A 57,671-nucleotide genomic window follows, 5' to 3' on the forward strand; every position below is an offset into this window, starting at 1 on the left:
GGGGCAGGGCCCCACCCTACGCCCTGAATTGAACGGTAGGGTGGGGCCCTGCCCCACCAAAACGGCTTAAGTAAGTGCCATTCGGGTCAGTAGCTAGAGGTGCTTTTAAACTGCATTATGTATGTGCAGAAATAAGCATCATGCTCAGCGGTTAGTCCTACCCTGAGGGAAATTTAATCCATGTGTCACTAACCGGAAGAGCGCTGTAATGACACCCAGGATTACAAGGATAGCTCAACTTTTTATTTAAGAATCAATGGCTTCTGGATATTATATAGGTTGCAATCCAGCGTAAGGGATCTGCCTCTTCAGAGAACGACTCGAGATTACGCTGTGCTTCCTGAATTAGCTCTTCAGCCTTCTCCTTGGCCTCTTTCAACCCCATAACCGAGGGGTAGGTCGGTTTATCTTGCAGACTGTCTTTGCCTTTCGTTTTGCCTAATGTCTTGGTATCACCCTCGACATCAAGAATGTCATCCTGTATCTGGAAGGCCAGTCCGATGCACTTTGCATAGCGATCCAAATGGGTGATTTGCGCCTTACTGGCTGTGGGGCTGAGTTGTGCACCCAGGCGAACAGCCGCTCTGATCAATGCACCGGTTTTGTGGATATGCAGATTTTCGAGTTCAGCAAGATTGAGATCCCGCCCAATAGATTGTAGATCGATTGCCTGTCCCCCTGCCATACCCCGGGAGCCACTGGCTCGAGCTAAAGTCTCTACCATTGCCATGCGGGTCGCAGCATCGGCTGGTATATGCGCATCACAGCATAAAACCTGAAAAGCGAGTGTTTGTAAGGCATCACCGACAAGGATGGCAGTGGCTTCATCATAGGCGCGATGACAGGTGGGGCGGTTGCGTCTTAAATCGTCATCATCCATGGCGGGTAAGTCGTCATGAACCAGGGAGTAGACATGCATCAATTCTATTGCACAAGCCGGTCCGTCAAGGGACTCAATCGGTTGGCCAAGAGCCTGACCTGAGGCATATACCAGAAATGGTCGGATACGCTTGCCTCCATCAAGGCAGCTATAGCGCATGGCTTCGTGCAGGCGGGTAGGCAGGGTCGTCTCTTTTGGCAGTCGCTGTTGCAACGCATCTTCAACGCGCTGCTTGCATTGACTCATGTAGTTTTCGAGGGGGTTATTCACTGTCATTTGGGAAAGATTCAAGCTCCGATGTCTGTTGCTCTCCACTGAGAATCTGGACTTTCTGCTCTGCCTCTTTCAGCGCTTCCTGGCAGAGTCGAGTTAATGAAACTCCCCGCTCAAACGATTTCAGGGAATCCTCGAGTGACTGATCTCCCTGTTCCAGGGTTTCAACCAGACTCTCCAGCTCTTTTAATGCCTCTTCGAAGGCAGGTGTTTTCGCTTTTCTAGGCACGATATCTTTAGCCAACTATGGTGATTCAGATCGGTTTTTAGTCATACAGTCTGTAAAACTAACCCAGCCCAGATAGGGGGGTCAATCTTATTTGAGGCGCCTTTGACCAAGTCGTGGACCAACATCTTGCTGCCAAAATGTGCTTTTCAGCTTTCTCGATCTTCGCAATCGCTGGTTATTACACGGAATCCTCACCTTGAATCAACAATCTGCTAATTCAGAGATTCCCCGGTGTTTCATACGGATTGCTGGAATAAAAGCTCAGTGAGAGGTTCAGATGTTGCTTAATTTAATGGCACAAGCGGTTAATAGAGGTGCCCTTTATGTAAGTGGCAGGGCTGCGGACTCGCCAGCCAAAGCCCAGATGTGTAAACTTCCCGCGGTGTGAACAGATTGTAATAGGATCCTAAACCCAATATGAGTGGCAGTTACGACGCGTCTGATATCGAAGTCCTCAGTGGCCTTGAGCCTGTGCGCAAGCGGCCGGGGATGTACACAGATACCTCCCGTCCAAATCACTTGGCCCAGGAGGTAATCGACAATAGTGTGGACGAGGCAGTTGCCGGCTTCGCAAAATCCATCGACGTAACCCTCTTCGAAGATGGTTCACTGGAGGTAGTGGATGATGGCCGAGGCATGCCGGTGGATATCCATCCGCAACAAGGTGTGCCTGGTGTAGAGGTCATTCTGACCAAACTTCATGCTGGTGGGAAGTTTTCCAATAAGAGCTATCAATTCTCCGGTGGTTTGCACGGGGTTGGTGTCTCTGTGGTGAATGCACTATCCAAGCATCTTGAGGTTTGGGTGAAACGCGACTCGCAAGAGTTCAATATTGCCTTTGCCGGTGGGCATAAGATTTCTGATCTGGAAGCGGTTGGAAAGGTGGGGCGTAACAACACTGGGACCAGGGTAAGGTTTTGGCCTGACGGTCAATACTTCGATAGTGCTCGCTTCTCAATCCGCCAGTTACGCCACGTACTGAGAGCCAAGGCTGTGCTTTGTCCAGGCCTGAAAGTTAGTTTTTTTGATGAAAAGAGCGGAGATAGGGAAACCTGGTTCTATGAAGATGGCTTGAGGGATTATCTGTTGGATGCCCTTGAAGGCGCTGAGCGGATACCGAATGATGCCTTTGTTGGTGAGATGGCGGGTAACAGGGAGGCTGCCGCCTGGGCAGTAGTCTGGTTGCCGGAAACCGGAGATCTGGTGACAGAGAGTTATGTCAATCTGATCCCAACTGCTCAAGGTGGTACCCACGTAAACGGTTTGCGAACCGGATTGACCGATGCTGTGAGAGAGTTTTGTGAATTTCGCAACCTTTTACCCCGTGGCGTCAAATTAACTCCGGAAGATGTCTGGAACAGAGTTTCATATGTGCTCTCAGTCAAACTTCAAGATCCTCAGTTTTCCGGTCAAACCAAAGAGCGACTATCCTCGAGGGAGTGTGCTGCATTTGTATCCGGCGTGGTCAAGGATTCATTCAGCCTGTGGTTGAATCAACATACTGATGCAGGTGAACGCATCGCAGAATTGTCGATCACTTCAGCCCAAACTCGAATGCGTGCTGGTCGTAAGGTGGCACGTAAGAAAGTGACCCAAGGTCCTGCGCTACCTGGAAAACTGGCAGATTGCAGCTCGGTTGATCCAACCCGCAGCGAACTGTTTCTTGTGGAGGGCGATTCTGCCGGAGGGTCGGCCAAGCAGGCCCGGGATCGGGAGTTTCAGGCGATCATGCCGTTACGCGGCAAGATATTGAATACCTGGGAAGTGGATTCCTGTGATGTGTTGGCTTCTCAGGAAGTGCATGACATCTCAGTGGCTATCGGGGTGGAACCAGGCAGTAGTGATCTGTCGGGACTGAGATTCGATAAAGTCTGTGTACTGGCGGATGCTGATTCTGATGGATTACATATCGCAACCTTGCTATGTGCTCTGTTTTTGCGACATTTCAAGCAACTAGTCGAGCAAGGGCATGTCTATATGGCAATGCCACCACTCTACCGCATCGATGTTGGTAAACGGGTTTTCTACGCACTTGATGATTCAGAAAAGGAGGGTATTCTGGATCGGATTGAAGCGGAGAAGCTGAAAGGCAAAGTCAATGTGCAGCGTTTCAAAGGATTGGGTGAAATGAACCCGATGCAGCTGCGTGAGACGACCATACATCCCGATACCAGAAAGCTGATTCAGCTTACGGTAGAGGCTGGAGATAGCACCAATATGGTTATGGATATGATGCTGGCAAAGAAGCGCTCATCAGACCGAAAAAAGTGGTTGGAGGAGAAGGGCGATTTAGTAGAAATATAAACATATGAGATATTCTATGTTCAAAAGCGTTGGCACCTTTAATATTCAGCAGAAGACCGGGTTTGATTTACAGCTTGTAGTGGTAGTGGTTTTTTTTACTGCCATCTCCATGTTACTCGCCTCTGCAACTGCGAAAGCGGTTGAGTTCCCTCCAATGGTGGCGTCCGATGTGGCTCTGTTGCAAGACAATCTTGGGGAGATGAAGAAGCTTGCTCCCAAATTAAGGATGCAACTCAGAACGGTGCGTTCCCAGGTGGAGTTTGATGTAAGACAGATACACAACATTGAACGAAGTATCAGTCAGTCTGAAAGGGATCTGGAACGGCTTATTATGATGCACAAAGGTGATCGGTTTAGTGAATTGAGAGCACACTTTCTGGTCGACGACCTACGGCGTAAGGCGAAGAACATGCACGAAGGTAAAAACTACGTTTTAGGTATGATTGAACGACTCCAGGAAAATCAGGATGATCGTCTGCTACCCATGATTGAGCAGTACAACCAGCTATTTCTCATACTGGGAGAGTATAATCAACTGATTGATCAGTGCCTGAATATCATTACCTCGCAAAAAGAGATGTCGTGACTCTCTGTTGTCATAGATTAGCAGGCTGTTCTAACGTCCTCTACCTGAAAAACCATTTCTTCTATTAGCAGTAAATCTCTTCAGTGAACCAGAATCTGATGCAAAGACTTCTTTTGATCATAATGATACTTCTACTTAGTAGTGGTTTGGCCTGGTTACTCTTGGTTTGGCATCCAGAAGATAGCAAGCGGGGTGGTGCTGAATTACAGGCTGTTCCCAAAGGTGGAGATTTTAGTTTTCGATCCTATCAGGGTGTCGTGAGTCTTAAAGATTTTCGAGGCCAGGTTGTGCTGCTCTATTTCGGATATACCTGGTGTCCGGATATATGTCCGACGAACCTGGCATTGATCAGTACCATTCTGGATGAAATGAGTGAGGCTGAAAGGGCAAAAGTACAGCCTATTTTTGTTAGTGTGGACCCTGCTCGGGATAGTGTGGATAGATTGAAGGAATATGTTGAGTATTTTCATCCCAAGTTGCTTGGAGTCACAGCCAGTGAGCCGGTTATCAGGGAAGTGGCGGAGCGATATGGTGCGGCTTATAAGCTTCACCAGGAAGAGGGAGAGGCCAACTATGTTGTCGATCACTCAGCAGATACCTACCTGGTTGGCACAGATGGGGAGTTGATAAATACCATTCCCCATGGGGCCACTGCCGAGGAGTTGCTGGCGGCGGTTCGTCCATTGCTATGAAAACCTGAGTAGATATCCAGCCGATTCAAGATAACCTGCCTCTTGCTCAAGTTCAGTCCTGGTCAGTGGATGATGGTTGATCCAATCTTCAGGATAGACCAGAGAGATACGATTCTCTTCGACCTCCAATCGGGGGATTGGTTTGGCGACAGGGGATCTGGCTCTGTGACTCAATACCGAAAGACGCAGCAAGATACAGAGCTGCTTGGTACAAGTGATCACATCACTGGGTAGTTGCTCAAAAATTGAGGTGGGAAATTTTCTACGATGACCCCGAACCATCGCTGCCAGAACCCTCTGTTCCTGGCGGGAAAAACCTGACAGATCAGAATTTTCAATCACATAGGCGCCATGTTTTTGGAATTGACTGTGAGAAACCGTGAGTCCTATTTCATGCACTCTGGCTGCCCAATTCAACATGGCGCTGTATTTCGGTGCTTCTAAATGCCAGCTTCTTTTTGCCTGCTCTAACAGAGACTGCGCTGTCTCCTTTATGCGATTGGCCTGAAGTTGGTCAATATCGTAGCGCTTTGACAGGGTTTTCAGGGTCAATTCCCTGGCGTCTTCATCTTGACTTCGGCCAATCATGTCATAGATCAGGCCTTCTCTAAGTGCCTCTGAAGAGACATCCATATGGTCGATACCGATATGTTCGAAGACAGCAGAAAGAACTGCTACCCCCCCGGCGAAGACCGGTTTTCGCTCTTCAGATAGACCCTTTAAGGCAAGTTGCTCGACAGAGCCGGCATCGATCAGATGGCGAGTGAGTCGCTCAAGTGAATTGCGGGTGATTCCAGACTCACTCCACCCTTCTTCAATGACTACATTACGGATTGACTTGATACTACCGGAACTGCCGATTGCTCTCGCCCATTCTCCATCGCGAAACTCGTTTCTTACCGGTCGAATCTCGATCGCACAAGCTAGCATTGCCTCCCTCATCGATTGTGAAGTGATCTTTCCGTTTTGAAAGAAACGGCGACTCATGCTCACGCAACCCATGTGAAGACTTTCCCGTTCTAAGGGTTGATAGCCTTGCCCAATGATAAGTTCAGTACTGCCACCACCAATATCTACCACCAAACGTTTTTCATCGCCGGCAGCCAGGCCATGTGCGACGCCAAGATAGACCAGGCGGGCCTCTTCCCGTCCCGCGATAATCTCTATGGGGTGTAGCAGGGCCTTTTCAGCCAGGCTATGAAAATTATCCGCCGGATGAATCTGGCGCATAGTATTGGTACCCACGACGCGGATATTTTCTGCTGGCAGAGGCCGTAACCTCTGAGAGTAGCGACTGAGGCAGTTGATTGCCCGCTCTGCAACCATTGGATCCAAACGTTTGTCAGGTGTGAGACCTTCACCAAGCCTCACCATCTCTTTCATCTTGTCGATGATCTGCAGGTGTCCATCATTTACCCGGGCAACAATAAGATGAAAACTGTTTGACCCCAGATCTATGGCGGCTATGGCTTCCTCTAGGTCAGCCTCTGGAAGCTGTTGCGACATATTATTTAACTACTCTTTTTAAAAACGGTCATCATATCAAGAAAGGGCTGTTATCAATAACTTCTATGTAGGTGAGTGCTCTCTGGCCTGAAAATATTGAAATTATATGGTTTTATCGGCGAAATATTAGGAGATAAGAGTGTTGTTTTAGTAAACCAATAGGCGACAATGGGAACATATCAGTCTCAGTGGAGTGGATGATGATTTTTTGCAGTCAATGTGGGGCGAAGGTCGAGGTCAAGATACCAGAAGGGGATAACCGCCCCAGACATGTCTGCGATGCCTGTAACACCATTCACTACCATAATCCCAAAATCGTTGTTGGCTGCATTCCGGTTTGGGAGGAGAAAATACTGCTTTGCCGCCGAGCAATAGAACCAAGGTATGGGTTCTGGACCTTACCTGCAGGTTTTATGGAGAATGGCGAGACCAGTCAAGAGGGTGCAGCCAGAGAGACCTTGGAAGAGGCGACAGCTCGTGTAGATGTGGAAGGACTATATGGTCTATATAACTTGCCCCATATCAATCAGATCTACTTAATCTTTCGAAGCCGTTTACTTGATCTTGATTTTGCCGCAGGTTCGGAGAGTCTTGAAGTTGCACTGTTTGAAGAGTCGGAGATTCCATGGCATGAGATGGCCTTTCCGGTGATCAGAGAGTCCTTACAAATCTTTTTCAAAGATAGACTAACCGGATCATTTCCCCTGCGTGGAGGCACAATTATTCGCAGTCAAAACGACCGCAAAGGCTACCAGATGATTATGGATCCTGCTGCAGCCCCGGAATAGTTACTAACCTGAGTGTATTAATATCTATGGCCTGGTTAGTAGCTGTGGTTTGTAACAACTCAGAACCCTTGTCAGGATTCTGAGTTATCCTTCATAAGCCACTTCCGCCAAAACTGGGTACCAGGCGCACATTGTTAGCAACCAGCCCATCATCCTTATCACTCTTTTCAATGTAAAACTCGAGTATTGAGTCGCGATTCAGCATGATCTCGTCGGTGACTTCATCGGCCAACTCATTGGCATGGCAGAAGACACTTTCATAAGGAGAGTCGGGGTGACGCGGATCGATAATCCACAGATTGGGATCGATACGCTTGATAAAGCGAAGAAATCCATAGCCTTTCTCAGGAAACCACTTGGAACAGACACCACGGACACAAGAGCCAGGGGCACCCCATTCGTTTCGAGGTTCGTAGGAGATCGGCAACAGATCCGGGATCAGGAAACCAGAGTAGTAGTCATCCACTAGTCTTCTTAAATCTTGAGAAACATTGCGGAATCCAAGCAATTCAACCCGGCATCCCCGATCCTGCAATGCAGTCACGACTTGTAAAAAATCGCCATCGCCAGTCACCATGAGTAACAGGTCGAGTTTTTCTGCTTGTAGCATGGCATCAACAGCCATATCGAGATCGGCATTGGCCTTAGTGGTTACATTGCCCTCATCATCCGTATATCTACGCACATTTTTAACGACTATTTTCCAGCCGAATTCCCTCACCATCTGCTGGTAGGTCAAGGCCCGCCTTCGATACTCCGGGTCTTCTTTTGCACGCTCCTGGTCAAAAGCGATATAGGTATTGAGTCTGACCAGAGAACCTCCATATCGTCCAGCAAACATTCGCAGTATGTCGTAACGGAGCTGGTAGCCACCGTTGTAACGTACATTTTCTGCATCAACAAAAACGCCAACTTTAATTACTTGCTGCAATGTGCTTTACCCATTAAGAATAATTATGAACTGAAAACGGAATTTTAAATTGCGAAAAAAATATAGGAAATTGTTTAAATAGATGCGCCTACAGCAGGCTTGGTGCCCTGGTCTGTAGGTCATCGAATATCTGACTGCCATTATTAATTCAATCAAAACAGGGAGGTGTTAAAAAACCCTGATTATGCTGTGACTCTTGCTAAAGTTATCGCTATTGGCAAGAGTTATTATTGGTCAAGCACATTCCAGAAGCCCTGAACGCACCATTTTTTGTCTGCTCAACAAGAACTCGCCGCGTAGATAGTAGTTGCAGCTCTGTTCATGCGGGGTCACTGTTCCCCAAGTAGATGAATTTATTTCAACTTTGATAATTATACATCGATCTGTTAATTAAATTGAATACCAATGACGTGGTTAAAGCCAGAGGTAAAGTAGAAATATCGATCTATGTAAATATTGATACTATCTTATCGATTCAGACTTAATCTGTGAATACCCTTCGCTAATTTACTACTCATCAACACGACATTATCACATACAAAGTGTAGTACTTTTGATCAACTTTGCTGTTAAAGGGAGTAACTGTTTTCATCTCTTGAGAAAGTAATTCAATAGGGGGGTTGTCGACAATTATAGTTGGTAGGTGGGAGAGATTAAGGTAAATGGCATATGAAGTGTAAGGTATTTTTATGCATCAGACATCAGATGAAATCGTTTGGCTAGGTATCAGTTGGATTGCAGACAATACCCATTGACCCTACTGTAAAGTGCTCAGTTATATAAAAAACAGAAACTTAGGGTTGTACGATAATGTTCTTACTAAAGATATTTGCTGTTGGTATGGTAGTGTTGTGAATGGTTAATTGCTCTTTTATTCAGGTTGCTCTTGAAGTCGTGTAGATGACCTAATATGGTACAGGAAGCGGTGTTTGTCTGGCTCGGTTTTGGTCAAAATTCACCAGAATAAAAATAACACGTGCAGGAAGAGTTGCGATGCTATCAGATTTTCCCTCCCATAAAGGCCTGACTGCGACGAGTGAGCTTTTTCTACAGGCTGACCGATTAGAGCCATGCGTGCTGGTGATATTTGGTGCAGCTGGAGATCTGACTCGGCGTAAATTGATTCCTGCTCTCTACAATCTGGTACTTGAAAAGGCTCTGGATGAAAGGTTTGCAGTCATTGGATACAGCCGCTCAGCAAAAAGCGATGATGATTATCGGGCGCTGCTGTTTGACTCCCTGAAGAGATACTCCCGCACCCAGCCGGTCGATGAAAAATTATGGCGCGAATTCAGTCAACGAATCTCCTATGTCGAAGGGGATTTTGAAGATCCTGAAGCATATGCCAGTCTGCGTAATTCGCTGGAGGCCCTGGAACAGAGGATTGGCAGTGAAGGCAACCGGTTATACTATTTCGCCACCCCCCCTTCGGCAGCGACCATCATACTCCATCGACTTAACGAGGCAGGGCTTCTGGGAAACTTCGGCGACAAGACCCCCTGGACACGTGTGATCATGGAAAAGCCCTATGGTCGCGATCTGGAATCAGCGCTTGAGTTGAATCGAGTCGTTGGTGAAGTATTACAGGAGGATCAGGTCTACAGAATCGATCACTATCTTGGAAAAGAGACAGTACAGAATATCCTTGTTGCCCGTCTGGGAAATACCATCTTTGAGCCACTTTGGAACCGAAAATACATAGACCATATTCAGATCACAGCAGCTGAGTCGATTGGTGTCGAAGGGCGAGGTCGTTTTTACGACAATACCGGGGTATTGCGTGACATGGTTCAAAGCCACCTGCTTCAGGTACTTTCCCTGTGTGCTATGGAACCACCGGTCTCCTTTGTCGCTGATGATATCAGGGATAAGCGTGTGGAGGTTTTGCGGGGGTTACGCACGCTTGATCGGCAAGAGGTATTCAAACATGTTGTGTTTGGTCAATATCGTGGCTATCGCGATGAAGATAATGTTGATCCGAAATCTCGTACACCGACCTATGCTGCAATCAAATGTTACGTTGATAACTGGCGTTGGCAAGGGGTACCGTTCTTTCTCAGGGTGGGTAAACAACTCAGTCACAGAATGACTGAAATTTCGGTGGTTTTCCGACCGGTACCGCTTTGCCTGTTTGGTCGTGATGATGTTTGCCAGGATCTGGAACCCAATGTACTTACGATCAGAATTCAGCCGGATGCCGGGATGGCATTGAAAATCAGCAGCAAGAAACCGGGAGATAGTCTTGAAGTCAGTTCTGTTGAGATGGATTTTAACTATTCCGAGACTTACGCCCACCCCATCAAAGATGCTTATGAACGTCTGCTACTCGATGCGGTAAAAGGTGATGCAACCCTTTTTGCTCGTCGAGACGAGGTTGAATATGCCTGGCGGTTTGTCACTCCCATCCTGCAGAGTTGGGAAGCTGAAACGAAAAAACAACCGGTATTTTATGCTGAGGGCGGTGATGGCCCGGTCGAAGCAGACGATCTGATGGATCGCTACAGCCGTCAATGGCGGGAGATTAAAGCGTGAGCGAAGAGCGTTTAACTGTCGATAGCAGTGAATTTGTTGATCATGCGGAAAAGTGGATTGTCGAGAAGATAAAGCATGTGCTTGAGTCGTCTGATCACTGTCATCTTATGCTGGCAGGAGGGTCAACACCACTTCCTGTCTATCGAGCACTGTCGCACCGATCCGATATACCCTGGTCCAGGATATCCCTCTATTTTGGAGATGAGCGTTGCGTACCTGTTGATACGCCAGAAAATAACGCCTTCAGTGTACTCGGTGCACTGTTTCCAGAAGAGCGTCCCCAAGGCGTTACTATCTACCGGATGTGTGGAGAAGAGGATCCGGATAAAGCGGCGAAGGATTATGAGTCAATCCTCCCTGAAAGGATCGATATTCTTCTGCTCGGCATGGGTGCTGATGGTCATACTGCTTCACTCTTTCCCGGTTCGGCTGCACTCGATGAAGAGCGACGCAGAGTGATGCCTGTGATTGGCAATAAGCCTCCGATGCAGCGTCTTACAGTGACTCCATTGGTTATTCATCAAGCACGTTACCTGCTACTGATGGCCCAGGGGGAGGATAAGGCTGATGCTGTACGTTGGGCGCTGCAAGAGGGTAACGTCCCTGCCGCTCTGGCCAGGGATGGTGATTGGTTGCTGGATCGGTTAGCTGGACGCTCACTGCTGTAAAAAAATTCGACCTATAGGAATTCTCAATGTCTGGAATAAAACAGTTTCATATTGGCCTCATCGGACTGGGTGTGATGGGGCGGAATCTGGCGCTCAATATGGAAGAGAAAGGCTTCCCTGTCGCCGTCTGGAACAGGCGAAGCACAACACTCGAGGCCTTCCTGCAAGAACATCAAGGACAAAACTTTGGTGGTGATCCCGATTTGAGTGAATTTGTCGACATGCTGGAGCGACCGAGACGAATTCTATTGATGATAAAGGCAGGGGATCCGGTTGATCAGGTAATCGAACAACTACTGCCCCTGTTAGAGCCAGGGGATATCATTATGGATGGGGGCAACTCCTGGTTTGAAGATACCCGCCGTCGTGAGGCCTATCTCAGGGAGAAGGGTTTTCACTATGTTGGGGTCGGTATCTCCGGTGGGGAGGAGGGGGCGCGTCACGGGCCCTCGATGATGCCAGGCGGGTCAGTCGATTCCTATGCGGAGGTTCAATCAGTATTTGAGGCAATCACCGCACAGACTGAAGCTGGGGCTTGTGTCACCCATGTGGGAGCAGATGGTGCAGGACACTTCGTGAAAATGGTGCACAACGGTATTGAATATGCCGATATGCAACTGTTAGCAGAAGTTTATGATCTGATGCACCGTGGTCTTGGTTTGAATGAAGATGATATTGCTGAAGTTTTTGAGCAGTGGAACCAGGGACCTATGGAGTCGTTTCTGGTTGAGCTCTCTGCTCAAGTCATGAAGACGAAGGATCAGCAGAGCGGTAATCCATTGGTCAGTCTGGTAATGGATAAAGCCGGCCAGAAGGGGACAGGTCGATGGACTGTTCAGGCAGCCCTGGAACAGGGGGTTGCCGTACCAGCCATTTCCGCGGCAGTTGATGCACGGGTGCTCTCTTCAATGAAAGCGCAAAGGGTTGCCGCATCAAAGTTATTACATGGTCCATCAATGAATGTGGGAATCGACCATAAGGCAATGATGGCTGATTTGCACGGTGCAATTTACGCTTCCAGAATTACTGCTTATGCACAAGGCATGGCACTCATACGTAGTGCATCCGACCGTTATGAATGGTCTGTGGATCTGGCTGAGACTGCTCGTATTTGGAAGGGGGGATGTATCATTCGCGCTCGTTTGCTCGATCCAATCAGGCAGGCATTTTCAGGCGAGATCGAGCCAGCCAATCTGATGACAGATCCTGAAATGAGTAATCAACTACATGGGCTGCAAGGTGCGTGGCGGAGGGTTGTGAACTATGGAAACACAGTGGGTATTCCACTGCCGGTGATGAGTGCCAGTCTCAATTACTTCGATAGCTACCGTTCTGAGCGATTACCGCAAAATCTCATACAGGCACAGCGTGATGCATTTGGCGCGCACACCTATGAACGAATTGATAATCCTGATTTAGGCTTTGTACACAGTGAATGGTTAGAAGAGTAGTGCAGATATGCCCTATGTGAATATCAAAATTACAAAAGAAGGCGTCACTAAAGAGCAGAAACAGCAGCTCATCGATGGAGCGACTCAGCTGCTTAAGGATGTCTTGGGAAAGAATCCCGCAACGACTTTTGTGATTATTGATGAAGTGGATACAGATAGTTGGGGTATCGCTGGAGAGCAGGTTACCGAGTTACGTAAGAAGCAGTAGTGCTCTGATCATATAACCTCTGACAGAGTCGGAATTTTTAAGATAGAAGGCGTAGCCTGGATGAAGCGCAGCGGAATCCGGGAGACGTTTGCTCAGGGTTACCGAAATTACCGAGCGGCCCACGAGGCAGACCTCAATACACTTACTACCCAGGACATAAGTCAGCGCCATCCGATGAGATCTGTGTCATCCCGGATTCCGCTGCGCTCCATCCAGGCTACAGAGAATCAGAGATCCTGCCACTTCGTCAATAGCAGGCCTGACAGGATTCCAGCTAATCCCCCCCCGATAATGCCACCGAATACTGCGCCAGGTAGGGTTTCTTGTATGGTTTCGAGGGCGGTTAAAAATGGCCCCGCAATTTCATTGTCAACGGTGCTGATCATTACGAAAAAACTGAGCGTTACAAAACTGGACACCCCAACACCGACCATCAACCCATCGCCAATAGGGGGCAGCAAATTGTCGTAGAGTTTAATGAAACTCGGCACTAATAAGACATACAGAATACCGGTCAGCGGGCACATTAACCCCACGATCAGGGAAATAGGGAGATTCTCAACAAAACTGGAAACGAGTAAAAAACTCAGCGAGATCAACCACCCTGAGCTGAATCCAGCTAAGGTTTTTGCATCGGCACGATTAACCCTGGAACCCATTGAGAAAACGCCATAAAGCGCACCGACAATCGCACCGACAAAGGCTGATAGCAGAAGAATTGTGTTTAGGTTTGCAGGCTTCTCTACAAGAATGAAGTAGAAGATGCAGATCGGGGAGATGATTACAGTCATCAGTACTGCAAGTCGCATACTGCTGTAGATCAAGGCGCCAAGAGTTCCAGAGAGTACGCCGGCAAATAGGTAGGGATTAACCGGCAGTTGCCAATATTCGGCAAAAGCAGAAAAGAATACAAACAACATTCCATATAACAGGCCGATGAATGCCCATATGGCACCACGAATCAAAGCTTCATTAATGCGTATCATAGCTGGGAATGTCTTTCTTGTAGCCGATGGAAAACATAACTTTCATGGTGGGGTGCGCCTGTGTGCGCCTCTGGAAATCAGGGTAATTCACTCTATTAGAAAGATATAGTGCATGAAAAAATCATAGCATTTTATTTTACAAATGTAGGGATTGAATATAGAGCATTAGCATCAAGGGTACCATCAATTTCATGAGGCGTTATTTTTTTCGATGGGGGGGTGATAATGCACTCAACTGTTGCTGTAAAGACCTTTTTCATCATTCAGACTCAGCCAACCCTTGGCGATTCGGTAGATCAACCAGACTGCATTAATAAAAAGGATGACATAGCCTATGAGAATGAAAGTGGTTATAAAGCCAATTACCGACCACAAGAGGACGTACCAGAAGGTACGGATCTGCCAGCGGAAATGTGATTCCAGCCAAGTGCCTTCCACATCATCTTTTTTGACATAGTTGATAATGACCCCGATCAGAAGGGTGATGACAAATAGAAACGAAGCTGCCTGTAGTGCGTAAACCCCCACAGCTAGGGTCACTTCCCGCTGAAGGTTCCTATTCTGGTCTTGATCTGGATTGAGTGTTTTCATGATTGAATGTTGTTGTTATCAAGGGGCTTTTGAATCCGGATTCCGCAGTTGACCGCTAAAATCTGCTGTTTGGTAATGATCTGCCACAAATCCATGCTTCAGGTCGCGCCCTACGGGGCTTTACGACCCGTCCAGACTCTGCGTTGTGCTTTTTCGACAGGCAATAAGCATGGCTTCAAAAGCACGTCTTGATTCTGAACGGGTCGTAAAGCCAGAGGGCACAAGCAGTTAATAGAGGTGCCCTTAACTGCGGTTAGGTTCCCAACCTGGCTGATCAATGTCTGAACAGTACTCTTCTAAATCCCATTGTACACCAGTTTAACTGGATCTTCCGTTGTGTAGCATTTGCTACTGAAGGGGGATCTCCGGCTGTGTAATTTATAACCCCTGACTATTCACGATGGAGTTCTGATCAGATTGTCATCGCAGATACCACATGCAGGCATGATCCTTTTTACCGGTACAGTTTTAACCTCTCCGATAAGTTCATTGTCTCTCATCTCGATAGAACATGTCTGAAATTTCAGAAGGCCTGAAAACAGTAGAGGTGATAAATATGAAACCTATGAGATTTTTTGTCGATACCCATAGCCAAGATAGTGAAACTTTCCCAGCAGGGCTGACTAAAGAGCAATTCGAAGTTTTTTACACCGCTTATGAAAAGGCCTGTATGGAGGAGAATGTGGTTCCACTCAGAATTCATCTGAGTTATGAAGAGGCGCGCGCATTCTGCTTTACCATGGCAGCAGATGCGGCAGCGGTTCAGAGAGCACATGAAAAGGTTGGCCTGCCTTTTGACAGCATAACAGAGGTCACCACAGTGACTCCGGGAGATACCTTTTTTCAAAGACGGGATGCCTGAGCAGATTCTAGTCTTAATCCGGTTGTGGAGCGGCAGTGTTTAGTGAAGGTGTTTCAATGATGAATCTCGCAAGCGTTAATATTCTAAGTGTGGTTGTTATTGCCGTGGTAGTCGGGCTCGGGGTACTGATCACCATGGTGCGCTATGATCTCGGGCCAAAGGGCCGGCTGGCGAAAGGTGGGCAGTGGTTGCTGGCAACAGGTCTTGGAACAGGCATTCTGGCTCTGGCTTTTAAATTGATGATTATTCTTACTGTCACTAATTTTCCTGGTGCTGTGATAGATCCCTTTATCAAACAACCCGATATAGAGCCAACCGTTTCTGTATATGATCCACTATTGGGTATTCCGGCTTCGAAACGCTTTTTGTGGCAATCCTTACCGGCAAGTGATTTCTCAGAAAAAAAGAGTGTGAAATCACCATCGCCCTATGTTTGGGAGGCCCTTCCCAGTAAAGCGCCAGCGCCTGAGAGCAACCCGATGTCAGAGGAAAAAATTGCTTTGGGTAAACGGCTGTTTTTCGATAAGAACCTGTCGAGAGACCGTACCTTGTCCTGCAGTTCGTGTCACGATGTTATCAGTGGCAGTGGTGATGATGGTCAACCGACCTCAACTGGGATTGATAATCAGCTGGGTGGCCGTAACTCTCCAACAGTCTGGAATGCGGCCTTTCAGTCTGTTCTATTCTGGGATGGACGCGCCAGCTCTTTGGAGGAGCAAGCAAAAGGACCATTGATCAATCCGGTTGAGATGGGTATGCCCTCCTGGGAGTCTGTAGAAGAGCGAGTAAAGAGCGACCCAATCTACGCAGGCCTGTTTACCAAAGCATTCGGTGAGGATGTGGCTATAGATATAGAACGAATTGCCCAGGCGATCGCCAGTTATGAACGAACCCTGATCACACCAGATAGCCCATACGACCGTTTTGTTGCTGGTGAACTGGATGCCCTCTCTCCTGAGCAGTTGAGTGGTATGGCGCTATTTCAGTCGTTAGGGTGTATCAACTGCCATTTTGGTCCCAATTTCAGTGGTGCCAGCCTGTTCGATCCTCGTGCACCGCTACGTATCTTTCCGATCTATCCGACCCCATTCGAGCAGCGCTATAGGCTGACAGAAGACACGGGTGCCTCAAATCCTGAAAGCGGGCGGGGAAGCTGGCGGGTACCTTCTCTACGTAATGTCGCATTGACCGGTCCCTGGCTTCACAATGGTTCTGTAAGTGAGCTGAAGGAGGTGGTACGTATCATGTCCAGTGTTCAACTGGGCCATACGGGGCGATATCTTGTCTGGTCAGATGATCATAAAATCATGACGGAACTTAATAATCCGGTACTGAGTGAAGAGGATATCAGTGATATTGTTGCCTTTCTTGAGTCCCTGAGTAGCGATACTATACTCGAACGTATAAAGCTGGCTCGGGAAATGGAAGAGATGACGATCGCCACGCTTGATTGACGACGATCGCGCAAATTGGTGAATTCTCCTGGAGGAGTCAGGGGATGCTGTTACCATTTGCCGCTGCCACTCTGTTGCTACAGATTGGTAGCCGGTTGTCATCAGGAACATAGGAGTAGTTGTGGCGGAAACCTTTCTTGATCTTACCCCAGCCGGTAAGAAGTTGTTTGATACCGGTGTTGTAACAAAGCGCTTTCGTAGTCCCACATCAGTCATCCATAAAGGCCAGGCAGTATCAGGCGCCTATCTGGTCACACGGGGCCGTCTACGGGTGTTCACCTATACCCCACAGGGAAGTGAAGCCACACTCTATTTCCTACGCCCTGGGGAGACCTGTGTATTGGCGCTTAACTGCCTGTTCAATGATCTCCGCTATCCTGCCTGGGTTGAAACTGACGACAACACCGAGGTGGATATCATTCCAGGATCCATCTATCGTAAATTGTTTGAGGTTGAACAGACTGTTCAGGACCTTACAGTTAAGGCACTCTCCTCCCTGGTGTTTCGCTTGATGGAGGAGTTGGAGCAGGTACACGCCTGCAACCTGGATCAGCGTTTGGCCAACTTCATTCTGAGTAACGCCTCTGAAGAGGGTATATTGCGTATGACACAACAAGAGTTGGGTGGACATCTGGGTACAACCCGTGAAGTGATTGCAAGGTTGATTCAGGGGTTTGTGGCAGAGGGTGCTGTCGAGACCAGGCGTGGTGCGGTGGTTGTTAAAAATGCAGAAACACTTGCTCAACTGATCGAGCCGGCAGGTATCTAGGCCCTAGTGTACCTCGTCATAGATTCTGTACCATTCAGAGCCGCTCCAATACGTCAGATCAAGGCGTGGCTCGCAGGGAATGGCAGGCCCTTTACAAGAGCCACAACGCAGGGCTGGCGTATTGAAGCGGCTCCCTCCAGGCGAGCCTGGAAGGGGTTATCCGCGGCGTTATGCCTCTTGCCAAGGGAGGGGCCATTCCCTACAAGGCATACCTTGCACCCCAAGGGCACTTCCTTCGGGCGCGGCTAACCCCTTCCAGACTCGCTGAATGGTACAGAATCTAAGACGAGGTACACTAGGATGAAACACCATACCAGGTCACTACATACTTTCTTTAATAGCGAGTGGCACTTTGACTAAGCAGAATAAAATTCGAATCACTCGTTCAGTAACTATTCCTGATCCTATTAAAATCAGCCGATATCAGCGGTTGCCTGAATTGGGCCCCCGGATACTCTTTTTCAGTGGTGGGACAGCACTGAATGGGGTCAGTCGGGTTTTAAAAAACTTCACCCATAACTCCATTCATCTGGTTACGCCATTCGATTCAGGAGGAAGTTCAGCAAAACTGCGTCAGGCCTTCAATATGCCTTCAATCGGTGATCTGCGTAGTCGCCTGATTGCATTGGCTGATGAGAGCGTAACGGGTCATCCAGAGATCTACAATCTTTTCACTTACCGTTTCGACTCTGGCCTTAAACAGTCTGAGCTAATCAAGCAACTTGAAATGATCATACGCGGCCGGCATAAGATGATCGAACCGATTCCTAATCCGATGAAGCGTATTATTCGCAATCTGCTCGGTTTTTTTTATGACGCAATGCCGGTGGATTTCGATCTGAATGGCGCGAGTATCGGTAACCTGATTCTGACCGGTGGCTATCTCAACAATCATGAACATCTCGATCCGGTGATCTTTCTGTTTGAAAAGCTGGTTGGAGTACAGGGAACGGTACGTGCTGTAGCCAATGTCAATTACCACCTGGCTGCGGAGTTGGAGGATGGGAGACGGGTGGTCGGCCAGCATCTGCTGACCGGAAAGGAGGTGGCGCCACTGACTTCACCAGTGACAGACCTCTCTTTTTCAAAGACGTTGCATGAGTATCAGCGGGTTAGCGTGAAATTACGCAAGAAGAATCAAAGGCTTATTCAGCAAGCTGAACTGATTTGCTATCCTCCGGGTAGTTTTTACTCCAGTCTTGTTGCGAATCTGCTACCACAGGGGGTCGGTGGTGCAATCGCAGCCAACGATTGCCCTAAAGTGTTTATTCCAAATCAGGGTAAAGACCCTGAACAGATTGGTATGACACTCAATGATAGTTTACTGCAACTGATGCACTTTCTTAGTGCTCACCGACCTGAAGGGGGGGCTCCTGAGCAGTTATTGAATTTCGTATTGCTGGATAGTAGACGTGGCACTGTAAAAGCAGATATAGAGCACAGACTCTGGAGCCAATGGGGGATTCAGTTAATCGATGTACCCTTGATCACTCCTAAGAGTGAACCCTATTACGACGCTAACCTGTTGGTCTCAGTATTGCTTTCTTTAACCTGAAAACTCTCTTTCTTGTGGCAAGAAATAAAAACAGGTATCAATTTTTAAGCTATATACTAGGGTAGTGCTCCATACTAATGCGCGATTACAGCGTGACACCAAGCCATTGGCCGCCAGGCACGTGGTGCGGGTGGTGGCTTGGCGTCTCTCCTTGCCTTGGTACACTAGGGATAGCCTGTGCTCTCAGTACGGGAGGAGATGATTTATCGGTCTAGTGGGCCGCAACGTGGCACTTTTTTTACCTGCTGTTATCGGTGGGATCAACATACACCTGTAGGTGCATTTTAATGATTTTCAATGGGTTGTTTGATTTATCTCTAATAGAATTTATTATCCTTACACTCTCTCTTACACATATTACAATAGTAGCGGTTACTGTATTTCTGCATCGTCATCAGGCCCATAAAGCTCTGACCCTGCATCCGGTCATAAGCCATTTTTTCCGTTTCTGGCTGTGGCTGACAACCGGTATGGTTACCCGGGAATGGGTAGCGATACATCGTAAACATCACGCTAAATGTGAAACTGAGGATGACCCACACAGTCCTATGACCAGAGGGTTGAGCACAGTGCTGTGGCGGGGAGCAGAACTCTATAAAACAGAAGCTTCAAACCAGGATACTCTGGAACGTTATGGTAAGGGAACGCCAGACGATTGGCTGGAGCGGAATATCTATCAGCGTTACAACTTTTCAGGTATAGCACTGCTGCTTATCGTTGAGTTTATCTTGTTGGGGCCTGCAGGGATAACTGTCTGGGCTATACAGATGATCTGGATTCCATTCTGGGCTGCTGGAGTGATTAATGGCATTGGTCATTTCTGGGGTTATAGAAATTTTGAAATCCCAAATACATCGACAAATATTCTACCCTGGGGAATATTGATCGGCGGGGAGGAGCTGCATAATAACCACCATGCTTTCGGCAGTTCGGCTAAACTATCCAATCGATGGTTCGAATTTGATTTGGGCTGGTTCTATATCAAGCTCTTCTCTTATCTGCGTCTGGCAAAGGTCCTCAAAGTGGCACCAAAACGTGCTTTTGTGGAAGAGCGGCCGCAGCTCGATATGGAGGCGATCAAGGCGCTGACAGTGAACCGTCTGCAACTCTTCAGTGATTATCGTAGACGGGTCTTGAAGCCTGTTTTTCGAGCCGAGATTCGCCAGGCTGATAAACCTCTGCGTCGACTCTATCGCAGTGCTTTACGCCTGGTCAGGCGGGATGCTCTGTTATTGAGTGATAAAGATCGCAAGCAACTGCGAGATATTCTTGATAACAATAGTGCCCTGGACAATGTCTACCAGTTTAAACTTCGTCTTCAAAAGATCTGGGAGCAACATACCTCCAGTCATGAGAAACGTCTGGAAGCGCTCACACAATGGTGCGCTCAGGCGGAGGCCAGTGGGGTTGATGCACTACAGGATTTTGCTGCTTTTCTCAGGCGATATAGCATGACGCCACTGCGTTGAACCTAAAAAAATCAGTTGACCGCTCCATTCTAATCAGATCTGTATGCTACCAATAGCATAGTGATTTGGTGCGGCAGGGCCGGCACCCTACAATTCGTTGTTTGTCTGTGGCTGTTTTTAGCGGTCAACTGCAGAATCCAGGCTCAACACCCCCCCTATAAGGGGGTGTTTGTCCTGCAAAATACCATCAGAGCTGTTGAATCTTTTCAAGCTGAGCTTTCAAACTCTCCAGCGCCTTAAGACTATCTGCCAGTTTATCCCGCTCTTTCTGAACCACTGCCTCGGGTGCCTTATCAACAAAATTGGGATTCGACAGCTTCTTCTCTGTCCGGTCAGCATCGTTTTGCAGACGAGTGATCTCTTTTTCCAGACGCTTAATCTCCGCCCCTTTATCGATCAGGCCTGCGAGAGGTATCAAAACTTTCATCTCACCCACCAGTGCAGTGGCGGATTCGGGTTCTGTATCTTCCGGGCCAAGGACCTCAATAGATTGGGTTTTCGCCAGAAAATCGAGAAATGGGCGATGTCGTTCAGCCAGGATCTGGTCATTGTCGTTGGCATTGGCTAGCAATACCGGTACCGGCTTACCGGGTGAGATATTCATTTCACCTTTGATTTTGCGAATTCCGAGGATGAATTGCATTACCCAAGCCATCTCAGTTTCCGCCTCTTCATCAATCAATGAGTTGCGGGAAGTAGGGAAGGGCTGATTCATAATCGTTTCTGACGAATCGGCGGGATTGTCACTCCCCTTGGAAGCTGGAATCACACCAGCAATAGGCGCTATTCGCTGCCAGATCTCTTCTGTAATAAAGGGCATAACCGGGTGGGTGAGACGAAGCAGGTTTTCCAAAACCCTGACCAGAGTACGACGGGTTCCCCGTTTGGCCTCTTCAGATGCCTGATCATTGTTGAGTACCGGCTTACAAAGTTCCAGGTACCAGTCACAGTACTCGTTCCAGGTGAACTCATAGATCGCCTGAGCGGCATGGTCGAAACGATAGCCATCGATGGCATCAGCGACTGCCTGTTTGGTCTTTTGCAGACGGGAGAGAATCCAGCGATCCGCCAGAGAGCGCTCTAGCGAGGTGGGAAGCATTGAATGGCCTGCTTTTATCTCACTGATTCCGCAGTCCTGACCCTCCACGTTCATCATCACATAGCGGGCGGCATTCCATAGTTTGTTGCAGAAGTTGCGATAGCCTTCGATTCGGCCCATATCGAGTTTGATATCACGTCCTGTGGCGGCCAATGCAGCAAAGGTGAAACGCATGGCATCGGTGCCGTAGGCAGGAATACCGTCCGGAATACTCTTACGCGTCATTTTTTCGATCTTTTCAGCCAGATGAGGCTGCATCATGCCGCTGGTCCGCTTGCTGACCAGTGATTCCAGGTCGATGCCATCAATTACATCGATTGGGTCGAGCACATTGCCCTTGGACTTGGACATTTTGTTGCCCTCGCCATCCCGCACCAGGCCATGTACATAGACCTCTTTGAATGGCACATCATCCATAAACTTCAAGCCCATCATAATCATCCGGGCCACCCAGAAGAATATGATATCGAAGCCGGTTACCAGAACATTGGTAGGATAGAAATCCTTCAGGCGTTCAGTCTCTTCCGGCCAACCCAGCGTGGAGAAAGGCCACAGCGCGGAACTGAACCAGGTATCGAGCACATCCTCATCCTGTCGCAGTGGATAGTCATCTGCAAGATTGTGCTGGCTTCTGACTTCTGTTTCTGAGCGGCCTACATAGACATTGCCTTCATCGTCATACCAGGCTGGTATGCGGTGTCCCCACCATATTTGACGGCTGATGCACCAATCCTGGATGTTACGCATCCACTCGTAGTAGGTGTTCTTCCAGTTGTCGGGTACAAAACGGATCTTGCCACTCTCAACGGCCTCAATGGCCGGCTTGGCCAGAGGAGCAATCTTGACGTACCACTGATCGGTAAGAAAAGGCTCGATAACAGCACCAGAGCGATCTCCCCTGGGAACCATTAATTTGTGATCATCGATCTTTTCAAGAAGACCCTGAGCCTCGAGATCAGCAACCATTACTTTACGAGCCTCATATCGGTCAAGACCGATATATTTCTCAGGAATCAGTGCGCCTTCTTCCTCCTCATTTTGCCGAATTGCAGCATCGATGGTGAAGATATTGATCAGGCCACCATGAGCCTGTTTACTGATACTTACCTCATCCCGGTGGCGCTGCCAGACCGCATAATCGTTGAAGTCATGGGCTGGAGTGATCTTGACGCAGCCGGTACCGAACTCTGGATCGACATGCTCTTCATCGGCAATAATTGGAATACGGCGACCGGTCAGTGGCAGTTCCAGGAGTTCACCGATCATATGTTTATATCGTTCGTCGTTTGGGTTGACTGCCACTGCGCAGTCCCCGAGCAGGGTCTCTGGGCGGGTGGTGGCGACGATCAGATGACCCTGTCCATTGGTGAGCGGGTAACGCATATGCCACATGTGGCCGTTCTCTTCCTCGGAGAGTACCTCGAGATCAGAAACTGCTGTATGCAGTTTTGGATCCCAGTTGACCAGGCGCTTTCCACGATAGATCAGGCCCTCTTCATAGAGTCTGACGAAGACCTCCTTGACTGCATCCGAGAGCCCATCATCCATGGTGAAGCGCTCATGCTCCCAATCCAGGGAGGAGCCGAGGCGGCGCAGTTGGCGGGTTATATTGCCGCCAGACTCTTTTTTCCACTCCCAGATGCGCTCAATGAATTTTTCCCGCCCCAGGTCGTGACGTTTTTTCTGTTTCGCCTCAAGCTGGCGCTCCACAACCATCTGAGTAGCGATACCTGCATGGTCAGTACCAGGTTGCCACAGGGTCTGGTCGCCCTTCATGCGGTGGTAGCGGATCAGGGTATCCATGATGGTGTTGTTGAATCCATGGCCCATATGCAGACTGCCGGTGACATTGGGTGGGGGGATCATGATGCAGTAGCTATCACCGTCTCTCTTTTTCGGAGAGAAGTAACCGCGCGCTTCCCAAGTCTGATACCAGCGTTGTTCAATGGCGTGAGGGTTGTAAGTTTTTTCCATGGATCTCTTAATGGCTAAGCAGCAAAAAGGGAGTATTATATTTACCTGACGCCATAATAGGTAGTGTTCAGACTACAATAATGGTTTTGGTCAATGGGAGACCCAGAAACGAGGGTGGTTTTCTCGCCAAGCCTCCTTATGAGGAGCAAGGGTATGTTTGTCACCCCGCTGATTTCCAGATTCTCAATTCAGACCTGCTGTAGCGAACATGACCTTGATGTGAAGTGGAGTACATAACCTGCTTGATCTCAAACAGTGAGGTGATCAAAAAATGAAAACTACGCCACCCAGTTAGTCTCATAGGCAGATAAAAGCTTTAGCACGCGATTGATCAATCGCCTGAAACTAAATAAACACCGGACTTACAAAAAATACTAATCCGGACTCGATAAAATACCCAGGGGAGAACGACACCATGAGTCAAACAAGACATGTCTTTGCATTTCATGAGGGCGACGGTAAAAACAAAAAACTGCTCGGTGGTAAAGGAGCAAACCTCTGCGAGATGACCCAGTTCGGGTTAAATGTTCCTCCTGGTTTCGTAATCAGCACGCAAGCCTGTCTAGACTTTCTGGCGAACGAGGAAAAAACGCTTCCCGGTACATTGATGGACGATGTGCAGTCAAATATGCGTCAGGTCGAGAAGTCCACTGGTAAAGGGTTCGGTGACCCTGCCAATCCGCTGTTGGTCTCCGTACGCTCAGGTTCTGCCATGTCGATGCCGGGGATGATGGATACGATTCTTAACCTGGGTCTGAATAGCAAAACCCTTGAAGGGGTAATTGAACAGACGGGTGACCCACGATTTGGCTATGACGCCTATCGTCGATTCATTCAGCTATTTGGCAAAGTTGCCTTGGGTGTATCCGATGAGGCCTTTGATAAAGAGTTTGATGAAGTCAAGCAAAATGCCCGTGTCAATGAGGATGTGGGCTTGTCTGCTGATGATTTGAAAGAGATCAGTGAACGTTTTCTCAAGGTCTTTGAACAAGAGACCGGGCGCCCCTTTCCAGAGGATCCCTATGAGCAGCTGGAGATCTCAATCAAAGCCGTTTTTGGCTCTTGGATGGGTAAGCGAGCGGTCGATTACCGCCGACAATTCAATATTACCCCGGAAATGGCAAATGGCACTGCGGTCAATGTCTGTACCATGGTATTTGGTAATCGAGGTAATGATTCTGCGACAGGTGTGGCCTTTACCCGAAATCCGGGTACTGGTGAGAATAAACTTTTTGGTGAATATCTGGTAAACGCACAAGGCGAGGATGTGGTTGCCGGTATCCGAACACCTAAACCGATCGCCCGTCTGGACGAAGAGATGCCGGAGATGGCGAAGCAACTGGAAGAGTTGCGCCAAAAGCTGGAAGAGCACTACAAGGAGGTACAGGATTTTGAATTTACCATCGAACGCGGCACCCTCTACTGTCTGCAGACCCGCCATGGCAAGATGAATGCGACCGCAATGGTACGCACCTCTGTAGAGATGGTTGAAGAGGAGTTGATCAGTCGTGAACAGGCTTTGTTGCGTATCGATCCTGCCTATCTTGAACAGATGCTCTATCCTCGCCTTAACAATGATGTAAAGGCTGAGGCCATTGCCCAGGGGCTACCAGCCTCTCCTGGTGCGGCAAGTGGTATTGCAGTATTTGACGCAGATCGGGCTGAAATCATGGGCAAGGATCAGGGGCGGGAAGTTATTTTGCTGAGGGAGGAGACCAAGCCGGAAGATATCCATGGATTTTTCGCCTCGGAGGGTATCCTCACCAGCCGCGGCGGTAAGACTTCCCACGCAGCTGTGGTTGCTCGTGGTATGGGTAAACCCTGTGTGGCCGGTGCAGAAGGCATTACTGTTGATGTACAAAGACGAGAGGCTATCGCCGAAGGTACTGTGATCCGCGAAGGGGACATGATCACTATCGATGGCAGCAGTGGCAACGTCTATCTGGGCAAGATCCCAATGGTCGAGCCCGATTTTACCGAGGAACTGAACCGACTACTACGTTGGGCCGATGAGGTTGCCTATCTGAGGGTGATGACCAATGCGGATACCGAGACGGATGCCAAACGCGCACTAAAATATGGCGCCATGGGCATTGGACTTTGCCGTACCGAGCGCATGTTCAATGCAGTTGACCGTTTGCCGGTGGTGATAGAAATGATCGTGGCGGAAACCCCTGAGCAGCGTCAGGCTGCATTGGATAAACTACTGCCAATGCAACGAGGCGATTTCAAGTCGATTCTGGAGGTTATGTCTCCCAGACCAGTGACTATTCGTCTGCTCGATCCCCCTATCCACGAGTTCCTGCCATCAGAGCAGCAGTTGCTGCTTGACCTGGAAGAGTTACATCATCTGCGCAACTCAGTTCGCGGCATGAATGTCCTTGCCGGCAGCATGATGCTGTTACAGGATCCTGAGCATGCCAAACAAGAGGCTGACTCTCTACGTCACCTTGTAGATGAGAGTCTGGTCGAGAAGGCGATTGAAAAGAAGGAGACCATGCTACGCAAGGTTCGGGCCCTGACTGAAACTAATCCCATGTTGGGTCATCGTGGAGTTCGGTTAGGCATCACCTTCCCTGAGATTTACGGTATGCAGATCCGGGCAATCCTTGAGGCAACGGCGGAATGTGCCGCCAAAGATCTCGAAGTGCATCCGCAAATTATGGTGCCCCAGGTATGTACCGTTGAAGAGCTGAAACGGGTTAAACAGATGGTGGATGAGATTCGTAGAGATGTGGAGGAGAAATCGGGACAAAAACTCAATTTCCTTTTTGGCACTATGATTGAGGTTGTTCGGGCCTGTATGCGGGCGGACTCACTGGCGGATGAAGCGGAGTTTTTCTCATTTGGCACAAACGATCTGACCCAGGCGACCTTCTCTTTTTCTCGTGAGGATGCTGAGAATAAGTTTCTGCCGATGTACAACCAGAACGACATACTCAAAGACAACCCCTTTGAAGTGCTCGATGAGAAAGGTGTTGGGAAACTGATGAAGCTGGCAGTGGAGTGGGGACGTCAGAAAAAGACAGACCTCAGTGTAGGTATCTGCGGCGAACATGGCGGGCATCCAAGCTCCATCGAGTTCTGCCATAGAGCGGGGTTGAACTATGTCTCCTGCTCTGCGCCACGAGTGCCGGTCGCCAGATTGGCGGCAGCTCATGCCAGTCTGATCAACAAATAAGTATCTAGATAAGTTACTGGGCCAGACAGATTGTCGAACAAAACAGACCAGCTAGGATCTACAACTTAGTAACGGTGCATTTTGGCGGCGAGATGTTGGCCCATGACTTATTATGGTTATCCCCGACTTCCCTCTGCGTTCGGTAGCAAAAGTAATCTGAGCGCAATGCAGGATGCTGTTGATTATTTGAATGAAAAAGCTCAAGCCAAAATTCAGTTTAATGACGATGAAAAAGAGTTTCTAAAAGAGCTCTATGAAGCATTTGGATGGGGAGGATTGGCAAAAGGTATGCCGGAGGCGGCAGCGCTCGCAGATCATTATGTCAGTGGTGGTGGGGAACCACTTGAGATGGATTCTGAGCCTTATAAAGAGTCAGTGGTCGTAAATGACACTATGGATGCTATGAAATCCCATATTAAAGATTTAGCAGAAAATAATCAGATTGATAACGTATACGACTTTGAACCCTATTCTAAGGGGAGTAAGATTTCCGATCTGTTTTTAAATGAAAGTTTGATTCTAAAGCTACCAGATGGGTTGTCAGAATACATGGATTCTGGTTTAAGGATAGCTGAGCCGTTTAACTATCATGCAAAATGGACAGAGGTTTGGAGATGGTGCCTTGAAGCTCTTTTTATTTTCTTTATTGTTAATAGTTATCACTGCTTGTACTGATAATGACTGTGGATTTGATTTTGCAGCAGACCAAATACGCTTTGCTGATAGTGCAGAGAAGAATGGAATAAAATACTATCTCTACACAAGAACCGTAGGCTTTCAAGAAAAAACTGTGTTCTTCGAATTGTTTGACGAAAAACCGATTGACTACAATACTAAATTTTTTTAACGCTAGTTAAGCGTTACTTTTTTCCCGCTTGTTACGAAGGAATGCATGTCTCGCATTACTCTGATCCTGGCGCCAAAAAAAGTGTAACTTTGTTCAGTTACAATGAGCTTCTTAGATAAATAGCGATGTGGTGAAGTAGGGTGCGGCCCTGCCGCACCATAAGAGTGAGCCCTCCTTAGTTAGTGTCATTCCAATCAGATGCCAATTGTGAATCCATTTGTCTACCCATGGTGGAGAAGTGTATATCCTGCGCCACCAAGATAGACTCCATGTCGCCGGAGATCTACAAGTACCTTCACGCCTCTCTACACAGCAAGCCACAAAAGGATAGGTTGCCTGATGGCTTGTTGCCTAAAGCAAGCTGGAGGGTCAGAAAGGCAGAGGAAGAGCGCAGATTCGATAATTGCCAAGGATGATCTCTCCCTTATCGAATTGAACAATATATCCATAAATTGTATATGGAATTCGTACAACAAAGCGCTCTTCTCAACGGACTATAATTAGCTATGCTTGATTGACATACTCAAAAGCAGTGGGGTGTAACAAAAAGCGCATTTTGATTGAGGTAATTCAATCCACTCAGCTGGTCTGTGGATATAGACCTGCCGGCGGATTCGGGAACACTCCTCATGAGCAAAATCATCTTATCAGCTGCACGACATCCTGCCTGGGTAATCGCAGCACTCTGCTGCATAACGATTCTCGCCCTCACCCGTCTACCGAATCTCAATGTAGAGATCGCTGCTGAAGGCATGATGATCGACAATCCTCCTGCACTGGTCGACTACCAACGCACCATGAAGACCTTCGGCAGCGAGAATGTCACCATCATCTACCTTGAAGACCCGAATCTGTTTGAAGCTGAAAATCTTAGCGCAATAAGCCAGGTATTGAAGCGCATTGAGAAAATTCCTCAGGTGACACGAACAGTCAGCCTCTTCTCCGTACGCTATCTGCGTACAGTTGATGGCTATATTCATACTGATCCTTACCTAAGTTCCATTCCAGAGACCCGGCAAGACGCAGCGCTGCTGATAGAGGCCGCACTGCTCAATCCGTTAATCGAAAGAAACCTCCTCTCTGCCAGTGGTAGTGTCATGGCGATCAACCTGTTTTTCGATATGGAGAACTACCATCGCGGTTTCGATGAACAGGTTGCGCTGGCCTTGGATCAGGCGATCGAGCCACTGCAAAAACGTTTTCGCAAAGCTTTTCACTTGGGAGATCCATCGATCCGCTCCGCCATCTCCGAACAGATCCGTTCTGACCAGCTACTGATTCTACCGCTTGCCCTGGTGGTATTGATTACCACCCTGGCTATCACCCTAGGTAACTGGAAAGCCCCCCTGATACCTCTACTCACTGCAGGCATGAGTATAATTTGGATCCTCGGCTTGATGGCAGCCCTTGGCATACCGGTGAATGTTATGACCTCGATTGTACCGGTGCTGCTGATTATTGTGGGCTCAACTGAGGATATTCATTTGCTGTCAGAGTATCAGGCAGCGCTGCGAAAGGGCAAAAGCAATCAATTGGCACTCAGTCTGATGGCAAAATATATGGGCATGGCCATCCTTCTGACTTTTGCAACAACAGCACTGGGTTTTCTTTCAATTTCCCTTAATCGCATTGACCTATTACAGCAGTTTGGCTTGATCAGCGCCCTCGGACTGGCAATCAACTTTCTGATTACCATCACCCTGGTTCCCGCCAGTCTGCAGTTGGCCAGTGATTCCGGACTAAACACCCTATCAGCCACTCAGCGCCCCTATGCGCAATTTTCCTCCCACCTTTTTCAACAACTATCACGCTATCCGAAAGTCATCATCAGCTCAATTCTGCTTTTGATGTCGGTCTGTCTGATCTGGGCAACCCAGATCACGATCAACAATAACGTAATGGACTACTTTACCGAACAATCAGAGCTACCGGAACAGACCGAACTGTTACATCAGAATCTATCGGGAATGCAGGCCCTTTCTATCGTTTTGAGTGGCACCCAGGGCACCTTTCTGCAGGTACCCTATCTTGAGGAACTGCGTAGATTACAGGATTATCTGGAAGAGACGGGGCAATTTGACAAAAGCTTCTCCTTTGCCGATTTCATTGCAGTGGTTCACAGCGGTATCGACAATGAGTGGCCAGGCACCATCTACCTCCCAGCACGTAACGAAGTCGTCAAAGAGTATATGTCCCTGTTGGATCATGAGAACGCTGCAAGTTTTGTCTCGGCAGACTACAGCCAGGCACGCATACTGGTACGTCACGCAATCGGCTCTTCCTACCAACTGAATGCAGTGGTTGATGAGATAAAAACCTATGCGGGTGAGTGGATGGATCCGACGCTGAAAATCACCATCACCGGTGGCAGTTATCTCAACAGCCAGGCAGTGGATCACATGGCTGATGGTCAGGCGAAATCACTGATCCTGATGCTGTTGGTAATCTTTTTGCTGGTAGCCTTGCTGTTCATGAATCTGAAGGCAGGCATCATCGCTGTAGTCGCCAATGCATTTCCTATTGTGGTGCTGTTCGGCATCATGGGCATGACTGGCATTGCACTAGATACCGGCACAACCATGGTTGGCGCCATCGCCCTGGGTATCTGTGTTGATCACACCATGCATTTCATGGTGCGATACCAACGCTTGGCGATCGATTTTCGCTCTGAGTCAGATGCACTACTCCAGGTCATCCAACAGGAGTCAACGCCGATCATGGCCACGGCACTGGCGCTTGCTGCAGGTTTTCTCACGCTGACCTTTTCGAACTTCCCACCGGTGTCAATGTTTGGACTGTTGAGTGCCATAGTCATGTGTCTTGCACTGGTTGGAACTTTTATATTGATCCCTTTAATGCTCCGCAATACACGACTTATATCAGTATGGAGTGTACTCTCGCTTCACTTGAGGCGAGATGTACTTGATAAGTGCCCGCTGTTCAAAGGAATGCGACCCTGGCAGGTAAGAAAACTGGTCGCCCTTAGTCGGATCAGAGAGTATCAGCCAGATGAAGCGATTCTACAGCAGGGGATGAACTACGATACCATGCTGGTATTACTGAAGGGAGAGGCTGAGGTTTGGCATACACGTCGTGATGGCTCCACCTTTCATGTCACCACTTATCAACCCGGTGGCGTATTTGGCGTAACATCCCTGGTTTCCAACCGTCAACGTCAGGCTGATGTTGTAGCTGTTGGAAAGGTGCAGGCCCTGTCATTCAGATGGCATAGCATTCACCGGATCGCTCGGCTCTTTCCCCGCATCGCATCCCGCTTCCATGAAAATCTCTCTACAACCATCGCAGGTCGACTGCTGCATATGCCTTATGATCTATCCTATCAAGATGAAGTGACTGGCCTTTATAGCGCCACATTTATTCAAAAGTTGTTGGACTTTACCGCAGATAAAGCACATCGATATGAGGAACAACTCTGCTTGATAATTCTCAGAATTGAAGGGGAGGATTTCATAATAGAAAACCATGAACGACAAGTGCTTCGATGGCTATTTCGTGAGATCACTCAAACAGTAAATCAAGTCTTACGAAAAGTTGATCTTCTCTCCCGCTGGGGGACGGGAGAATTTATCATTATATTACCTAGAACAGATCACAACACACTGGATGAGATTGCCTGTCGCCTGAAGTCCAGCCTAAACAGGATGGATTACGGTGTAACAAAAGGCGTGACCATACAAGCGCGCTGTGCACACCTAAGGAATGGTGATACAGCGGAATCACTGATAAATCGCGCAAAATCCAATCAAGCTATTTGGCAATTGACGCAAGCGGAGAGTAGAGAAATAAGCGCCTGATGACAATAAGGGATATCAAAATAGCCTACAACGATGGCACGATGCATGTCATCTTTGAGCAGCTGGACTTCATGTCCAAGCTGGTGACGCTGGTACCCAAGCCACGAGTTAACCTGCCCCGATTCCACTGCGTATTATTATGGGCTTACTGCCCTCACCCTACGTGCCAGCCTTCGGCTGTTCGGAATCGTTCCAAACGATTTTGTCGCCCCTAACAGCAAATGCCGCACTGAAGTAACGCCTGCTGGGGAGGGAAGGGCAACCCATCTTAATCGGAGGATAAAAACCACTGAACTGCATCATCAGGCCATGACCTGTTTTGTGCTCCAGCAAAAGCGGCAATGGCAATCACGTTACGCCAATCGATCATCAATACTATGTGGCGCCGGATTTTGGTGAGAATGAATCCATTGAGATTGATGTCTACTCTCCAGCTGATGGCACAGTGAGTAGTATTCAGCACATGGGGAATTTCAATAATGATGACTACCGCTTCGTTGTTGATCATGCAGAAAATCTGCAATCGATCTACATCCATGTTGATAATCTTTCCGATAAACTGGCTGCCTACGCTCCGGCAGATGCCTCAATCTCAAGCGGTCTGGTTAAGTATGACCTGGTCAGCTACGACTACTACGACAATGGCATACCCTGGGACAGATCAAGTTTCAGCCAGGTATTGACGATGGACAACTACACATTCATCGATGCAGTGGTATTGGTTCAGCTGAGGGTTGCTGAATATACAGAGCAGCCCACTAGGGTTATCACTAGTATCGAATGGTGTTAAGTAATTGCTATATTGAACGCTCGAAAAGGTGAGCGCATGGTTAGCAAAGATAACTATGACTGACTGATTGTTCTGGTGTTGTCTTGTGACTGTGTCTAAAGGGAGTTAATGATAATGACTGATTCAGCTGGTGGTGTTGGTGGCGGTGGCTCAACAGGCTCAATGGGTGGTGGATCAGATGTAGGTGGATCCGAGTCCGGTTCCTCGCTTGGTGACGGCTTGTCTGGCAGCAGCTCTCTATCGGACTCTCTCACAACAGGTGAACAACTTGCTAACAGTCCAACTACAGAAGATGGCTTGAAAGATTCAACAACACCGTTGGGCTCAGCGCTCAATTCATCGACCACGACAGATGCATTGGCTGATAACAGTGCGAAATCACCCAAAGACAAACAGGCAGCTAGTGATCAAGGCAAAACTAGTCGAGCCTCGGACATTGCAGGCAATGTAATGACAGTAAGCACAGCTGCCGTGACTGCAGTAGCAACTCATGTGCAGCAAAAAACAATACAGGGGCCTGTGGAGCATGCAATCGAGCGGTTGGAAGCAAGTAAAGACCCGGCGCAAATGGCTAAAGCCGAAACGCTACGGGATGCGAATAAACCGGGTGGCTTGAAAGGGTCAATTCACCCGGATGCGGTTGAATATGATGTCGATAAAACCATTGCGGCCAGAAACCAGGTTCTAAGTGACAAATCTGTAATCGGTAACAAATTAGCCAATGATCTCAGTAAAGTCTCCAAGAGTATCGACTTGGCAGAATCTGTAGCTAAAAAAGCCGGGGTGGTCGGTATGGTGGCCGGGCCAGTCATAGGCTCTGTTTCAGAAATATCCAAGCTGGATGAGAATGCAACAACCGCAGAACAGATAACAGCAGGTATTGTTGGGGCGGTTAAAACTGTTGATAATGCTATTGTTGGAGTGACAACTGGTGCCTTTGTCGGTCTGGGTACATCGTTGACCGGACCTGGGGCAATAGTAGCAGCGACCTCTGCTGGTATGGTTGCAGAATCAGCCTACAAATCTACAGGGACTGATCAACAGTTTGATGATTTTATCGATAATTCTGTCGCGCCTGTCGTACAATCCGGTGTGGAGATAGGCCTGGATACAATCGATTCTGCGGTCGAATTAGGCTCACAAGTAGTAAATGATATTCAAGATACGGCAAGCGATTATTACAGTGATTGGTTTGGTAGTAACAATGGAAAAGTACAACCTTGAACATGATCTGATCGATGTTGAATTGGGGCGCTCCTCATGAGTCAGGCCCTAAAAGGTTACTTTGAGCGTTTCCGTCAATACCACTACCTGGGGTATCTCAGGCACTACTACAATGCAGCAAGACATCCCCATCCGATTCGGTTTATAGTTTTTTTTATCCTCGGGGCGATCCTTGTTTTCAGTCTGGCAATAGTTAGTACTTTCGCTATCTTAAACAATACATTCCAGGGTGACCCGATCATATTTTATAGCCTCACTTCGTTATTGTATCTAATTGGGTTCGCTGGGGTTCCAACAATAGTTCTTTGGATTCAAGGGTATCGTCACAGGGATACAATAACTGTTTCGGATATACCGGATAATCTGCCAAAAAGTTCAGGCAAAGAAATTTGGTATATTATAATTCTCCTCTCTCTAGCACATGCCATACGAAAAATTCTGGGATGGTAGGTAGTAAGCAGATTTTTAAAAGAAGAGAGTATAAGAGAAGAAGAAAAAAGTTTTTACCCTGTCGTGGGGTGGCTCCTGTAATATTTTCTCACTAAATAAGCATGTAATATTCCTTGCTTCTGCTCGCTACGAAGGGATGCATGCCTCACGCTGCCAGAATCCTTGCACTATCACAAGCACTCTTCACCCTGCTGAATTATTGAATCCAGGTTAAATCGCTAGGCCATTAGTGTTGTGATGAGGTAGGGTGTGGCCCTGCCGCACCATAAGAGCGAGGTCTCCTCCGAAGTTCACCTTACTAGCCACAATAACCCGACACTCAGGGTTACATGAATGGCTCAGATCAACGCATGGATCGCTCCCCGCAAGAAGAGCTCTTGGGCTATACATTGGTAGGAGGCTCAATACTGAGTTAAGGACACCTCTATTAAATGCTTGTGCCCTCTGTGTGACCTGAAGCCATTCATATAGCCCCTAACCAATTTGGCATCATGACAGTCCGTTGTGTTACGGAATAGTTATGGCCAGGTTAGTAAGTGCCATTCCTGTCAGATACTAAATGTGAATCCATCTGCTAGGCTGAAGCGTAGTTCTATAACAAAAATCAATGCTGATTAGGAATTGGTCGTATGAACTCACGCAAGCTTGCACTCTTTCTGGTTATTGCTGTTGCAGTGATCCTCTTTTTTGTATTCGATCTCGATCGATATTTGACCCTTGAGTATTTAAAGTCGCAGCGGGATGCCATTGTCTCCTGGAGAGAGGCTCAGCCTCTGCTGGCAAGTATCAGCTTCTTTGTGGTCTATATTGCAGTCACTGCATTGTCACTGCCTGGGGCGGCAATCATGACTTTAGCAGTGGGCGCAGTGTTTGGGTTTCTCTGGGGTTTGGTGTTGGTCTCATTTGCGTCTACGATTGGAGCCACATTGGCATTTTTGATTGCCCGGTTTTTGCTGAGGGACAGTGTCCAGGCAAGATATGGAGAGCGACTGAAGGCAATTAACGAGGGTATTGAGAAAGATGGCGCTTTCTATCTGTTTACCTTGCGTCTGGTACCCATCTTTCCATTTTTTATAATCAATTTGCTGATGGGTTTAACGCCTTTACGCAGCTGGACTTTTTACTGGGTCAGTCAGCTCGGTATGTTGGCAGGAACGATTGTCTATGTTAACGCTGGCACACAATTGGCAACTATTGAAAGCGCCTCTGGGATTCTCTCTCCAGGCTTGATTGGCTCGTTTGTGCTACTGGGCTTGTTTCCATTGCTGGCGAAAAAAATCGTGGCGATCATCAAGCAGAGACAGGCACTCAAAGGATGGGAGCGTCCTAAAGTATTCGATCGTAATTTAGTGGTTATAGGTGGTGGTTCAGCAGGTCTGGTCTCTGCTTATATCGCAGCAGCGGTTAAATCCAAAGTAACATTGATCGAGAAACACAAGATGGGCGGGGATTGCCTGAATACAGGGTGTGTTCCCTCGAAGGCGTTGATTCGTAGCTCCCGAATCCTCAATCAGTCCAGACGTGCGAAAGAGTGGGGATTCGACTCTATTGATGTGAAGTACGAATTCAGTGAGGTTATGCAACGGGTAGATCGGGTGGTGAAGCAGGTTGAACCCCACGATTCAGTAGAGCGTTATACCAAGCTTGGGGTGGATGTAGTTGAGGGGGACGCTCGAATTACCTCACCCTACAGTGTTGAAGTGAATGGCATTGAATTTCGTACGCCAAATATTATTGTCGCTACTGGCGCCAGACCCTTTGTACCACCAATCAAAGGTATCGATGCAATCGACTATTTGACGTCAGATAATCTTTGGCAGCTGCGAGAGCGACCCAAGCGGTTACTGGTGCTCGGTGGTGGTCCCATTGGCTGTGAACTCTCCCAGGCATTCGCTCGCTTCGGTAGTCAGGTCACCATTGTAGAGATGATGCCAAGATTGATGATCAGAGAGGATGAGGATGTGGCAGATCTCGTTGCACAGCGCTTCCAGGAGGAGGGCATTCAGCTTCTGGTCGGACACAAAGCGGTTGAATTCATTCAGGAGCAGGGAGAGAACGTGCTTATCTGTGACTATCAGGGGGAGTCGGTTAATGTAACCTTTGATCAGGTCCTGGTTGCTGTAGGGCGTAAACCAAATACCAACGGGTTCGGCCTGGAGGCGTTGAATCTGGCGCTTAACCCCAATGGCACTTTGCAGACAGATGAGTATCTGCAAACCTCCATACCATCGATCTATGCCTGTGGTGATGTGGCGGGTCCCTATCAGTTTACTCACACTGCGGCACACCAGGCCTGGTATGCCGCGGTAAATAGCCTGTTTGGTCTGTTTCGACGATTCAAGGTGGACTACTCGGTGATTCCCTTTGCAACCTTCACCGATCCGGAGGTAGCCCGTGTAGGACTCAATGAGCTGGAAGCTGATCAGCAGGGCATCGAATATGAGGTAACTAAATTTGACCTTTCAGAGCTGGATCGGGCGATAGCCGAAGGGGAGACCTCCGGTATGGTCAAAGTATTGACCCCACCGGGGAAGGATAGAGTGCTGGGTGCAACAATTGTGGGTGAGAATGCAGGTGAATTGATCGGTGAATTTACTTCTGCGATGAAGCATGGTTTCGGTCTGAACAAAATACTTGGAACCATTCATATCTATCCAACACTGTTCGAAGCCAATAAATATGCAGCTGGCGCATGGAAAAGGGCACACACTCCGGAAAAACTACTCTCCTGGGTTGAGCGTTTTCACAGTTGGCGGCGTGGGTAAATAGAGGGCATTCTCCGACAACCGGTGATCTGTGATATTCTTCTGATTTTAATTCGTTGATCGATTTTTTGATGGGGTGAAAAACCATGCTGTTGCGTCGCATGATCACGACACTTCTGTTAATGCTCTCAACCGTTAGTCTCGCTGATAGTTATGCTTGGCAGGGAGCATTGCAAGATGGGAGTCATATAAACATCGACCCTAACACCAATAAGGTAACACGTACTGCTGAGGGGGTGAGTTCTCCCCTATGGGATGGTGTCCATAGTTTGGACAATGGTGCGGTTATTATTGTGAGGAACGGGGTGGTAATCAAAGATGTTGCAATAATCGAAGCTCAACACGAGCAGGAGCGTGACAGGCTCAATGCGGCCTGTATGCAACTGGTGAGAAAAGTTTGTGGAGAGCACAATGAGTGCAGCTCCTACCCATCCTGTGATCCTGCCCGTCAATTATTGGCAATGGAGCGTGAAGAACTGAACGAAAGTTGGGCTGGTATGGTACTTGAAACTTCCACCCACTGTCTGGAAGGGTTGGGTAATGAGGATTTTTTCAAGCCCTGTACGCAGAACAACTCAGGGGAGAAGACGCCCTGTGAAAAACTACAAACCAAGGTTTGTGGTAAAGGGCAACAGTGCGCTGAGCGAGAGTCATGTAGTGCTGCAAAGCAGTTGGTCTCAATGGAGAAGCAAGACAAATTCAGTGTTCCTGGTGGGTTCACCTATGCAACAGCACAATGTCGTGATGTCTTAGTATCAGATGACAGCTTTTTTAAGGGTTGTGAATAGTTTTTTAAGGGCGAGCACTCCTAAGGTGGATATCTACATCGACTATCTACCATAACTGTCGGTTTGAGAATAAAAAATGGATGCGTGGGGTAGCGCAATGAAGTGTCGAATTTCTTAACACATTGCTCTATAAGTGGGGGCTAGCGTTATCAAATAGCTAGCGAACATTTGTTGAATATTACCGAAAAACGCTATAAATCTGACAGTTAGAGCGTCGAAAAGCTTTACAATACACCAGGAATCTACTTCTACTCGTTACATATATTGATGTAAATCATCGAGTTTTTTCTTGTGGCACCGATATTGCGTATATAGAAGTAGAGATAACTGTAGGAGAATTAAGATGTTACTCAATAAAAGCTTACAAGCCTGGCCTGAAGATCCTGCATGGCCTGATCCATTTGGTGACGATCCTTACGACATCAAGCGTTGATTCTATGTTCTGGTTAGTAAAAGCTCTAAATATCTGATTTTCAACAACTAGCAGCGGTGATTGCCAAGCAATCCTGTAATTGTCTTCGAAAATATTTCTCGACTGACCACCCAGTGAATCAGTCCTGAGTTATATAGCCAGCCTGCTCTCCTCTCCCTGAACCAGTCATACAAACCATGAAACATCTTCTGTATGGGCAAAAAAAACCCGGCAGTGGATGCCGGGTTAAAGAATCACTCGAGGGAGAAGTGATAAACTAGTGAATAAAAAGACCACCATTGACAGGTAGGTTTGCACCTGTGACATAGGTACTTGCGTCATCAGCGAGAAATGCCACTGCTTGTGCAATCTCTTCTGGTTGACCCATCCTGCGCATTGGAATGCCGCCAACAATAGCTTCGCGGACGTCATCTCGCATTGCTGCAGTCATTGCGGTTTCAATATAACCAGGAGATACAGTATTCACAGTCACGCCTTTTGCTGCACCTTCATAGGCCAGAGCCATGGTGAAACCGTGCATGCCTGCCTTAGCTGCTGAATAGTTGGTCTGTCCAAACTGTCCACGCTGACCGTTGACAGAAGAGATATTGATAACACGTCCAAAACCCTGATCCACCATGCCGTTCCAAATTGGGCGGGTGACGTAGAATACGCTGTTGAGATTGGTGTCGATGACTGCATCCCACTGGTCGGAAGTCATCTTCTTCATGGTGGTGTCCCGGGTAATACCGGCGCAGTTTACGAGAATATCAACCTGACCAAATTTTTCGACAATCTCACTCATCAGAGCTTCGCCACCTTCAGGAGTGGAAACATCACCTGCAACGACATCAATCTGAGCACCTTGATCCTGTTGGCTCTGTTTCCAGGCATCAACTTGATCGGTTTCTGCAGGATGGCAAGTAGCTACAACTTTGGCACCTTCCTGGGCTAGACGCAGGCAGATTGCGGTACCGATACCACCAAGACCACCAGTGATAACAGCGATTTTGTCTTTACAGCTCATTATTCTATTTCCTCAATTTGGAATAACAGGAATTCAACAGTTCGAAAAATTGAAATTTAAAATGCCACCTTTTCACCCAGCATAGATGCCTATGTGTTCAATGTGGTGAATGAACAGTCTTTCGATAAAGACTGGATTGGTGGAATGATTCATCCGTCTACAATCTACGGACTTTAAAGAAATAAAACCGGCGCACCAGGCGCCGGTTTTAACAGCACGAAATCCAGGGCTGGATTAGGCAGCCTTTTCTGCTGCTTTGCTGATCTGCTCGTTGGCAGTAGCCAGGTTGCTCTCGTACCAGCTACGTACTTCTTCACCGGTTTTCTGGCTCATCTCTACTGCTTCACGGGTCTTGTTCATCATCTCTTCACCCAGTTTACGGGTCATGTCCATCTGGCCGCGAACGACTTCGTGGTAATCTTTTGCTTCAGAAACAAGCTTCAGCTGGTCCATGCTGGTTGTCATCAGGCTGTTGAAGGTGTTCATCTGTGCTTCCATAACCTGGTTCCAGGTTTTCAGGCTGATGTCGGTCAACTGACGAATACTATCGTAACCGGTAGTGTTGAACTCGTTGATCATCTCGATGCTCTCTTTTGCGTTTGCCATGTTGTGCGCTCCTAGTTGGTTGTGCGTTGCAGCATTGTTGCAGTGCAGCATATGGCAGTTTCGGGAGCTTGTCAAGAAAAATTGTGCGCCGCACAAAGATTTTTTTGTCTGTAACTGAGGTGGATCTGGTTGGCTAATCAGTTATATTATTATTACTAATAAAAACAATGGGTTATATTTCAATGTGAATTGAGCTGAATTAGCTCATAGGCTACTTATCTTCCTTTTTTGAAGCTGAAAAACCAGCTGCAGCAAAAAAATCTTTCTGCATATCCGACCACATTTTCATGTTGTTTTGAGCCAGGTTGGTCATTGCGCTAAATGGATCTTCACCCATATTCTTCTTGATCTGTTCCTGCTGTGCTGTGAACAGCCCCAGACTCTGCTCGAGGTAGTTACCGAAAATACCCTGCAGCGTGCCGCCATAGAAGCGGATGATTTGAGAGAGCATATCGGCGGTGAAGAGTGGTTTGCCACCAGATTCACTCTCCAGAATGATCTGTAGCAGTATGGAACGGGTGATGTCATCTTCAGTGGTGGAGTCGATAACTTTGATCAACTCACCGCCGACAATCAGCTGACGGAGTTGGGTCAGAGTGATGTATTTACTCTGCTCTGTATCGTATAAACGACGATTGGGATATTTTTTAATAATGCGATCTGACATATTTCTGCTGCTATGGCTGATAATTCGATCCGACCAGTTTACAACATTCTAAGCATTGAACAGAATGATTCTTTGGATTGAGTGAGGAAATAATGACTTGTGTGTGAGTAAGCGCCTCCCCCAGGAGGCTGATAAGCGCTCCGGGGGAGTCGTCAGTTAGACTTTTTCGACTGCCATTGCGACACCCTGACCGCCACCGATACAGAGGGTTGCCAGTCCTTTTTGGCTGTTACTCCGCTTCATTTCATGCAGCAGGGTGACCAGTACTCGACATCCGGAGGCGCCGATTGGGTGACCCAGAGCGATAGCGCCACCGTGAACATTTACCTTCGCCTTATCCCAGCCCATCTCTTGATTGACGCACATGGCTTGGGCTGCGAAGGCTTCATTGGCTTCAATCCTGTCCAGATCATTGGTAGTCCAGCCAGCCTTCTCGAGACATTTTGTCGAGGCAGGGATAGGTCCTGTACCCATAATTGCAGGATCAACACCTGCTGAGGAGAATGCAACAATCCGGGCCAAGGGGGTGAGACCTAATTCCTGGGCTTTACTCTCAGACATAACCAGTACCGCTGCAGCACCATCATTCAGTCCTGAAGCGTTACCGGCAGTTACAGTGCCCTCTTTGGAGAAAGCAGGGCGCAATTTGCCGAGGGATTCAGCGGTGGTTCCGGCACGAGGGAATTCGTCACGATCGAAAACCAGTGGCTCACCTTTGCGTTGAGGAATCTCAACAGGGACGATTTCGTCATTGAAAACCTGGTCGTTGAGGGCGCTCTCTGCTTTCTGTTGGGATGCAGCGGCAAACTCATCTTGAGCTTCCCGGCTGAAACCGAACTTGTCGGCAATGTTTTGAGCAGTAGTACCCATGTGGTAGTTATTGAAGGCATCCCACAGGCCATCCTTGATCATGGTGTCGACCAGTTTCCAGTCACCCATTTTGCTTCCATTACGAGAGTTGGGCAGGACATGTGGCGACATGCTCATATTTTCCTGACCACCAGCCACAACAATCTCGGCATCTCCACAGGCAACTGCCTGCATTGCCAAGTGGACAGCCTTCAGGCCGCTACCGCAAACTTTGTTGATGGTGAGGGCAGGGGTCTCTACCGGAAGGCCGGCTGCGATACTTGCCTGGCGCGCAGGATTCTGGCCTGTTCCTGCGGTTAGCACCTGTCCAAGAATTACTTCATCGACCTGATCAGGCTTAACGCCACTCCGTTCCAGCAAGCCTTTAATGACGGTAGCACCAAGTTCATGTCCTGGGATTTTGGCCAGGCTGCCACTGAATGTACCGATGGCGCTACGGGCTGCTCCTACGATGACTATGTTTTCGCTCACGTTGGGTAATCCTCATAATTTTTAGTTTATTGATCTCTGTCAGTCTCACTCAAAGACAGACGCTTGGCGGCTTTGGATAATCGCACTGCACCATGATTAGGCCAACCGTAGATTATGTTTTAACAAAAAATGTTGCAGCGCACAAATTTTATTGCTAGCTTAGTGGGTATGAGTGTTCACTGCTGGGTTTTTATAGTCCTTTGTCTTTAATCAGACAAGCTTATGTGACAAATAGCAGTTCAACCCAAATGAGACACAAAGACCAAAGTGACATAACGACGAGACAATACCATGAGTGAATCAGCGTTTTGGAATGATGATTGGATGAAAGTCCAGCAGCAGTATTGGGAGAACTGGACTGATATGAGCCGTAAGGCGATGGGTATGGAAGCACCTAAATCTCCCATTGAAAGTGCAATGGATCACTGGTGGCAGGCGGTATCCCCCTCTACCAGCGATATGACAGGTAACTTTATGGGCAAGATGATGGAGCAGACTAAAAGCTACTTCCGCCTGGCTGAGGGTTACTACGGCAATGCCCAGAACAGTACTAACTGGATGGATGCTGCGAATCGTACTGTCAGTGACCTGCAAAAGATGTTCTCGAACAGTCTGGAGGGTGTCTTTAACGGCACAGAGAGTGCTGGCGACGACGCCATGCACAAAATGATGGCATTTTGGGAAATGCCGATGGATAACTGGCAGAGGATGGTCTCCTCCCTCTCTATAATGCCTGGGGATTTGTTGAGAAATATGCCGAGTCAGGATGGCCTGGAACGCTTTCTGAGCGCCCCCGGACTTGGCTATATGCGCGAAGAAGAGGGTCAGTATAAAAAACTCACCAATTCTGTGATGCAGTATCAACGCAATCTGGGTGAGTACATGCAGTTCTTTTCCAACCTGGGATTGCTCTCCGCCAATCGCATGAAGGATAAGATCCAGGAAGTGGCAGAAAGCGGCAAACAGATCGATAGTGCCCGCGGACTATACGATCTATGGGTCAGCAGTAGTGAAGAGGTTTATGGCGAGCAGGTCATGACCCCGGAATACGCGAAGATTCATGGCTCTCTGGTCAACAGTCTTATGAAACTGAAGCAGCGCATGGGACATGTGGTTGATGAAACTCTGGGTGGATTGAATATGCCAACCCGTCGAGAACTTCGCACCCTTCAGGATCGTTTGCAGGAGTCCCGTCGTGAATCCAAGTCGATGAAGGCTGAGATCGAATTGCTCAAAGAGCAGATGATTGAATTACGCTCGATGGCAACCAGTAAGCCTAAACAGGCTTCTGCGGAAGCGGCAGTGAAACCTGCGCCTGCTGCCAAGAAAAAAGCCAGCGTGAAAAAGAAAGCCACAACCAAAAAGGCTCAGCCTAAAAGCTGAAGCACCCGAACTTTATCACTGTGAAGATCACATGATAGGAATTGAGGAGAAGAGACGTGCAACCATTTAATATCCGGCCAGACCAGATGGCCGAAGAGATGCTCGACTACAGCCGTAAACTTGGCAAAGGTGTCGAAAATTTGCTGAATGCGGAGAAGATTGATGCTGGGGTTACTCCCAAAGTCGAGGTCTATTCCGAGGATAAATTACGCCTCTATAGATACGAGTCGCCTGCCGATGTGGTTCAGAGTTCGGTGCCTACACTGATCGTCTATGCGCTGGTGAATCGCCCCTATATGACCGACCTTCAGGAAAATCGATCTACCGTAAGAAATCTGCTGGCAGCAGGCCAGGATGTCTATCTGGTGGATTGGGGTTATCCCGATGAGGCAGATCGTGCGCTCACAATGGATGACTACATCAATGGTTATCTGGATCGCTGCGTCGATGTCATTCGCAAGCGCCATAAATTGGATAAAATCAACCTTCTGGGGATTTGCCAGGGAGGTGCATTCAGCCTCTGCTACTCCTCTATGCATCCAGACAAGGTAAAAAATCTGGTTACCATGGTAACCCCGGTAGACTTCAAGACACCGGACAACATGCTCTCTGCATGGGTACAACATATGGATGTCGACCTACTCATCGACACTTTGGGTAATGTACCGGGAGAGTTACTCAACTGGACATTTCTCTCGCTCAAGCCTTTCAGTCTTACCGGCCAGAAATATCTGAGCATGGTGGATGTGCTGGAAGATGAGGACAAACTGAAAAACTTCCTGCGCATGGAGAAGTGGATCTTTGACAGTCCTGATCAAGCTGGTGAGACTTTCCGTCAATTCACTAAAGACTTCTACCAGAAAAACGGTTTTCTGGAGGGGGGCGTAACTATTGGTGATCGTCAGATTGACCTGAAAAATATCACCTGTCCGGTACTCAATATCTATGCTGAGCAAGATCATCTGGTTCCACCCGATGCATCCCGTGCACTGCGTGACAGAACCAGCAGCAAAGACTATACCGAACTCTCTTTTCCTGGTGGCCACATCGGTATTTACGTCAGTGGAAAAGCTCAGAAGCAAGTCCCTCCTGCAATCGGCCAGTGGCTGGATGAACGGATAAAATAGTTTTACTTATGATCCTCCGCCGGTAGTCTCTACCGGTTTTTCGGGGTGCTGCCAAGCACCCCTTTTTTTTGGCACCAGATTTGGTCTGCTCTCTATATGCCTCCCTTTCGTTAATAATCCAGTGGTTAAGTTACCAATATTTGTGTTTATCCTGAATGCTGTACAACTTTTAAGTGAAGATTGAAGAAAGAGTGGTGATTTGTTAAGAGATATCCAGTCTGCCTGAAAGTACCCTGTTTTTTACAAGGCATTCACTACTGGACATTGGTCAGATAACTACTAAAGTAATATTTGTACATGTTGTGTACAAGAATATACTTTAAATATTATGCAAATTCCGAGGTGTAACATGAGTGGATACGAGAGGCAGATTCAAGAGACAGAACGATTCTATGATCAACAGATGCATATCATAGAAGAGAGTGGGGCTGAAATACTGAGTTCAGTTGTGCCCGGCAGCCGACTCCATGAAATAATCCATAATCCGATTGATGAAGGTATTGATGAAGGCTGATTGTCAATATTCGCCTGATGGGTTTTGAAATCAATTATCAGTATGTAGTGCAAATGTAATGAACAGACTACCAAGTCACTTCTACAAACTGATTTCGACAGGTCTGACTGTTGGAATTTTCACTGCAATTGGGGTAACGATGGTGAGTTTGGTCCATCAGGTTACAGCCGAACAGATATTTGAAAATCAACGGGAAGCCACCCGTCAGGCGTTTAATCAGGTGCTTGAGTCGGAGCGATATGATAATCACCCATTTGATCATCCGATAAAACTAGAATCAGCTGAATGGATTAATCGTGGAGAGCCTGTCACAGTTTATACTGCAACATTGAAAGGTCATCTTATCGCTACATTGCTGAGTGTGGAAGCCCAACATGGGTATAACGGTAAGATAACCCTGCTAATGGGCATATTGGCTGATGGAACCCTTTCTGGTGTTGAGGTAGTGGCGCACCATGAGACACCTGGCCTGGGTGACAAGATTGAGTCGAGTCGATCTGATTGGTTGAAGCAGTTTCATGGTCATTCTCTAACTTCGCCAAAACAAGATGATTGGGGTGTTAAACGTGATGGTGGAGAGTTTGATCAGATCACTGGAGCAACAGTGACCTCAAGGGCTGTGATTAAATCCCTTAAAAAAGCACTGACCTACATACAGCAAGAAATACCCAGCCTGTTAAATGAATTACCTGATAAATCAGGGAAAACACTAAATAACAAACATATCAGTGATATAACTAGCTGGACTGGAAATCGCTCTCGGTGGGAATCTCTAGATAAAGATTCGATGCACTCAAGCGGAAATCTGATGATATGATGAGAATAATATTAATCATGATGTTGCTGGTAACCCACCAGGTCAGTGCTGAAAAATGCCCTGATACGCTCAATTTTGACAAACGTAAACTTGCTGATGATTCTCAAATTAACCTTTGTGATGCCTATTCTGGAAAGGTTGTACTGATTGTAAATACAGCAAGTAAATGTGGGTTTACTCCCCAGTATGATGGTTTGGAACAGCTTTACCGTACTTACAAAGAGAGAGGACTGGTTGTATTGGGTTTTCCCAGTAATGATTTTGGTTCCCAGGAACCTGGGAGCGAAAAAGAGATTCAGTCTTTCTGCCGAAATACCTACAGCATAGAGTTTCCGATGTTCGAAAAGATAGTTGTTCGCAAAGGAAATGCTGATCCTCTATATCAAGAACTTGCGCGCCAGGCGGGAGAGTATCCAGCTTGGAATTTTCATAAATATCTACTGAATCGCGAAGGTGAATTAATTGGGAGTTTTCCCAGTCAGATTAAACCTGAAAGTCAGCAGTTGGTTAGTGCGATAAAAGAGCTGCTTTAAAGAATATAAGGTAACTTGTTAGTTAATCAGAGATCGTCTTCTGCTTTGTCATTCTGACATTGCGACGAATAATATTCTATTGGTTTACTCTATCTTAACTGTTTACATGCATGGTTTTAGAGGCCACTTTGTCTATTTTTCTGCTCTCCCAGAAGTTTCTTCTTAAGCAATAATTTATCATCGGCTCATGAAGGAACTGACAAGCTATAATAAAGTATCCTTCAAAGCATGCCAGCTAAGTAAAATTACTCTGTAAGCCAAACCCATTTTGTTGGACAATAGTGATCAGCAACAGAACACTACACCTGTTTAGTTTGACCTGTTTTGATTGGGTGTATAAATAAAAAAACTGAAGTTACTCATCTATAGAGATGGCTGGGGTACTGAATAATCATGAATAATAATCAAGTATATGCAAAAGAGTTTTCTGAATGGATTCAGGACTTTATGCGAAGGGACTCTGCAAGTGGCATTATCCTGATTTTTGCAGCTGTGTTTGCCATGTTGTTGGAGAACTCACCCCTGAACTGGATCTATGATTCTCTGCTGAATACCCCTGTTGAGATTCGAGTCGGTGCTCTGCACCTGGCCAAGCCACTGCTTTTATGGATCAATGATGGCTTAATGGCTGTATTTTTTATGCTAATTGGCTTGGAGGTGAAAAGGGAGTTTCTAGAGGGGGAGTTGTCACGTATTGATCAGATTGTTCTACCTGGTTTGGGGGCAATTGGTGGGATGCTGGTTCCTGCCGCCATCTATTTTGCCTTTAATGTGGGAGACCCCATCGCACTGAGTGGCTGGGCTATCCCTGCCGCGACTGATATCGCCTTTGCACTGGGCATTCTGTCATTGGCTGGAAATCGGGTGCCTGTCTCATTGCGTGTGTTTTTAATGGCCCTGGCAATTTTTGATGATTTGGGAGCGATCATTATTATTGCTATTTTTTATACTGCTGACCTCTCCCTCTCCAGTTTGATTGTGGCTATTACCGCGATTTCGACTCTTTTTCTATTGAATATTAAGAATGTAACGCGCTTATCCGCCTATTTGGTTGTTGGGGTTATACTCTGGATAGCCGTATTGAAGTCGGGTGTTCATGCCACACTAGCTGGTGTGGTACTGGGTTTAATGATTCCAATTAAAGATCCTAAGGATGAAAGTCGCTCCCCCTTAAGGGAGGTTGAACATGGCCTGCATCAATGGGTAGCGTTTCTTATCTTGCCGGTATTTGCCTTTGCCAATGCAGGGGTTTCACTTTCAGGCTTAAGTGTTAGTGATTTACTTGAACCCATACCTTTAGGAATAGCTGCTGGGCTGTTTCTGGGTAAACCCTTAGGCATTCTTCTGTTTTGTGGAGTGGCAGTTTTGTTGGGCTTTGCTCAGCTACCCACTAGAGCAAGTTGGTCTGGATTTTTTGCGACTTCGGTGTTGTGTGGGATTGGATTCACTATGAGTCTGTTCATTGCTTCACTGGCATTTGAGCAGAGTGGGGAGGGTGCGGTGATTATGGGTGACCGGATTGGTATTTTACTGGGGTCAGGGCTTTCTGCCGTGGTTGGATTAGTGTTGCTTAAGTGGTTCAACCCATCAACTGCAGGGAATAAATAACCAGGGAATCTCTGAGCAAGTCACAAACCGGCCTCTTGTCGCGAAAATGTACTGTTTCCGTGACTATTAACCCTGAAGACGACATACTTAGTCGCCGGGTTAATAGAACTGGCCCTAGGATAAAATATCAAGAATCAGGGCACGCACATCAACCTTGGCCTTCAATCGTACACATGCCAGGTAGAGTCCTGCCAGTTTACGATGTAGCATCAGAACATCATGTGGTGGCAGGTGCCAATAGTGTTGATTTAGACGAAGATAAATCACCTGTTCGCTCATTCGCGTCATCAAATCCGAGTTTGCAAAATCGTAGCTTCCATTCTGTCTCATAGGTTCGGCGACATGCTTCAATAGATTGCAGATCGCAGAACGGTAGAGTTCCGGTGCTTGAGGATCTAGATAACCCACTTCGATTGCAGCCTGTTCCACTTGTTTTATATCATCTTCCAATAAACTGCTCAGTAAGTTGTGGAAGGCCAGAATGCGAGGTTTTTCATAATATCGAACAGCGCCAAAATCAAGCAGTCCTAATTGTTCAGTTTTATCGTCATATCGATAGTTCGCAAAATTCGGGTCGGTTTGAACCATGCCCCAGCGAAAGGTTTCTTGAAGTGAAAGCCATGTTAGTCGATGGGCAACTGCATTTTTAATCTCCGATGAGTGTTGAGTAAGCTGATCCAAGGGTACTCCTGGTATGAAATCCATACACAGTACTTCTCTTGTTGTCATATCATCAACCGGAGTAGGTAGTTTGAATCCAGTTACAGATCCCAATTGCACTGCATATGACTTTTGGTTTACTGCTTCCTGAAAATAGTCTGCTTCCTGGTGTAGTTGTTGTTTTGTTTCGACAAGTAAGCTATTGACATTCAGTTCTTCTGGAATCATTCGAAACAACTTTAGTAGGGATGCGACATTATCTACATCGCTATCTATGCTTTTACGAATGCCAGGGTACTGGATTTTAATTGCCAGGTGTCGCCCCTGTTTCGTTATCGCTTCATGCACTTGCCCGATCGAGGCTGCAGCAATTGGGGTAAAGTTAAACCGTTTGAACTGACGATCCCAATCTTTTCCCCAGTTCTGCTCAAGTACCTGGGCTACTTGACCTAATGGCATCTGATCAGCGTCTTCGCGTAACCGTGTCAGGAGTTGACTGAATTCTTCAGGTAACAGGTCACCCGCTTCCATAGAGATCATCTGACCAAGCTTCATTGCCGCTCCACGCAACTCAGCAAGTTGTTTGGATAAACGGTTGGCATTGGCTGGTGTAAGAAGTAGAGTGGAAGGGTTCAGGGATTCTCCAGTGAACAATCGTTTCACGCCTTCAGTAAAAGCACCTCCAGCCATTCCACCTGCCAACTGGCCAAGTTTCAATATCCTCTTTCCCCGACTCTCCGGGATCTGACTTTGTGGCAGTTTTGGGAGTACGTTTTCTTGCATGATGATCGATTCCGATTTTTTCCAGTTGTTTAATACCGAATTACCCGCAAGACCCACTAGCAGGCAGGTGCAGTGTCATCTTCAGTAGCTTTATATTCACTGTTAAGATACTGAATAGTCTCTGGACAGAATGATTTTGGATCAATACTGCAAAGCTTATATATTTCGTCACCTCTACATATATTGCCTTTGGTCAACATTCGAATCTGATCTCTGCTGATGGGGAACCAGGAGTATCTATCGAGTAACATGGCTACCATGCTGGGGGCGAAAGTCGGTACGGGTAGCATCAGTTTTTCTTTACTATTTGCCTGGGCAATTAATCTGAGGATGGTTCGCCAGCTTAAATCTTCAGGGCCACCCAGAGTATAGGTTTTGCCAATGGTTTCTTGTTTTGTCAGTGACTTTGCAAAAGCCTGGGCAACATCTTCAACATGAACAGGTGAGAGTTTAAATCCGCCTGGTTCGTGAGGAATTAATCCTTCATAGAAGAGTGGCGCGGGTAGAGGTGGATCGATGATCTCCTTTTTCAACATCGATGCAAACTCCTGACGCCCACGTGGGTTACCAAAGATGACTGATGGTCTGAATATGGTCCAGTCAAGCTGGCTATGTTTCAGATTCTCCTCCGCAGCAACTTTAGTCTTTTGGTATGGTGTCAGTTTGTGGTCTATCCCGTTAGCACTCATAAGAATGAAGCGCTTTAGACCCATCTCCCGGGCCAGAGCTGCAGTTTTCACTACTCCTCTGTATTGCAACTTTTCAAAGGTGATACCTTGTTCAGGAAAGGCCCTTAGAATACCGATGTTATAAATCACTGCATCAACATCTTTCAATAGCATTCTTATACTATTGTTATCTTCTATGTTACCTGCAAACCATTCCACTTGATCTCCAGCCATAGGCATCTGCTTCGGAATATGTCTGATCAGTACTCTTGGCGTATCTCCCTGTCGCACCAGTGCATCCACTAGATATTGGCCAACAAATCCAGTGCCACCTAAAATTGCTACTTTCATGTTTTGCTCCTGCAAAGGTGAACGAATAGGTATAACATTGTGACTCTGAGTTGTACAAAAAGTCACATCTTAGTTGGATAATATTGTACATAATGAGCATGCTGATCTTGTGGTTTCTATCAAGGCAATAGAGCATGACTTGTAATAGGTAATATCTGTTATGAAACTTGGTGATATGGCGGCAGAATTCATCCTCCATGATCAGACCGGTAAAGCGCATAGCTTGAAGGATTACCGTGGTCGTTGGGTAGTACTCTATTTTTACCCCAAAGATGATACACCAGGCTGTAGAACTGAAGCTTGTGCTTTTCGAGATCAGCGCTCGGTTTTTGAGGGGTTGGAAGTAGTGGTTCTTGGGGTGAGCACAGATGATCAGAGAAGCCATCAGAGATTTGCTGAGAAATTCGAGCTTGGATTTCCAATTCTATCTGATGTAGAGGGCAGAGTCGCTCAATCCTATGGTTCATTGTTTAGGTTATGGCCCTTCATTTTCGCTAAAAGGCAGACTTTTATCATTGATCCGGCAGGTAAGATTGCCGCTATATACAGAAAAGTGGATGCAAAAAACCACAGTTTGCATATTGTGGAAGAGCTGCAAAGAGTTATGCAGAAGTAACAAGTAAACTATTCAATCATTTGAAAAGGTATCTCATACTCTGCAAGTGATTTCTGTAGTAATTTAAACGCGCTATCGATATCACCGCTACCGCGTAAGCCCAGTTCGATAGTCCCTTGACTGCCAAATTTTGGAAGACTGAAAAGTTTGAGATCACTCAAGTGGAGATTCATATCATCCATAAGCGGCACGAGTGAGCTTTCTGGTGTGTTAAGCACAAGTAGCGATTTTTCCTGGAACTTACACTTGGCACCTGAATAGTAGTGTTTCAGCACCCACTCAGCCATCGGCCAGGCCATTTCTGGGAAACCTGGTAAAAAGTAGTGTCGATTGATGCTGAAACCAGGTATCTGGTTGTGTGGATTTGGAATCAGATCACACCCCATAGGGAGATCGGCCATTTTTATGCGAGTCGGATAGGCTGCTTCCCCAAATTGATCTTCGATAAGATGTTTAGCCTCGGAATGGCGTTCCAGCGTGACTCCTGATGCCTGAGCTGCACAGCTTCGAGTTAAATCATCAGGTGTTGCGCCAATGCCGCCGCAGACGAATACCGGGTGTTGTGCTGCCATAGAGAATGAGAGATGACGGGTAAGGCTCAGTTCCTCATCAGGTAGTATCCAGGATCTGATGAGTTGCTTACCATGCGCTCTGAGTAGGCTACGGAAATGGGCTAGGTGTTGGTCATTTCTGCTACCAAATAGCAGTTCATCACCAATTATGATGAGGCCGAATCTAGAGGTGGCTGATTGTGTGAAATTCATGGGCTGATGGTTGGCAATAAACTTAAGTGAGCGTGCTGGCTCTTATCCGGAAAAGCATTATGAGAATGAAGTTTGTAAATCAGTAATAATATATAGCGCTTTAAACATCTGAAATTACCACTGTTCTACAAGCGCCCAGTTTCATAAGGAGGATGAAAAGAGGTTTGAATAGTGGTCAATCCTTGCTTGTAAGTTTCTTTTCCAGCTGTTTAATGCGCTGTTTTGCCTGTTCTAATTCTTGTTCGATTTCAACTTCTTTAGTGACATCTTTTTGAATGCCGATATAGTAAGTTAGACCATCTTCAGCGCTGATAATTGGGGTAATGCTCAATTCGTTCCAAAAGAGGGAGCCATCCTTGCGGTAGTTACGAAGCCTGGTTCGGCAGGGTTGATTAGATTCAATCGCTTGGCGAATGACCTGGCGAGCCTCCTGGTCTCGGTCTTCCCCTTGAAGGAATCGACAGTCCTGATAGAGGATATCTTCCTCTGTATAGCCGGTAAGCCGTTCAAAAGCACTATTTACATATAGTAGGATAGTGTCATCACCTTCCCGTTCAGCGATCACTAATCCGTCATTGGCAGTATCCAAAGCCTGCTTGAGCAGCTGTAAACTGATCGGTAATTGCTTCATTTCTTATACCTTAACAAACAAATGCCATATGGATGTTAAGCGCATGTCAGGATCGGCATGGTTGTCGCTCTGGTTTAATTCTACGATAACCAGACAATTGATTGAAGTGGGTGGTTCAATAAAGGTGTAGAAAAAGTACTTTTGCTGCCAGAATTCTGTTGAGGAAGCTCTTTACCTGGCGGGGGTGGATGATCTTAGAGGCAAAATATGCTGGCATATAGCGAGGATATCTCGAAAGAACCTGCTATTGCCCAATCAGACTCAATCTCAATTTATCATCAATAGGATTCTGTCCTAACCATATATCCATGTATGACTCAGCAAGAATTCTGTCTGAGAGGGATATTACTTCCTGATGATTGAGCTCAAGTTTTATCTCTCCCTGGTCTGTGGAAGTCAAGGCATAGCGATCACCGGGTTGAACATCATGCATTGCAGCATGTAACCGATCCAAAGAGGGACGTATCATCTCCAGCCTGTTTTCTCCTTGCTGCTCCAATATGAATTTTTCAGCAGTTTTGCGAATTTGCGATACCTTGACAGGTACCAGGTAGTGTATTACCAGTCGTCTCTCCTGTTTGGCACTGTCTTGAGAGGTATAAAGAGCAGCTGCGTATAGGTCGATCAAGATACCCCATGTCAACATTCCTGCACCTTTAAGTTCCAGTTCACCACTATCCGTCAAAAGGTATTGATCGAAGTGAATATCTTTGATCTTCATCCCCTGGTTTGCAGATACCTGAGAACTGTAAAGCAGTGCCAGTAAAATAACAGTCAATATGCGTGATCTGAAATAAGTATGCTTAGTCATGATTTACACTCTTTCTAAAAAATAGTAGGACTTCTCCGATTTTGATACCAAACTTGGTGACTTCAGCTCTATTAACCAGTGTCTCTTCATCTATGAGAAACATCCAGTCGTTAAAATGAACTCGCCAATCCTTGTTATTGATCGAAAGGTCCATCTTATATTGCCATTGCAGGCTGCTACCGTATGCTTGCCCCTTTGCTTCACCGACAATATCCAAAGCTGTACCTGTATAGTTGTGTTTATCCACCCGGTTTATCAGCCACACCCGCTGTTGAGTAAACCCATCATCATAAACGAACGATTCTTCTAGCTTTAAGAGGTTGTCAGTGACGTTGCCAACAATCTTAACCGTGAATCTTTTGCGTAATGTTCCGAATCTATCAACAAAGACGCCCCAGGCTTGTTGCTCTCCATCGAAATACTCAAATAGATCGAACTCCGGTTGAGTTTCCAGATAGTCAATGGGTTTCATGTTGGAGCACCCTAGTGTCATCAGCAGAACCAGGCTGAGTAGCCATTTGTTGGTAAGAAATTTCACTATTAGTACTCCTTTGTAAAATTTTGAGTTGCCGGCTATTCAGTGGGAAATGCCATATCATCCAGGCTGCTGCCAGCTTGAATGGAATTGGAAGTAAGCCATAGGCGAGGATAAGCGCCTGTATGCCCTGCTCGGTTGGCAGGGTAGGGTTGAACCCATTTGATTGAACCAGGGGGTAGACAAGTCCAATGGCTAGTGCCAGTGACAGTTTCGTAGCCATACCCCACAGACCGAAGAAAATTCCTGCCCGTTCACCACCGCCATCAGCTCTGTCGATATCGATTACATCTGCCTGGATGGCAGCTGGTAGTGAGATGTCAATTCCAAGGCTGAGACCTGTCAACAGGCAGATAATAAGAAAAGGATATATTTCACCGCTAGGTAGCAGAGGTACCCAGACAAAAACAGATGCTGAGAATACCAATGCCACAGCCCACGCGGAGTGTTTCTGTATACGGTGGGACAGGGGTAACCAGATCAGTAGACCCAATAGCCCTGATGCGAAGTATACGGTGAGAAATAGCCATGTTTTGTCACTGAGTCCCAAAGCAAACTCAACATAGAGCAAAAAAAGACTGGCAGGTATGGCATTTGCGATACCGTTTAACAAATAGGCAAGTAAAAGCTTTTTTAAAGGAGCATTCTTCTTGAGAAGCTTCATCCCTTCCTTTAATCCTGTTTGTTTGCCCTCTTTTACCTGATTCGGAACTAGCAGCAATCCAGGCATGGAAAGCAGGAAAGTTACTATAAATATAATGCCGACTATTTCTAATAACTGACTGTTTTGATGGTCTGCAATCAGTAGAGGAATGGTTACTACAGTTAACGTGCCAATCAGCACATAAATCTCTCTAACTGATGTGATTTGCGATCGCCTGGTGTAGTCCGTAGAGAGTTCAGCGCCCCAGGCTGAATATGGAATAACTACCCATGTCCAGCCTGTATATAACAGTGCTGACCAAATCAGCAGATAAGCTGCGTCAGGTATGCCAGATGGAATGAAGAGCATATAGCAGGATATGATCAATAGCGGGGCGCCACTATAGATCATCAATCTTCTACGTCCGTTTTTAATATTGAATCGGTCACCCAGGTAACCTGCGACAGGATCAGAGCAGAGATCCCACAAACGTGAGAACATGAGCAGGAAACCAACACTTGCCATTCCCAAGCCAAATTCATCAGCGTAAATTGGAGGCAAAAAAATAACCAGTGGCAATCCCAAAAATGCCAACGGTAGACCAGGTAGGCCATACCACATCAGTTGTTTCCACCACTGACTCATTTTTTCATCTGCTTTTACGTAACAGAATCTGATGTAGATCCAGGCGGCCATCGCGAAAGCCGGCTTCACAATAGCTGAGATAATAACGCCACATACGGATAAAGCGTTGGTCGAATCCCTGAGCTATAACTTTATCACTAGCCTGATTGAAATTAATTTGCCACTGCTTTAGGGTTTCCGCATAATCGAGACCAAATTTATCATTTCTCTCTAGCTTTAGACCGAATTTTTCAGCTGTTTCGATTAGAGTCGAAATTGGAGGAAGCATTCCTCCAGGGAAAATGTACCTTTGTATAAAGTCAGGTTTCTCCCTGTAATCGTTGAAAACTTTTTTATCAAGGGTTATTACCTGCAGTGCTGCACTGCCACCCGGTTTAAGGTGATTGGAAATCTGTGCCATATAGTCTCCCCAATAGGCTTCTCCAACAGCCTCAAACATCTCTATGGAAACGATATGATCATACTCGCCACTGATATCTCGATAGTCAGTTAAACTTAAATTTACTTCACTGCTGAGCCCCTCATCTATGACCTTCTCATTTGCCCATGAAAGTTGGGATGGTGAAAGTGTAATTCCATCTACTTTAAACCCCTGTCTGGCAGCAGTTATTGCCAACCCACCCCAGCCGCAACCTATTTCCAACAATTTTGATCCTGGTTGAGGATCGAGTAAATCAAGGATTCTTTGATATTTGTTGTTCTGGGCGTTTGCTAGAGACTCATCCTCACTTTGGAATAAGGCGCAGGAGTAGGTCATGCTGGAGTCCAACCATAATTTGTAGAAACTATTCCCAAGGTCGTAGTGAGCCTCAATGTTTTTAGCACTGCCTTGTTTGGTATTCCGTCGAGTCCAGTGATGTAAGCGATTTACCATGTTTGACAGGCGTGAGGCTCTACGAAGTCGCGTGAATCTGTACCTGTTTTTTGCAAGCAAATAGAGTAAACCTGTAAGGTCATGGGTTCTCCAGTCACCTGCCATATAGGCTTCTGCGAAACCTATATCACCCTTGATATATAGCTTCTTTATGAAATCTGAAAAATTAACTATCTCAATCCTCGCGGTAGCTCCTGAGGATTTGCCATTGAGGATAAAACGTCTCCCGTTAGCCGTGATTTCCAAGCTGCCATAAGCCAGACAATCTAAGCGGCTCAGAAAGTCATCAATAAGATCTATACGAGAGGTGAGTCGTTGTAGTGATTGTGTTTGTAGACTGCTCATGAGGAAATCTGCTCCTTTGGAGGTCGAGGTTTCGGGAAGAATGGCGCGCCACGCAACCATATTTTCAATGCCTGCCAATGAATCGCTGCCATGACTTTGAATGTCATCAGAGGAGTTCTAACTAATGCGGCCAAGAGGTTCCTATCATCCAGAGCATGAGATACACCTGATTGACTTGCTGTAAGCATCAGTCTGTTGTCCTGATACTCATTGATGACCACGCCGATCCGGTCGCCAGGTTTTTTGAAATTAAAATGGTACTTAGCCTGCATGCCGATGAGTGGTGAGACGTGCATTCTTTTTTCTTTTACTGCTTTGACTGGCCATGACAATGGCTCACCATGGTTATGGATCAGATAGAAATGATGTTCATTGAATGTGTTATTCACTTCACAGATCAGTGCTCTCAAACTGTTATCAAGGTGAAAGCAATACCAGATGCTGATTGGATTGAATCCATAGCCGAGTATTCTTGGAAAGCAAAGTAGTTGAATATCGCCACCTTCAAGATCTATATTTTGCTTTCTCAAAAAGTCATTGGCCCATGATTTGAGGCTGGAGCCATCTCTGGGACCATGATCTTTACGCATGAAAGAGAGTAGGTTAAAGCGATCGATTGAGAGCAGTCGCAATGATTTGATATCCTGCTCAAGTTGATCGAGATTGAGTAGCAGGCTGAACACTGGATATGAAAAACGATACTTAACCGGGAAGTTTCGTTGATGCATAACATCTGTCAAATAAATTCTGCTCGAATTAACAGGCATCGGTTAAACTCCTGCACTTCTTGCAAGTGATGCCAACTTGTCAATATTGTTCTGATACGGAATATATCTATTTTCCGTCATCCAAGGCTCACTCACGCCAAGTCTTGATGCCAGTTCTACCGATGAGCGCAAAGCGTCTTCATGGAAACCGTATCCGAAATAGCTTCCGCAATACCAGATTCTCTCCTTGCCCTGTATCTGATCCAGCATTTCCTGAGCATAGAGTGCAGCACTGTCGAATACAGGATGGTCATATGTGATTGTTGCAACTGTGCATTCATCGCGAGGAGACTGTAGAGGATTAAGAGAGACAAAATAGTCACGTTTGCTATCCAACCGTTGCAGACGATTCATCCAGTAGCTGACGGATACATCTCTCTCTTCTATATGCTTATCATCAGATAGGTAGTTCCATGACGACCAGACTTTTCGCGACTTTGGCATCAAAGCTGAATCTGAATGTAAGTAGGCTATGTTTTCCTGGTATCGGAACTTATTGAGTAATTTAGCTTCGAGTGGTTTGGGGTTATCCAGCAATGAGACAGCTTGGTCTGCGTGGCAGGCTAAGATCAGGTTGTCGTATTTCGTTTTTTGGCCATCTTGCGTGATAACCTCAACCCCATCAGGTAGACGCTTTATGCTGACAACCTGCTGCTTTACTTTTATACGACTACCCAAAGCGGCAGACATCTTTTTTACATATTGCCAGCTACCATTGACCACGGTTTTCCATTGGGGTCGATTTTTTAAACTTATCAGTCCATGGTTATTAAAAAAGCGTGCAAAGCTGCTAAATGGAAATGAGAGCATGGTTCTTGTGGGACACGACCATATTGCTGCTGCCATGGGTAGAAGATAATCATAACGAAATTGCTG

The 57,671-nt window shown here is 47.0% G+C and carries 48 protein-coding genes (1 of these 48 running past the window's edge); 27 read left to right on the forward strand and 21 right to left on the reverse strand.

Annotation, left to right across the window (positions count from 1 at the left end; all coding sequences use genetic code 11):
* Window positions 1-253 precede the first annotated feature (253 nt).
* Window positions 254-1,156, reverse strand: coding sequence for a (2E,6E)-farnesyl diphosphate synthase (gene ispA, locus AC4IFB_RS10140; RefSeq protein ID WP_490778376.1), 903 nt, complete (start codon window positions 1,154-1,156; stop codon window positions 254-256).
* The gene (locus AC4IFB_RS10145) at window positions 1,143-1,382 is read right to left on the reverse strand and encodes an exodeoxyribonuclease VII small subunit (protein ID WP_490780102.1); all 240 of its coding nucleotides are present in this window, start codon (window positions 1,380-1,382) and stop codon (window positions 1,143-1,145) included. The genes ispA and AC4IFB_RS10145 overlap by 14 nt, the downstream gene beginning before the upstream one ends.
* Window positions 1,383-1,799: 417 nt before the next feature.
* Here AC4IFB_RS10145 and parE point away from each other — a divergent pair, with 417 nt between their 5' ends.
* From parE to AC4IFB_RS10160, 3 genes are all read left to right on the forward strand, one after another.
* Entirely contained in the window at window positions 1,800-3,686 is a 1,887-nt protein-coding gene (parE, locus tag AC4IFB_RS10150; RefSeq protein ID WP_490778378.1) for a DNA topoisomerase IV subunit B, read from the forward strand.
* Between the two features lie 16 nt (window positions 3,687-3,702).
* A complete protein-coding gene (locus AC4IFB_RS10155; RefSeq protein WP_490780103.1) occupies window positions 3,703-4,272 on the forward strand; it encodes a hypothetical protein in 570 nt (189 codons plus the stop codon).
* A gap of 98 nt (window positions 4,273-4,370) precedes the next feature.
* Window positions 4,371-4,964: an SCO family protein gene (locus AC4IFB_RS10160; RefSeq protein ID WP_490780104.1), complete on the forward strand. Its 594-nt coding sequence runs from the start codon at window positions 4,371-4,373 to the stop codon at window positions 4,962-4,964.
* On the opposite strand, the gene ppx is transcribed toward AC4IFB_RS10160, so the two are convergent.
* Window positions 4,959-6,470, reverse strand: a complete 1,512-nt coding sequence (ppx, locus tag AC4IFB_RS10165; RefSeq protein WP_490778381.1) for an exopolyphosphatase — start codon at window positions 6,468-6,470, stop codon at window positions 4,959-4,961. The genes AC4IFB_RS10160 and ppx overlap by 6 nt on opposite strands.
* A gap of 197 nt (window positions 6,471-6,667) precedes the next feature.
* Between ppx and AC4IFB_RS10170 the strand changes: the two genes are divergently transcribed.
* A complete protein-coding gene (locus AC4IFB_RS10170; protein ID WP_490780105.1) occupies window positions 6,668-7,258 on the forward strand; it encodes an NUDIX hydrolase in 591 nt (196 codons plus the stop codon).
* 91 nt (window positions 7,259-7,349) lie between these two features.
* Here AC4IFB_RS10170 and AC4IFB_RS10175 read toward each other — a convergent pair whose 3' ends face one another.
* Entirely contained in the window at window positions 7,350-8,189 is an 840-nt protein-coding gene (locus AC4IFB_RS10175) for an NYN domain-containing protein (protein WP_490778383.1), read from the reverse strand.
* Between the two features lie 993 nt (window positions 8,190-9,182).
* Here AC4IFB_RS10175 and zwf point away from each other — a divergent pair.
* The 4 genes from zwf to AC4IFB_RS10195 are packed head-to-tail and all read left to right on the forward strand — an operon-like array spanning window position 9,183 to window position 13,048.
* The gene (zwf, locus tag AC4IFB_RS10180; RefSeq protein WP_490780106.1) at window positions 9,183-10,721 is read left to right on the forward strand and encodes a glucose-6-phosphate dehydrogenase; all 1,539 of its coding nucleotides are present in this window, start codon (window positions 9,183-9,185) and stop codon (window positions 10,719-10,721) included.
* Complete coding sequence (gene pgl / locus AC4IFB_RS10185; protein ID WP_490780107.1) at window positions 10,718-11,389, forward strand: 6-phosphogluconolactonase; 672 nt, start codon at window positions 10,718-10,720, stop codon at window positions 11,387-11,389. Before zwf ends, pgl begins: the two co-directional genes overlap by 4 nt.
* Before the next feature lie 26 nt (window positions 11,390-11,415).
* Window positions 11,416-12,840, forward strand: coding sequence for an NADP-dependent phosphogluconate dehydrogenase (gene gnd, locus AC4IFB_RS10190; RefSeq protein WP_490780108.1), 1,425 nt, complete (start codon window positions 11,416-11,418; stop codon window positions 12,838-12,840).
* 7 nt (window positions 12,841-12,847) lie between these two features.
* Window positions 12,848-13,048 (forward strand): 2-hydroxymuconate tautomerase family protein, encoded by a 201-nt coding sequence (locus AC4IFB_RS10195; RefSeq protein WP_490780109.1) that lies wholly within the window; start codon window positions 12,848-12,850, stop codon window positions 13,046-13,048.
* Between the two features lie 227 nt (window positions 13,049-13,275).
* Here the strand turns inward: AC4IFB_RS10195 and AC4IFB_RS10200 are convergent, their stop codons facing one another.
* Both AC4IFB_RS10200 and AC4IFB_RS10205 read right to left on the reverse strand, forming a co-directional pair.
* Window positions 13,276-14,034, reverse strand: a complete 759-nt coding sequence (locus AC4IFB_RS10200; RefSeq protein ID WP_490778388.1) for a hypothetical protein — start codon at window positions 14,032-14,034, stop codon at window positions 13,276-13,278.
* A 231-nt stretch (window positions 14,035-14,265) separates the two neighbouring features.
* Window positions 14,266-14,625 carry a DUF4870 family protein gene (locus AC4IFB_RS10205; RefSeq protein ID WP_490780110.1) on the reverse strand — a complete coding sequence of 120 codons (360 nt, stop codon included), beginning with the start codon at window positions 14,623-14,625 and terminating at the stop codon, window positions 14,266-14,268.
* Window positions 14,626-15,181: 556 nt separating this feature from the next.
* Here AC4IFB_RS10205 and AC4IFB_RS10210 point away from each other — a divergent pair.
* The 5 genes from AC4IFB_RS10210 (at window position 15,182) to AC4IFB_RS10230 (ending at window position 20,734) form a co-directional block, all read left to right on the forward strand.
* Complete coding sequence (locus tag AC4IFB_RS10210; RefSeq protein ID WP_490780111.1) at window positions 15,182-15,487, forward strand: nickel-binding protein; 306 nt, start codon at window positions 15,182-15,184, stop codon at window positions 15,485-15,487.
* A 56-nt stretch (window positions 15,488-15,543) separates the two neighbouring features.
* Window positions 15,544-16,941 (forward strand): cytochrome-c peroxidase, encoded by a 1,398-nt coding sequence (locus tag AC4IFB_RS10215; protein ID WP_490780112.1) that lies wholly within the window; start codon window positions 15,544-15,546, stop codon window positions 16,939-16,941.
* Between the two features lie 121 nt (window positions 16,942-17,062).
* The gene (locus AC4IFB_RS10220) at window positions 17,063-17,710 is read left to right on the forward strand and encodes a Crp/Fnr family transcriptional regulator (protein WP_490780113.1); all 648 of its coding nucleotides are present in this window, start codon (window positions 17,063-17,065) and stop codon (window positions 17,708-17,710) included.
* A gap of 352 nt (window positions 17,711-18,062) precedes the next feature.
* Window positions 18,063-19,265, forward strand: a complete 1,203-nt coding sequence (locus AC4IFB_RS10225) for a GAK system CofD-like protein (RefSeq protein ID WP_490780114.1) — start codon at window positions 18,063-18,065, stop codon at window positions 19,263-19,265.
* 290 nt (window positions 19,266-19,555) lie between these two features.
* Window positions 19,556-20,734, forward strand: coding sequence for a DesA family fatty acid desaturase (locus AC4IFB_RS10230; RefSeq protein WP_490778608.1), 1,179 nt, complete (start codon window positions 19,556-19,558; stop codon window positions 20,732-20,734).
* A gap of 187 nt (window positions 20,735-20,921) precedes the next feature.
* Here the strand turns inward: AC4IFB_RS10230 and AC4IFB_RS10235 are convergent, their stop codons facing one another.
* Window positions 20,922-23,807, reverse strand: a complete 2,886-nt coding sequence (locus AC4IFB_RS10235; RefSeq protein WP_490780115.1) for a valine--tRNA ligase — start codon at window positions 23,805-23,807, stop codon at window positions 20,922-20,924.
* Window positions 23,808-24,222: 415 nt separating this feature from the next.
* Here AC4IFB_RS10235 and ppdK point away from each other — a divergent pair, with 415 nt between their 5' ends.
* From ppdK to AC4IFB_RS10270, 7 genes are all read left to right on the forward strand, one after another.
* Window positions 24,223-26,988 (forward strand): pyruvate, phosphate dikinase, encoded by a 2,766-nt coding sequence (gene ppdK, locus AC4IFB_RS10240; RefSeq protein ID WP_490780116.1) that lies wholly within the window; start codon window positions 24,223-24,225, stop codon window positions 26,986-26,988.
* Window positions 26,989-27,153: 165 nt separating this feature from the next.
* On the forward strand, window positions 27,154-27,663 hold the full coding sequence (locus tag AC4IFB_RS10245) for a hypothetical protein (RefSeq protein WP_490780117.1): 510 nt from the start codon (window positions 27,154-27,156) through the stop codon (window positions 27,661-27,663).
* Between the two features lie 801 nt (window positions 27,664-28,464).
* Window positions 28,465-31,650, forward strand: a complete 3,186-nt coding sequence (locus AC4IFB_RS10250) for an MMPL family transporter (RefSeq protein ID WP_490780118.1) — start codon at window positions 28,465-28,467, stop codon at window positions 31,648-31,650.
* Between the two features lie 319 nt (window positions 31,651-31,969).
* Window positions 31,970-32,440 carry a hypothetical protein gene (locus AC4IFB_RS10255; RefSeq protein WP_490780119.1) on the forward strand — a complete coding sequence of 157 codons (471 nt, stop codon included), beginning with the start codon at window positions 31,970-31,972 and terminating at the stop codon, window positions 32,438-32,440.
* A 114-nt stretch (window positions 32,441-32,554) separates the two neighbouring features.
* Complete coding sequence (locus tag AC4IFB_RS10260) at window positions 32,555-33,664, forward strand: hypothetical protein (RefSeq protein WP_490780120.1); 1,110 nt, start codon at window positions 32,555-32,557, stop codon at window positions 33,662-33,664.
* A gap of 1,079 nt (window positions 33,665-34,743) precedes the next feature.
* On the forward strand, window positions 34,744-36,879 hold the full coding sequence (gene lpdA / locus AC4IFB_RS10265; protein WP_490780121.1) for a dihydrolipoyl dehydrogenase: 2,136 nt from the start codon (window positions 34,744-34,746) through the stop codon (window positions 36,877-36,879).
* An 86-nt stretch (window positions 36,880-36,965) separates the two neighbouring features.
* Window positions 36,966-37,667 (forward strand): hypothetical protein, encoded by a 702-nt coding sequence (locus AC4IFB_RS10270; protein ID WP_490778401.1) that lies wholly within the window; start codon window positions 36,966-36,968, stop codon window positions 37,665-37,667.
* A gap of 689 nt (window positions 37,668-38,356) precedes the next feature.
* Here AC4IFB_RS10270 and phbB read toward each other — a convergent pair.
* From phbB to AC4IFB_RS10290, 4 genes are all read right to left on the reverse strand, one after another.
* The gene (phbB, locus tag AC4IFB_RS10275; RefSeq protein ID WP_490778402.1) at window positions 38,357-39,106 is read right to left on the reverse strand and encodes an acetoacetyl-CoA reductase; all 750 of its coding nucleotides are present in this window, start codon (window positions 39,104-39,106) and stop codon (window positions 38,357-38,359) included.
* A 234-nt stretch (window positions 39,107-39,340) separates the two neighbouring features.
* On the reverse strand, window positions 39,341-39,712 hold the full coding sequence (locus AC4IFB_RS10280; RefSeq protein WP_490778403.1) for a phasin family protein: 372 nt from the start codon (window positions 39,710-39,712) through the stop codon (window positions 39,341-39,343).
* Window positions 39,713-39,923: 211 nt separating this feature from the next.
* On the reverse strand, window positions 39,924-40,379 hold the full coding sequence (gene phaR / locus AC4IFB_RS10285; RefSeq protein ID WP_490780122.1) for a polyhydroxyalkanoate synthesis repressor PhaR: 456 nt from the start codon (window positions 40,377-40,379) through the stop codon (window positions 39,924-39,926).
* A 156-nt stretch (window positions 40,380-40,535) separates the two neighbouring features.
* Window positions 40,536-41,720 carry an acetyl-CoA C-acetyltransferase gene (locus tag AC4IFB_RS10290; RefSeq protein WP_490780123.1) on the reverse strand — a complete coding sequence of 395 codons (1,185 nt, stop codon included), beginning with the start codon at window positions 41,718-41,720 and terminating at the stop codon, window positions 40,536-40,538.
* A gap of 291 nt (window positions 41,721-42,011) precedes the next feature.
* Between AC4IFB_RS10290 and phaE the strand changes: the two genes are divergently transcribed.
* The 6 genes from phaE to nhaA all read left to right on the forward strand — a co-directional run bounded on the left by phaE (window position 42,012) and on the right by nhaA (window position 47,702).
* The gene (phaE, locus tag AC4IFB_RS10295; RefSeq protein ID WP_490780124.1) at window positions 42,012-43,103 is read left to right on the forward strand and encodes a class III poly(R)-hydroxyalkanoic acid synthase subunit PhaE; all 1,092 of its coding nucleotides are present in this window, start codon (window positions 42,012-42,014) and stop codon (window positions 43,101-43,103) included.
* Between the two features lie 56 nt (window positions 43,104-43,159).
* The gene (locus AC4IFB_RS10300) at window positions 43,160-44,230 is read left to right on the forward strand and encodes a class III poly(R)-hydroxyalkanoic acid synthase subunit PhaC (RefSeq protein WP_490778407.1); all 1,071 of its coding nucleotides are present in this window, start codon (window positions 43,160-43,162) and stop codon (window positions 44,228-44,230) included.
* 349 nt (window positions 44,231-44,579) lie between these two features.
* Complete coding sequence (locus tag AC4IFB_RS10305; RefSeq protein ID WP_490778408.1) at window positions 44,580-44,744, forward strand: hypothetical protein; 165 nt, start codon at window positions 44,580-44,582, stop codon at window positions 44,742-44,744.
* Window positions 44,745-44,802: 58 nt separating this feature from the next.
* Window positions 44,803-45,561, forward strand: coding sequence for an electron transport complex subunit RsxG (gene rsxG / locus AC4IFB_RS10310; RefSeq protein WP_490780125.1), 759 nt, complete (start codon window positions 44,803-44,805; stop codon window positions 45,559-45,561).
* Entirely contained in the window at window positions 45,558-46,094 is a 537-nt protein-coding gene (locus AC4IFB_RS10315; protein ID WP_490780126.1) for a glutathione peroxidase, read from the forward strand. Before rsxG ends, AC4IFB_RS10315 begins: the two co-directional genes overlap by 4 nt.
* A gap of 393 nt (window positions 46,095-46,487) precedes the next feature.
* Window positions 46,488-47,702, forward strand: a complete 1,215-nt coding sequence (gene nhaA, locus AC4IFB_RS10320) for a Na+/H+ antiporter NhaA (RefSeq protein ID WP_490778411.1) — start codon at window positions 46,488-46,490, stop codon at window positions 47,700-47,702.
* Between the two features lie 114 nt (window positions 47,703-47,816).
* Here nhaA and AC4IFB_RS10325 read toward each other — a convergent pair whose 3' ends face one another.
* Together AC4IFB_RS10325 and AC4IFB_RS10330 are read right to left on the reverse strand one after the other, a co-directional pair.
* Entirely contained in the window at window positions 47,817-49,145 is a 1,329-nt protein-coding gene (locus AC4IFB_RS10325; RefSeq protein WP_490780127.1) for an ABC1 kinase family protein, read from the reverse strand.
* A 56-nt stretch (window positions 49,146-49,201) separates the two neighbouring features.
* Window positions 49,202-50,164 (reverse strand): NAD(P)H-binding protein, encoded by a 963-nt coding sequence (locus tag AC4IFB_RS10330; RefSeq protein ID WP_490780128.1) that lies wholly within the window; start codon window positions 50,162-50,164, stop codon window positions 49,202-49,204.
* A gap of 160 nt (window positions 50,165-50,324) precedes the next feature.
* Between AC4IFB_RS10330 and AC4IFB_RS10335 the strand changes: the two genes are divergently transcribed.
* Entirely contained in the window at window positions 50,325-50,780 is a 456-nt protein-coding gene (locus AC4IFB_RS10335) for a peroxiredoxin (protein ID WP_490780129.1), read from the forward strand.
* A gap of 8 nt (window positions 50,781-50,788) precedes the next feature.
* Here AC4IFB_RS10335 and AC4IFB_RS10340 read toward each other — a convergent pair whose 3' ends face one another.
* The 8 genes from AC4IFB_RS10340 to AC4IFB_RS10375 form a co-directional block, all read right to left on the reverse strand.
* Window positions 50,789-51,544: a competence/damage-inducible protein A gene (locus tag AC4IFB_RS10340; RefSeq protein ID WP_490778415.1), complete on the reverse strand. Its 756-nt coding sequence runs from the start codon at window positions 51,542-51,544 to the stop codon at window positions 50,789-50,791.
* Between the two features lie 175 nt (window positions 51,545-51,719).
* Window positions 51,720-52,175 carry a PAS domain S-box protein gene (locus AC4IFB_RS10345; RefSeq protein ID WP_490778416.1) on the reverse strand — a complete coding sequence of 152 codons (456 nt, stop codon included), beginning with the start codon at window positions 52,173-52,175 and terminating at the stop codon, window positions 51,720-51,722.
* 244 nt (window positions 52,176-52,419) lie between these two features.
* A complete protein-coding gene (locus AC4IFB_RS10350) occupies window positions 52,420-52,986 on the reverse strand; it encodes a chalcone isomerase family protein (protein WP_490778417.1) in 567 nt (188 codons plus the stop codon).
* Window positions 52,979-53,458 carry a DUF3833 domain-containing protein gene (locus AC4IFB_RS10355; RefSeq protein WP_490780130.1) on the reverse strand — a complete coding sequence of 160 codons (480 nt, stop codon included), beginning with the start codon at window positions 53,456-53,458 and terminating at the stop codon, window positions 52,979-52,981. Before AC4IFB_RS10355 ends, AC4IFB_RS10350 begins: the two co-directional genes overlap by 8 nt.
* On the reverse strand, window positions 53,445-54,809 hold the full coding sequence (locus AC4IFB_RS10360) for an MFS transporter (RefSeq protein ID WP_490780131.1): 1,365 nt from the start codon (window positions 54,807-54,809) through the stop codon (window positions 53,445-53,447). Before AC4IFB_RS10360 ends, AC4IFB_RS10355 begins: the two co-directional genes overlap by 14 nt.
* Before the next feature lie 4 nt (window positions 54,810-54,813).
* Window positions 54,814-56,028 carry a class I SAM-dependent methyltransferase gene (locus AC4IFB_RS10365; protein ID WP_490780132.1) on the reverse strand — a complete coding sequence of 405 codons (1,215 nt, stop codon included), beginning with the start codon at window positions 56,026-56,028 and terminating at the stop codon, window positions 54,814-54,816.
* Window positions 56,025-56,795: a DUF1365 domain-containing protein gene (locus tag AC4IFB_RS10370; protein ID WP_490780133.1), complete on the reverse strand. Its 771-nt coding sequence runs from the start codon at window positions 56,793-56,795 to the stop codon at window positions 56,025-56,027. The genes AC4IFB_RS10365 and AC4IFB_RS10370 overlap by 4 nt, the downstream gene beginning before the upstream one ends.
* Before the next feature lie 3 nt (window positions 56,796-56,798).
* Window positions 56,799-57,671 carry the 3' portion of an NAD(P)/FAD-dependent oxidoreductase gene (locus tag AC4IFB_RS10375; protein ID WP_490778422.1) on the reverse strand. The gene runs 477 nt beyond the window's last position, so only the last 873 of its 1,350 coding nucleotides appear in the window; the start codon falls outside the window, past its right edge — the gene reads right to left on this strand; it ends in the stop codon at window positions 56,799-56,801.

The organism is Candidatus Thiodiazotropha sp. AKIB8 (assembly GCF_058244675.1).

Bases quoted from the DNA above. Each gene is read 5' to 3' on its own strand.
- AC4IFB_RS10235 (WP_490780115.1), bottom strand. From the start codon at position 23,807: ATGGAAAAAACTTACAACCCTCACGCCATTGAACAACGCTGGTATCAG.
- AC4IFB_RS10355 (WP_490780130.1), bottom strand. From the start codon at position 53,458: ATGAAACCCATTGACTATCTGGAAACTCAACCGGAGTTCGATCTATTT.
- AC4IFB_RS10330 (WP_490780128.1), bottom strand. From the start codon at position 50,164: ATGAAAGTAGCAATTTTAGGTGGCACTGGATTTGTTGGCCAATATCTA.
- AC4IFB_RS10200 (WP_490778388.1), bottom strand. From the start codon at position 14,034: ATGATACGCATTAATGAAGCTTTGATTCGTGGTGCCATATGGGCATTC.
- AC4IFB_RS10335 (WP_490780129.1), top strand. From the start codon at position 50,325: ATGAAACTTGGTGATATGGCGGCAGAATTCATCCTCCATGATCAGACC.
- phaR (WP_490780122.1), bottom strand. From the start codon at position 40,379: ATGTCAGATCGCATTATTAAAAAATATCCCAATCGTCGTTTATACGAT.
- AC4IFB_RS10195 (WP_490780109.1), top strand. From the start codon at position 12,848: ATGCCCTATGTGAATATCAAAATTACAAAAGAAGGCGTCACTAAAGAG.
- AC4IFB_RS10315 (WP_490780126.1), top strand. From the start codon at position 45,558: ATGATGAGAATAATATTAATCATGATGTTGCTGGTAACCCACCAGGTC.
- AC4IFB_RS10325 (WP_490780127.1), bottom strand. From the start codon at position 49,145: ATGCAAGAAAACGTACTCCCAAAACTGCCACAAAGTCAGATCCCGGAG.
- AC4IFB_RS10365 (WP_490780132.1), bottom strand. From the start codon at position 56,028: ATGAGCAGTCTACAAACACAATCACTACAACGACTCACCTCTCGTATA.
- rsxG (WP_490780125.1), top strand. From the start codon at position 44,803: ATGAACAGACTACCAAGTCACTTCTACAAACTGATTTCGACAGGTCTG.
- ppx (WP_490778381.1), bottom strand. From the start codon at position 6,470: ATGTCGCAACAGCTTCCAGAGGCTGACCTAGAGGAAGCCATAGCCGCC.
- AC4IFB_RS10160 (WP_490780104.1), top strand. From the start codon at position 4,371: ATGCAAAGACTTCTTTTGATCATAATGATACTTCTACTTAGTAGTGGT.
- AC4IFB_RS10360 (WP_490780131.1), bottom strand. From the start codon at position 54,809: ATGAGTCAGTGGTGGAAACAACTGATGTGGTATGGCCTACCTGGTCTA.
- phaE (WP_490780124.1), top strand. From the start codon at position 42,012: ATGAGTGAATCAGCGTTTTGGAATGATGATTGGATGAAAGTCCAGCAG.
- AC4IFB_RS10280 (WP_490778403.1), bottom strand. From the start codon at position 39,712: ATGGCAAACGCAAAAGAGAGCATCGAGATGATCAACGAGTTCAACACT.
- phbB (WP_490778402.1), bottom strand. From the start codon at position 39,106: ATGAGCTGTAAAGACAAAATCGCTGTTATCACTGGTGGTCTTGGTGGT.
- AC4IFB_RS10340 (WP_490778415.1), bottom strand. From the start codon at position 51,544: ATGAATTTCACACAATCAGCCACCTCTAGATTCGGCCTCATCATAATT.
- AC4IFB_RS10270 (WP_490778401.1), top strand. From the start codon at position 36,966: ATGCTGTTGCGTCGCATGATCACGACACTTCTGTTAATGCTCTCAACC.
- AC4IFB_RS10155 (WP_490780103.1), top strand. From the start codon at position 3,703: ATGTTCAAAAGCGTTGGCACCTTTAATATTCAGCAGAAGACCGGGTTT.
- zwf (WP_490780106.1), top strand. From the start codon at position 9,183: ATGCTATCAGATTTTCCCTCCCATAAAGGCCTGACTGCGACGAGTGAG.
- AC4IFB_RS10245 (WP_490780117.1), top strand. From the start codon at position 27,154: ATGCAGGATGCTGTTGATTATTTGAATGAAAAAGCTCAAGCCAAAATT.
- AC4IFB_RS10370 (WP_490780133.1), bottom strand. From the start codon at position 56,795: ATGCCTGTTAATTCGAGCAGAATTTATTTGACAGATGTTATGCATCAA.
- AC4IFB_RS10205 (WP_490780110.1), bottom strand. From the start codon at position 14,625: ATGAAAACACTCAATCCAGATCAAGACCAGAATAGGAACCTTCAGCGG.
- AC4IFB_RS10210 (WP_490780111.1), top strand. From the start codon at position 15,182: ATGAAACCTATGAGATTTTTTGTCGATACCCATAGCCAAGATAGTGAA.
- AC4IFB_RS10305 (WP_490778408.1), top strand. From the start codon at position 44,580: ATGAGTGGATACGAGAGGCAGATTCAAGAGACAGAACGATTCTATGAT.
- nhaA (WP_490778411.1), top strand. From the start codon at position 46,488: ATGAATAATAATCAAGTATATGCAAAAGAGTTTTCTGAATGGATTCAG.
- AC4IFB_RS10350 (WP_490778417.1), bottom strand. From the start codon at position 52,986: ATGACTAAGCATACTTATTTCAGATCACGCATATTGACTGTTATTTTA.
- AC4IFB_RS10345 (WP_490778416.1), bottom strand. From the start codon at position 52,175: ATGAAGCAATTACCGATCAGTTTACAGCTGCTCAAGCAGGCTTTGGAT.
- AC4IFB_RS10260 (WP_490780120.1), top strand. From the start codon at position 32,555: ATGACTGATTCAGCTGGTGGTGTTGGTGGCGGTGGCTCAACAGGCTCA.
- parE (WP_490778378.1), top strand. From the start codon at position 1,800: ATGAGTGGCAGTTACGACGCGTCTGATATCGAAGTCCTCAGTGGCCTT.
- AC4IFB_RS10170 (WP_490780105.1), top strand. From the start codon at position 6,668: ATGATGATTTTTTGCAGTCAATGTGGGGCGAAGGTCGAGGTCAAGATA.
- ppdK (WP_490780116.1), top strand. From the start codon at position 24,223: ATGAGTCAAACAAGACATGTCTTTGCATTTCATGAGGGCGACGGTAAA.
- gnd (WP_490780108.1), top strand. From the start codon at position 11,416: ATGTCTGGAATAAAACAGTTTCATATTGGCCTCATCGGACTGGGTGTG.
- AC4IFB_RS10215 (WP_490780112.1), top strand. From the start codon at position 15,544: ATGATGAATCTCGCAAGCGTTAATATTCTAAGTGTGGTTGTTATTGCC.
- lpdA (WP_490780121.1), top strand. From the start codon at position 34,744: ATGAACTCACGCAAGCTTGCACTCTTTCTGGTTATTGCTGTTGCAGTG.
- AC4IFB_RS10250 (WP_490780118.1), top strand. From the start codon at position 28,465: ATGAGCAAAATCATCTTATCAGCTGCACGACATCCTGCCTGGGTAATC.
- ispA (WP_490778376.1), bottom strand. From the start codon at position 1,156: ATGACAGTGAATAACCCCCTCGAAAACTACATGAGTCAATGCAAGCAG.